This window comes from Intrasporangium calvum, assembly GCF_028446585.1.
In the GTDB taxonomy this organism is placed as follows: domain Bacteria; phylum Actinomycetota; class Actinomycetes; order Actinomycetales; family Dermatophilaceae; genus Intrasporangium; species Intrasporangium calvum_A.
The window spans coordinates 1-57,671 of the sequence record NZ_JAPFQL010000003.1; the positions used below are offsets into that span (position 1 = coordinate 1).

The 57,671-nt window shown below is 69.9% G+C and carries 43 protein-coding genes and 1 tRNA gene (1 of these 44 running past the window's edge); 9 read left to right on the forward strand and 35 right to left on the reverse strand.

The window, feature by feature from the left end; all coding sequences use genetic code 11:
• The 6 genes from whiA to uvrA all read right to left on the reverse strand — a co-directional run.
• On the reverse strand, positions 1 to 979 hold a 979-nt coding region (whiA, locus tag OO014_RS01145), incomplete at its 3' end, for a DNA-binding protein WhiA (RefSeq protein WP_272460391.1).
• A 47-nt stretch (positions 980 to 1,026) separates the two neighbouring features.
• Positions 1,027 to 1,995, reverse strand: a complete 969-nt coding sequence (locus tag OO014_RS01150; protein WP_272460392.1) for a gluconeogenesis factor YvcK family protein — start codon at positions 1,993 to 1,995, stop codon at positions 1,027 to 1,029.
• Positions 1,996 to 1,997: 2 nt separating this feature from the next.
• On the reverse strand, positions 1,998 to 2,927 hold the full coding sequence (rapZ, locus tag OO014_RS01155) for an RNase adapter RapZ (RefSeq protein WP_272460393.1): 930 nt from the start codon (positions 2,925 to 2,927) through the stop codon (positions 1,998 to 2,000).
• Positions 2,924 to 5,023: an excinuclease ABC subunit UvrC gene (uvrC, locus tag OO014_RS01160; RefSeq protein ID WP_272460394.1), complete on the reverse strand. Its 2,100-nt coding sequence runs from the start codon at positions 5,021 to 5,023 to the stop codon at positions 2,924 to 2,926. Before uvrC ends, rapZ begins: the two co-directional genes overlap by 4 nt.
• A gap of 64 nt (positions 5,024 to 5,087) precedes the next feature.
• Positions 5,088 to 5,513 (reverse strand): Rieske (2Fe-2S) protein, encoded by a 426-nt coding sequence (locus tag OO014_RS01165; RefSeq protein WP_272460395.1) that lies wholly within the window; start codon positions 5,511 to 5,513, stop codon positions 5,088 to 5,090.
• Positions 5,510 to 8,635: an excinuclease ABC subunit UvrA gene (gene uvrA, locus OO014_RS01170; RefSeq protein ID WP_272460396.1), complete on the reverse strand. Its 3,126-nt coding sequence runs from the start codon at positions 8,633 to 8,635 to the stop codon at positions 5,510 to 5,512. The genes OO014_RS01165 and uvrA overlap by 4 nt, the downstream gene beginning before the upstream one ends.
• A 187-nt stretch (positions 8,636 to 8,822) precedes the next feature.
• On the opposite strand from uvrA, the gene OO014_RS01175 reads away from it, so the two are divergent.
• The 3 genes from OO014_RS01175 to OO014_RS01185 are packed head-to-tail and all read left to right on the forward strand — an operon-like array spanning position 8,823 to position 12,057.
• Positions 8,823 to 10,658, forward strand: coding sequence for a glycoside hydrolase family 15 protein (locus tag OO014_RS01175; protein WP_272460397.1), 1,836 nt, complete (start codon positions 8,823 to 8,825; stop codon positions 10,656 to 10,658).
• Positions 10,645 to 11,349, forward strand: a complete 705-nt coding sequence (locus OO014_RS01180) for a maleylpyruvate isomerase family mycothiol-dependent enzyme (protein ID WP_272460398.1) — start codon at positions 10,645 to 10,647, stop codon at positions 11,347 to 11,349. Before OO014_RS01175 ends, OO014_RS01180 begins: the two co-directional genes overlap by 14 nt.
• Positions 11,350 to 11,352: 3 nt before the next feature.
• Entirely contained in the window at positions 11,353 to 12,057 is a 705-nt protein-coding gene (locus tag OO014_RS01185; RefSeq protein WP_272460399.1) for an MBL fold metallo-hydrolase, read from the forward strand.
• Positions 12,058 to 12,086: 29 nt separating this feature from the next.
• On the opposite strand, the gene OO014_RS01190 is transcribed toward OO014_RS01185, so the two are convergent.
• The gene (locus OO014_RS01190; protein WP_272460400.1) at positions 12,087 to 12,407 is read right to left on the reverse strand and encodes a hypothetical protein; all 321 of its coding nucleotides are present in this window, start codon (positions 12,405 to 12,407) and stop codon (positions 12,087 to 12,089) included.
• A gap of 101 nt (positions 12,408 to 12,508) precedes the next feature.
• Here OO014_RS01190 and OO014_RS01195 point away from each other — a divergent pair, with 101 nt between their 5' ends.
• A complete protein-coding gene (locus OO014_RS01195; protein WP_272460401.1) occupies positions 12,509 to 13,399 on the forward strand; it encodes an EamA family transporter in 891 nt (296 codons plus the stop codon).
• Between the two features lie 25 nt (positions 13,400 to 13,424).
• On the opposite strand, the gene OO014_RS01200 is transcribed toward OO014_RS01195, so the two are convergent.
• The 6 genes from OO014_RS01200 to rpsA all read right to left on the reverse strand — a co-directional run bounded on the left by OO014_RS01200 (position 13,425) and on the right by rpsA (position 21,904).
• The gene (locus OO014_RS01200) at positions 13,425 to 14,459 is read right to left on the reverse strand and encodes a TerC family protein (protein WP_272460402.1); all 1,035 of its coding nucleotides are present in this window, start codon (positions 14,457 to 14,459) and stop codon (positions 13,425 to 13,427) included.
• Between the two features lie 231 nt (positions 14,460 to 14,690).
• Positions 14,691 to 16,814, reverse strand: coding sequence for an excinuclease ABC subunit UvrB (gene uvrB, locus OO014_RS01205; RefSeq protein ID WP_272460403.1), 2,124 nt, complete (start codon positions 16,812 to 16,814; stop codon positions 14,691 to 14,693).
• A gap of 70 nt (positions 16,815 to 16,884) precedes the next feature.
• Positions 16,885 to 17,934, reverse strand: coding sequence for a lipoate--protein ligase family protein (locus tag OO014_RS01210; RefSeq protein WP_272460404.1), 1,050 nt, complete (start codon positions 17,932 to 17,934; stop codon positions 16,885 to 16,887).
• Between the two features lie 54 nt (positions 17,935 to 17,988).
• Positions 17,989 to 19,191: a dephospho-CoA kinase gene (coaE, locus tag OO014_RS01215; protein ID WP_272460405.1), complete on the reverse strand. Its 1,203-nt coding sequence runs from the start codon at positions 19,189 to 19,191 to the stop codon at positions 17,989 to 17,991.
• Positions 19,192 to 19,253: 62 nt separating this feature from the next.
• Positions 19,254 to 20,183: a glycerophosphodiester phosphodiesterase family protein gene (locus OO014_RS01220; protein ID WP_272460406.1), complete on the reverse strand. Its 930-nt coding sequence runs from the start codon at positions 20,181 to 20,183 to the stop codon at positions 19,254 to 19,256.
• Between the two features lie 236 nt (positions 20,184 to 20,419).
• Positions 20,420 to 21,904, reverse strand: a complete 1,485-nt coding sequence (gene rpsA, locus OO014_RS01225; RefSeq protein WP_272460407.1) for a 30S ribosomal protein S1 — start codon at positions 21,902 to 21,904, stop codon at positions 20,420 to 20,422.
• A 137-nt stretch (positions 21,905 to 22,041) separates the two neighbouring features.
• Between rpsA and OO014_RS01230 the strand changes: the two genes are divergently transcribed.
• Complete coding sequence (locus OO014_RS01230; protein WP_272460408.1) at positions 22,042 to 22,848, forward strand: class I SAM-dependent methyltransferase; 807 nt, start codon at positions 22,042 to 22,044, stop codon at positions 22,846 to 22,848.
• Between the two features lie 18 nt (positions 22,849 to 22,866).
• Here OO014_RS01230 and OO014_RS01235 read toward each other — a convergent pair whose 3' ends face one another.
• On the reverse strand, positions 22,867 to 23,895 hold the full coding sequence (locus OO014_RS01235; RefSeq protein ID WP_272460409.1) for a DUF3068 domain-containing protein: 1,029 nt from the start codon (positions 23,893 to 23,895) through the stop codon (positions 22,867 to 22,869).
• A 141-nt stretch (positions 23,896 to 24,036) separates the two neighbouring features.
• Between OO014_RS01235 and OO014_RS01240 the strand changes: the two genes are divergently transcribed.
• Both OO014_RS01240 and OO014_RS01245 read left to right on the forward strand, forming a co-directional pair.
• Positions 24,037 to 25,860, forward strand: a complete 1,824-nt coding sequence (locus tag OO014_RS01240; protein WP_272460410.1) for a hypothetical protein — start codon at positions 24,037 to 24,039, stop codon at positions 25,858 to 25,860.
• Positions 25,845 to 27,140 (forward strand): acyltransferase family protein, encoded by a 1,296-nt coding sequence (locus tag OO014_RS01245; RefSeq protein ID WP_272460411.1) that lies wholly within the window; start codon positions 25,845 to 25,847, stop codon positions 27,138 to 27,140. The genes OO014_RS01240 and OO014_RS01245 overlap by 16 nt, the downstream gene beginning before the upstream one ends.
• Here the strand turns inward: OO014_RS01245 and OO014_RS01250 are convergent.
• From OO014_RS01250 to OO014_RS01270, 5 genes are all read right to left on the reverse strand, one after another.
• Positions 27,044 to 31,168, reverse strand: a complete 4,125-nt coding sequence (locus OO014_RS01250; protein WP_272460412.1) for an alpha-(1->3)-arabinofuranosyltransferase — start codon at positions 31,166 to 31,168, stop codon at positions 27,044 to 27,046. The two genes, OO014_RS01245 and OO014_RS01250, sit on opposite strands and share 97 nt — an antisense overlap.
• Positions 31,135 to 31,881 carry a class I SAM-dependent methyltransferase gene (locus tag OO014_RS01255; protein ID WP_272460413.1) on the reverse strand — a complete coding sequence of 249 codons (747 nt, stop codon included), beginning with the start codon at positions 31,879 to 31,881 and terminating at the stop codon, positions 31,135 to 31,137. Before OO014_RS01255 ends, OO014_RS01250 begins: the two co-directional genes overlap by 34 nt.
• A complete protein-coding gene (locus OO014_RS01260; RefSeq protein WP_272460414.1) occupies positions 31,878 to 33,020 on the reverse strand; it encodes a glycosyltransferase family 4 protein in 1,143 nt (380 codons plus the stop codon). Before OO014_RS01260 ends, OO014_RS01255 begins: the two co-directional genes overlap by 4 nt.
• A 34-nt stretch (positions 33,021 to 33,054) precedes the next feature.
• Positions 33,055 to 33,249 carry a hypothetical protein gene (locus OO014_RS01265; RefSeq protein WP_272460415.1) on the reverse strand — a complete coding sequence of 65 codons (195 nt, stop codon included), beginning with the start codon at positions 33,247 to 33,249 and terminating at the stop codon, positions 33,055 to 33,057.
• Between the two features lie 77 nt (positions 33,250 to 33,326).
• Positions 33,327 to 34,913, reverse strand: a complete 1,587-nt coding sequence (locus OO014_RS01270) for a hypothetical protein (protein WP_272460416.1) — start codon at positions 34,911 to 34,913, stop codon at positions 33,327 to 33,329.
• An 84-nt stretch (positions 34,914 to 34,997) separates the two neighbouring features.
• Here OO014_RS01270 and OO014_RS01275 point away from each other — a divergent pair, with 84 nt between their 5' ends.
• Positions 34,998 to 36,281 carry an oligosaccharide flippase family protein gene (locus OO014_RS01275; protein ID WP_272460417.1) on the forward strand — a complete coding sequence of 428 codons (1,284 nt, stop codon included), beginning with the start codon at positions 34,998 to 35,000 and terminating at the stop codon, positions 36,279 to 36,281.
• Between the two features lie 12 nt (positions 36,282 to 36,293).
• Here the strand turns inward: OO014_RS01275 and polA are convergent, their stop codons facing one another.
• Positions 36,294 to 38,969 carry a DNA polymerase I gene (gene polA / locus OO014_RS01280; protein WP_272460418.1) on the reverse strand — a complete coding sequence of 892 codons (2,676 nt, stop codon included), beginning with the start codon at positions 38,967 to 38,969 and terminating at the stop codon, positions 36,294 to 36,296.
• A 77-nt stretch (positions 38,970 to 39,046) separates the two neighbouring features.
• Between polA and OO014_RS01285 the strand changes: the two genes are divergently transcribed.
• Complete coding sequence (locus OO014_RS01285) at positions 39,047 to 39,466, forward strand: PaaI family thioesterase (RefSeq protein ID WP_272460419.1); 420 nt, start codon at positions 39,047 to 39,049, stop codon at positions 39,464 to 39,466.
• A gap of 6 nt (positions 39,467 to 39,472) precedes the next feature.
• On the opposite strand, the gene OO014_RS01290 is transcribed toward OO014_RS01285, so the two are convergent.
• The 15 genes from OO014_RS01290 to trpB form a co-directional block, all read right to left on the reverse strand.
• Positions 39,473 to 40,018, reverse strand: a complete 546-nt coding sequence (locus tag OO014_RS01290) for a GNAT family N-acetyltransferase (protein ID WP_272460420.1) — start codon at positions 40,016 to 40,018, stop codon at positions 39,473 to 39,475.
• Positions 40,019 to 40,229: 211 nt separating this feature from the next.
• Positions 40,230 to 41,345: a hypothetical protein gene (locus OO014_RS01295; protein WP_272460421.1), complete on the reverse strand. Its 1,116-nt coding sequence runs from the start codon at positions 41,343 to 41,345 to the stop codon at positions 40,230 to 40,232.
• Positions 41,346 to 41,443: 98 nt separating this feature from the next.
• Positions 41,444 to 42,148, reverse strand: a complete 705-nt coding sequence (locus tag OO014_RS01300; RefSeq protein WP_272460530.1) for an ABC transporter ATP-binding protein — start codon at positions 42,146 to 42,148, stop codon at positions 41,444 to 41,446.
• Positions 42,149 to 42,153: 5 nt separating this feature from the next.
• Positions 42,154 to 42,978: an ABC transporter ATP-binding protein gene (locus OO014_RS01305; RefSeq protein ID WP_272460422.1), complete on the reverse strand. Its 825-nt coding sequence runs from the start codon at positions 42,976 to 42,978 to the stop codon at positions 42,154 to 42,156.
• Positions 42,975 to 44,720: a branched-chain amino acid ABC transporter permease gene (locus OO014_RS01310; RefSeq protein ID WP_272460423.1), complete on the reverse strand. Its 1,746-nt coding sequence runs from the start codon at positions 44,718 to 44,720 to the stop codon at positions 42,975 to 42,977. Before OO014_RS01310 ends, OO014_RS01305 begins: the two co-directional genes overlap by 4 nt.
• The gene (locus tag OO014_RS01315) at positions 44,717 to 45,640 is read right to left on the reverse strand and encodes a branched-chain amino acid ABC transporter permease (protein ID WP_272460424.1); all 924 of its coding nucleotides are present in this window, start codon (positions 45,638 to 45,640) and stop codon (positions 44,717 to 44,719) included. The genes OO014_RS01310 and OO014_RS01315 overlap by 4 nt, the downstream gene beginning before the upstream one ends.
• 92 nt (positions 45,641 to 45,732) lie before the next feature.
• Complete coding sequence (locus OO014_RS01320) at positions 45,733 to 46,932, reverse strand: branched-chain amino acid ABC transporter substrate-binding protein (RefSeq protein ID WP_272460425.1); 1,200 nt, start codon at positions 46,930 to 46,932, stop codon at positions 45,733 to 45,735.
• A gap of 169 nt (positions 46,933 to 47,101) precedes the next feature.
• The gene (locus OO014_RS01325; protein ID WP_272460427.1) at positions 47,102 to 47,722 is read right to left on the reverse strand and encodes an ANTAR domain-containing response regulator; all 621 of its coding nucleotides are present in this window, start codon (positions 47,720 to 47,722) and stop codon (positions 47,102 to 47,104) included.
• 19 nt (positions 47,723 to 47,741) lie between these two features.
• Positions 47,742 to 47,824: transfer RNA gene (locus OO014_RS01330), tRNA-Leu, on the reverse strand.
• Between the two features lie 57 nt (positions 47,825 to 47,881).
• Positions 47,882 to 49,339: a pyruvate kinase gene (gene pyk / locus OO014_RS01335; RefSeq protein ID WP_272460428.1), complete on the reverse strand. Its 1,458-nt coding sequence runs from the start codon at positions 49,337 to 49,339 to the stop codon at positions 47,882 to 47,884.
• A gap of 283 nt (positions 49,340 to 49,622) precedes the next feature.
• A complete protein-coding gene (locus OO014_RS01340) occupies positions 49,623 to 51,080 on the reverse strand; it encodes a glutamate synthase subunit beta (protein WP_272460429.1) in 1,458 nt (485 codons plus the stop codon).
• Entirely contained in the window at positions 51,073 to 55,638 is a 4,566-nt protein-coding gene (gene gltB, locus OO014_RS01345) for a glutamate synthase large subunit (protein WP_272460430.1), read from the reverse strand. Before gltB ends, OO014_RS01340 begins: the two co-directional genes overlap by 8 nt.
• A 159-nt stretch (positions 55,639 to 55,797) precedes the next feature.
• On the reverse strand, positions 55,798 to 56,805 hold the full coding sequence (gene lgt, locus OO014_RS01350; RefSeq protein WP_272460431.1) for a prolipoprotein diacylglyceryl transferase: 1,008 nt from the start codon (positions 56,803 to 56,805) through the stop codon (positions 55,798 to 55,800).
• The gene (gene trpA, locus OO014_RS01355; RefSeq protein WP_272460432.1) at positions 56,802 to 57,602 is read right to left on the reverse strand and encodes a tryptophan synthase subunit alpha; all 801 of its coding nucleotides are present in this window, start codon (positions 57,600 to 57,602) and stop codon (positions 56,802 to 56,804) included. Before trpA ends, lgt begins: the two co-directional genes overlap by 4 nt.
• On the reverse strand, positions 57,599 to 57,671 hold the final stretch of the coding sequence (trpB, locus tag OO014_RS01360; protein ID WP_272460433.1) for a tryptophan synthase subunit beta. Its footprint extends 1,202 nt past the window's final position; only the last 73 of its 1,275 coding nucleotides appear in the window; its start codon lies beyond the right edge, outside the window; it ends in the stop codon at positions 57,599 to 57,601. Before trpB ends, trpA begins: the two co-directional genes overlap by 4 nt.

Below are 57,671 nucleotides of genomic sequence, written 5' to 3' on the forward strand. Positions count from 1 at the left end.
AGCTGTCGAGCATGTCCGGGGTGAGGTTGGCATCGGTGCCGGGGATCCCGAGGTCCTCGGCGCGCTTGTCGGCCATGGCGAGCAGGCGGCGGATGCGCCCGGCGACGGCGTCCTTGGTCATCGGCGGCTGGGCGAGCTGGCCGAGCTCCTCGAGGCTGGCCTGCTTGTGCTCGAGCCGGAGGACACCGGCCTCACGCAGGTGGTCGGGGACCTCGTCGCCGAGGATCTCCATGGCCCGTTCGACTCTGGCGCCGGCGGCGACGGCGGCCCGGGCCGAGCGGCGCAGGTTGGCGTCGTCGAAGTTGGCGAGCCGGTTGGCCGTGGCGCGCACCTCCCGGCGCATCCGGCGCTCCTCCCACGCGAGCACGGCGTCGTGTGCGCCGAGCCGGGTGAGCATGGCCCCGATCGCGTCGCCGTCGCGGATCACGACGCGGTCGACTCCGCGGACCTCGCGGGCCTTGGCCTGGATGCCGAGCCGGCGAGCCGCGCCGACGAGGGCGAGAGCCGCCTCCGGTCCGGGGCAGGTGACCTCGAGCGCGGACGAGCGGCCGGGCTCGGTCAGGGAGCCGTGCGCGAGGAAGGCACCGCGCCAAGCAGCCTCGGAGTCGCAGGTGGAGCCACTGACGACCTTCGGCGGCAGGCCGCGCACCGGCCGTCCGTGGGTGTCGACGAGGCCCGTCTGCCGCGCGAGGGTCGCACCCTCCTCGACCACCCGGACGACGTAGCGCGAGCCGCGTCGCAGCCCCCCGGCAGCGAGCACGAGGACGTCGCTGCGGTGGCCGTAGACCTCGGTGATGTTGCGGCGCAGCCGGCGAGCGGCGTTGGCGGTGTCGAGCTCGGCCTCGACGACGATCTGGCCGCCGATGATGTGCAGGCCCCCGGCGAAGCGCAGCATGGTGGAGACCTCGGCCTTGCGACAACAGGGCTTCGTCACGTCGAGCCGCGAGAGCTCGTCCTTCACCTTCGCTGTCATCGCCATGTCCGACATCCTGCCACCCGGATCCGGGCCCGGACGCCATGCGCCGCTCAGTTGGCGATGACGTCCCGCAGAGCGGCCGCGAGCCGGAGCGGGTCGTGGACCCCGGGTCGCGCGCGGGCGACGACGGGCGCGATCACGAGCTCGGCGCCCACCTCGGCGGCGGCCGCCCGCAGCGTCTCCGGGTCGTCGACGACGCTCGGGTCCGCGACGACGGCATCGAGGCGCAGGCCCGGCGCGTTGGCGGCGAAGGAGGCGAGGTGGTCCTCTGCGCGGAAGTCGCGGGTCTCGTCGGTGGCGACCTCGAGGTTCAGGATGAGGAGGCGGCGGGCCGTCGTGGCGACGAGCGCGTCGGCCAGGTCGGGGACCAGCAGGTGGGGCATGACCGAGGTGAACCACGAGCCGGGCCCGAGGACGACCCAGTCGGCCTCCAGGACGGCATCGAGGGCCTCGACGCACGGCTGGGGGCAGGTCGGCACGATCCCGATCGAGGACACGACGCCCGGTGAGGAGGCGACGCGATGCTGGCCGTGGACGACGACGGTCTCGTCGGGCCGGTCCGGGTCGTGGCCCCGGATCTCCGCGACGATCTCGAGGGGCTCGGAGGCCATCGGGAGCACCCGGCCCCGGGCGCCGAGCAGCCGTCCGACGAGCTCGAGGCCGCCGACGGTGTCGCCGAGCAGCTCCCAGATGGAGACGATCATCAGGTTGCCGAGCGAGTGGCCCTGGAGCTCACCGGACCCCGCGAACCGGTGCTGGAGCACGTCGCGCCAGGTGTGGCCCCACTCGGAGTCGTCGCAGAGCGCGGCGAGGGCCATCCGCAGGTCGCCCGGCGGCAGGACGTGGAAGTCGTCGCGCAGCCGCCCGCTGGACCCTCCGTCGTCGGCGACGGTGACGACGGCCGTGAGGTGGTCGGTGAGGAGGCGGAGGGCGCTCAGTGAGGCGAAGAGTCCGTGCCCTCCGCCCAGCGCGACGATCTTGCGCTGGTGCGTCGGCAGGAGCTGGGCTGCGGGGGGCACGCTCACTCCCGGCCGAGATCCCGGTGGACGGTGAACGTGTCCACCTGGTCCGTGCCCAGCCGGGCGCTCAGGGCCTCCGCCGTGGCCACTGAGCGGTGCTTGCCACCGGTGCACCCGACGGCGACGGTGACGTAGCGGCGACCCTCACGCACGTAGCCGTCAATCATGGTGCCGAGCAGGTCGGTGGCCCGGTCGAGGAACTCCTGCGCCCCGGCCTGCTGGAGGACGTAGTCCGCCACCGCCGTGTCCCGGCCGTTGAGCGCCTTGAGCTCGGGCACCCAGAACGGGTTGGGCAGGAACCGCATGTCGAAGACGACGTCGGCGTCGAGCGGGAGGCCGTACTTGAACCCGAAGCTCATCACGGCGATGCGCAGCTGCGCCTTGCGGTCGCCCGCGAAGATCGAGGTGAGCTTCGCCGTCAGCTGGTGGACGTTGAGGCCCGAGCTGTCGATGACGACGTCGGCGCCCGAACGCAGGTCGAGCAGGAGCGACCGCTCCTTCTGGATCCCATCGAGCAGGCGCCCCTCGCCCTGGAGCGGATGCGGCCGGCGCACGCTCTCGAAGCGGCGGACGAGAGCCTCGTCGGTCGCGTCGAGGAACAACACGCTCGGCCGCTCGCCGCGCGCCGTGGCCGCGTCGATCGCTTCCTCGAGGTGGGCGAACCAGCCACGTGACCGGACGTCGACGACGACGGCGAGCTGGCGCAGCGCCGCGTCGGGGTGCTGCACGGCGGAGGCCGAGCGCAGCGCGACCAGGGACTCGAGCATCTGGGGTGGGAGGTTGTCGACGACGAGCCAGCCGAGGTCCTCCAGGACGTTCGCCGTCGTGGAGCGACCGGCACCGCTCATGCCGGTCACGATGACGAGGGGGGCGTCCGCGATGGCGCCGCCTCCTGGTGGTGACGCCTGGGGTGTGGCGGACCCGGTGTTCATTCGAGGATCTCTCCCGTCGTGAGGTTGACGGCCGGCTCTGCCGGACCGCTCTCGGACAAGTGGGCGACGATGGCGCCCGCCAGGGCAGGGCCGATGCCCGGCACGGCCATGATCGCGTCTGCGTCGGCGGCCCGGAGCCGTTTCACCGACCCGAAGTGCTTGAGCAGGGCCCGCTGCCTGGCGGCGCCCAGCCCGGGGACCCCGTCGAGCTGCGAGGCCGTCATGGCCTTGGAGCGGCGCTGGCGGTGGAAGGTGATGGCGAAGCGGTGCGCCTCGTCACGCAGGCGTTGCAGCAGGTAGAGGCCCTCGCTGGTGCGCGGGAGGATGAGCGGGTGGTCGGTGCGGGGCACCCACACCTCTTCGAGCCGCTTCGCGAGCCCGACCAGGGCGACCTCCTCGATGCCGAGCTCGTCGAGCACGGCCTGGGCCGCGTTGACCTGGGGCAGGCCGCCGTCCACGACGACGAGGCTCGGCGGGTAGGCGAAGCGTCGCGGCCGTCCGGTGGTCGGGTCGATCGGTCCGGTCGTCGCATCGTCCTCGAGGTCTCCCTCCCGGCCAGGCGGTCCGGCAGCCGCGCCGTTGGAGCCGGACGGTTGGGTGTCCGCCTCGACCCCGGCCGCCAGGTCGAGGTCGCCGACCCCTTCGGCCTCCTCGAGGTATCGGCGGAACCGGCGACCGAGCACCTCGCGCATGGCCGCGGTGTCGTCCACCGTCGCAGCCGGGGCGGGGCCGGCTCCGTCGGGCTCGTCGGCTGGTGCGCCCCCACGCACGATGAAGCGGCGGTACTCGCTCTTGCGGGCGAGGCCGTCCTCGAAGACGACCATGCTCGCCACGACGTTGGTGCCCTGGACGTGGCTGACGTCGTAGCACTCGATCCGCAGCGGCGCCTCCGGCAGCTCGAGGTAGTCCTGCAGCTCCTGCAGCGCCTTGCTGCGCAGCGTGAGGTCGCCGGCGCGCGCCACCTTGTGCCGGGCCAGGGACTGCTCGGCGTTGCGCCGCACCGTCTCCATGAGGCTTCGCTTGTCACCGCGCTGCGGGATCCGCACCGACACCGTGGACCCGCGTAGTCCGGAGAGCCACGCAGCGACGGCCTCGGGGTCGGCGGGCTCGACGGGCACGAGGACCTCACGCGGGACGGCATCCCGGGCGGTCGTGCCGGGGTCGACGTCGCCGTAGACCTGCTGAAGGAGGTGCTCGACGAGCAGCGGCAGGTCCTCGCTCTCCTTCTCGACGACCCAGCCGCGCTGCCCGCGGATGCGGCCACCGCGCACGTGGAACACCTGGACGGCTGCCTCGAGGTCGTCGTCGGCGAGCGCGAAGACGTCGGCGTCGGTGCCGTCCCCGAGGACGACGGCCTGCTTCTCGAGCGCCTTGCGCATCGCGGTGAGGTCGTCTCGCAGCCGGGCCGCCTCCTCGAACTCGAGGTTGGTCGAGGCCTCCTTCATCCGGCTCTCCAGCCGCCGCAGGAAGCGGGTCGTGTCGCCGGACATGAAGTCGCAGAACTCCTCTGCGATGGCGCGGTGCTCGTCGGCACTGACGCGGCCGACGCAGGGGGCCGAGCACTTGTCGATGTAGCCGAGCAGGCAGGGTCGGCCGCTGGCGGACGCCCGCTTGAAGACCCCGGCCGAGCAGGTCCGGATCGGGAAGACGCGGAGCAGCAGGTCGAGGGTCTCGCGGATGGCCCACGCGTGCCCGTAGGGACCGAAGTAGCGGGTGCCCCGCCGTTTCGCGCCGCGCATCACCTGGGCCCGCGGGTACTCCTCCCCCATCGTCACGGCAAGGAACGGGTAGGACTTGTCGTCGCGGTACTTGACGTTGAACCGCGGGTCGAACTCCTTGATCCAGGAGTACTCGAGCGCCAGGGCCTCGACCTCGGTCCGGACGACGGTCCACTCGACGGAGGCGGCGGTGGTGACCATCGTCGCGGTGCGTGGGTGGAGCGCGGCGATGTCCTGGAAGTACGAGGACAGCCGGGGGCGCAGGGACTTCGCCTTGCCGACGTAGATGACCCGACCGTGGGCGTCCCGAAAGCGGTAGACCCCCGGGTCGATCGGGATCTCCCCCGGCTTGGGGCGGTAGGTCGTCGGGTCGGCCACGCCACCACCCTATGTCGACGCGCAGACGCTGCCGTATGCCGCTGGGCTCGGTCCGCGGGCGCCGTCAGCTGAGCGTGTAGCTGTCTCCGGACACGGTGACCGACTTCGCCTCGAGCGGCCGCTTGGCCTGGCTGTCCGGGGTCGGGGCTCCGGACTCGATGTCGAAGGCGCTGCCATGGCAGGGGCAGATGATCTGCCCGTCGCGGATGCTCGTCACGGCGCATCCCTGGTGCGTGCAGGTCGTGGAGAACGCCTTGAGGGTCCCGGCTGCCGGCTGGGTGACGACGACCTTCGTGTCCGGGAAGATCTTGCCGCCGCCGACGGGGATCTCGGAGATGGGGCGTCCGGCCACTGCGGAGCCGGCGCCAGCCGCGTCGGGCGCGGCCGTCGTCGGCACCGGTGGGCTGCTGCACGCGGCGAGGGCGCCGGCCCCAGCGATCCCGGCAGCCCCGGTCAGCACGTTGCGTCGGCCGGTGAGGCGTTGGCTCATGACGTTCCCTTCGTCGATCGCTTCGCGGGAGTCGAACGTTTCGCGGCCGTCGTGGCCGTGGCCGGAGCCCGGCGAACCGTCACCGTGGAGGTGCTCTTCGCAGCGGCGGCGGTCGTGCGGCGCCGCGACGTCGTGGACCCCTTCGCCGACGTCGCCGCCACCGTGCCGGTCGTCTTCGCGCCGTTCGACGCCGCCGGCTTCCTCCCGGAAGCCCGGGACGGAGTGCGCGCGGTCCGCTCGAGGATCGGCCGGAGGAAACGGCCCGTGTGACTTGCCTCGACCTGGGCCACGTCCTCCGGGGTCCCCTCGGCGATGACCTGCCCACCGCCCGAACCGCCCTCGGGACCGAGGTCGATGATCCAGTCGGCGTTCTTGATCACGTCGAGGTTGTGCTCGATGACGATGACGGTGTTGCCCTTGTCCACGAGGCCCTGGAGCACGTCGAGCAGCTTGCGGATGTCCTCGAAGTGCAGCCCGGTCGTCGGCTCGTCGAGCACGTAGACCGTGCGCCCCGAGGACCGCTTCTGCAGCTCGCTCGCGAGCTTGACCCGCTGCGCCTCACCCCCGGACAGGGTCGGCGCGGGCTGGCCGAGCCGGACGTAGCCGAGGCCGACGTCGTTGAGCGTCTTCAGGTGGCGCGAGATGGCGGGGACCGCCTCGAAGAACTCGGCCGCCTCCTCGATCGGCATGTCGAGGACGTCGGCGATCGTCTTGCCCTTGAAGTGGACCTCGAGTGTCTCCCGGTTGTACCGCGCACCGTGGCAGACCTCGCACGGGACATAGACGTCCGGCAGGAAGTTCATCTCGATCTTGATCGTGCCGTCGCCGGCGCAGTTCTCGCACCGCCCGCCCTTGACGTTGAACGAGAACCGGCCGGGCTGATAGCCGCGCACCTTGGCCTCGGTCGTCTCGGCGAACAGCTTGCGCATGTTGTCGAAGACGCCCGTGTAGGTGGCCGGGTTCGACCGAGGCGTGCGCCCGATCGGGCTCTGGTCGACGTGGACGACCTTGTCGAGGTGGTCGAGCCCACTGACCGACCTGTGCCGGCCGGGCACCCGCTTGGCGTTGTTGAGCCGGTTGGCCAGGACGTTGTAGAGGATGTCGTTGACGAGCGTCGACTTGCCCGAGCCGGACACGCCCGTGACCGCGACGAGGTTGCCGAGGGGGAAGTCGACCGTCACGTCCCGCAGGTTGTTCTCCCGGGCCCCGGTCACGGTGATCCGGCGCCCGTCGTGGCCACGCCGCACGGCGGGGAGGGAGATCTCACGGCGACCCGACAGGTACATCCCGGTCAGCGAGTCGGGGTGCTCGAGCAGGCCCTTGACCGGCCCGGAGTGGACGACGTGCCCGCCGTGCTCGCCGGCCCCGGGCCCGATGTCGACGACCCAGTCGGCCGTGGCGATGGTGTCCTCGTCGTGCTCGACGACGATGAGGGTGTTGCCGAGGTCGCGCAGGCGCGTCAGCGTCTCGATGAGCCGGTGGTTGTCGCGCTGGTGCAGCCCGATGGACGGCTCGTCGAGGACGTAGAGGACGCCGACGAGGCCGGAACCGATCTGCGTCGCGAGCCGGATCCGCTGGGCCTCGCCGCCCGAGAGCGTCCCGGCCGCCCGGTCGAGGGAGAGGTAGTCGAGACCGACGTCGACGAGGAAGCCCAGGCGCGCGTCGATCTCCTTGATGACCCGCTCGGCGATCTGTCGCTCGCGAGCCGTGAAGTCGACGTGGTCGAGGAAGCCCGCGGCATCGGAGATGGCGAGGGCGCAGACCTCGCTGATGTTCTTGCCGTCGATGAGGACGGCGAGGGACTCCGGCTTGAGCCGGGCACCCTTGCAGACCGGGCAGGGCACCTCGCGCATGTAGCCCTCGTAGCGCTCCCGGCTCCAGTCGGACTCCGTCTCGGCGTGCCGGCGCTTGATGAACGGCACGACCCCCTCGAACCCGGTCGTGTAGGACCGGTCGCGGCCGTAACGGTTGCGGTAGCGCACATGGACCTTGTAGTTCTCACCGTGCAGCAGCGCCTCCTTGGCGCGCTGCGGCAGCGCCTTGAACGGCACGTCCATCGAGAACTTCAGGTCCTCGGCGAGCGCCGCCATGACCCGCTGGAAGTACTCCGCGGAGCCGCTGCCCTGGGCCCACGGCTGGATGGCGCCCTCCGCCAGGCTGAGGTCGTCGTTGGGCACGACGAGCTCGGGGTCGACCTCGAGCTCGGTGCCGATGCCCGTGCACTCGGGGCAGGCCCCGAACGGCGAGTTGAACGAGAAGGAGCGGGGCTGCACCTCGTCCATCCCGAGGGGGTGGTTGTTGGGGCAGGCCATCTTCTCCGAAAAGCGGCGCTGCCGCTCGGGGTCCTTCGCGTCGCGGTCGACGAAGTCGACGACGAGGATCCCGCCCGCGAGGCCGAGGGCTGTCTCGACCGAGTCGGTGAGCCGTCGCTTGGCGCCCGTGTCGTCGCCCTTCGCGACGAGCCGGTCGACGACGACCTCGATCGTGTGCTTGCGCTGCTTCTCCAGCTTGGGCGCCTCGGTCAGCGAGACGACCTCACCGTCGACGCGGGCCCGGGAGAACCCCTTGGTCTGCAGCTCCGCGAAGAGGTCGACGAACTCGCCCTTACGGCCCTGGACGACGGGCGCGAGCACCTGGAACCGGGTGCGGTCCTCCAGGGTGAGGAGCTGGTCGACGATCTGCTGCGGTGTCTGCCGGGTGACCGGCTCCCCGCACACCGGGCAGTGCGGCCGGCCCGCGCGCGCGAAGAGCAGCCGGAGGTAGTCGTAGACCTCCGTGATCGTGCCCACGGTCGATCGGGGGTTGCGGTTCGTCGACTTCTGGTCGATCGACACCGCCGGTGACAGCCCCTCGATGAAGTCGACGTCCGGCTTGTCCATCTGGCCGAGGAACTGCCGCGCATAGGAGGAGAGCGACTCGACGTAGCGCCGCTGCCCCTCGGCGAAGATCGTGTCGAAGGCGAGCGACGACTTGCCGGAGCCGGAGAGACCGGTGAAGACGATGAGGCTGTCGCGGGGCAGGTCGACCGACACGTCCTTGAGGTTGTGCTCACGCGCGCCACGAACGACGAGCGCGTGAGAGGTCGAGGGCCGATCCGTGGGCGTAGCAGTCACGCGCCCCATGCTAAGTCGGCGCACTGACAGTCCCCGCATCGTGCGGATTCCACCAAAGGGCTCGGAAGGGGCGCGGAAGGGGCGCGGAAGGGGCGCGGAAGGGGCGCGGAAGGGGCGCGGAAGGGCACGGAAGGGGCGCGGAAGGGACGGGACGTCGCTCGGCCCGGGAACGAGCCCAGCGGCATACGGTGTCCTCATGAGCGCGAGCCGGCCACCCGGGAACGTCACGCCGATCGAGGACTACGCCGTCCTCGGCGACACCGGGACCGCTGCGCTCGTCAGCCGTGGCGGGTCGGTCGACTGGCTCTGCCTGCCGCGGTTCGACTCCCACGCGTGCTTCGCGGCGCTGCTCGGCACCCGCGAGAACGGGCGCTGGCTGCTCGGCCCGGTCGACCCCGAGGTGCGGACGACGCGTCGCTACCTCAACGACTCGTTCGTCCTCGAGACGACCCACGAGACGTCGACGGGCGTCGTGCGGGTCGTCGACCTCATGCCGCTCGGCGACGGCCGGGCCGACGTCCTGCGCCGCATCGAGGGAGTCAGCGGCACGGTCCGGATGCGGCACGAGTGGATCGTCCGGTTCGGCTACGGCCTCATGCGCCCCTGGGTGAGCCGGCACACCGAGGAGCGCGAGGCCGGGATCGACGAGGTCATCACCGCCGTCGCCGGCCCCGACATGATCGTCCTGCGCGGCGCGCGGCTGCCCCGGGCCGAGGGCGGACAACACGTCGACGAGTTCGACGTCGAGGCCGGGCAGACCTTCACCTTCGCGACGACCTGGTTCCGCAGCCACGAGACGGTTCCGGCCCCCCTCAAGGTGATGAACCGCATCGCCGACACCATCGACCGCACCCATCGGTGGGCTGCGTGCAGCGACTACGACGGCCCGTACGCCGCCGCCGTCACCCGCTCGCTCCTCGTCCTGCGACTGCTCAGCCACGGCGTCACCGGCGGCATCGTCGCCGCACCCACGACGTCCCTGCCGGAGGACTTCGGCGGCGAGCGCAACTGGGACTACCGCTTCTGCTGGCTCCGCGACGCTGCCCTGACCCTCGAGGCTCTCCTCGGCTGCGGCTACGTCGAGGAGACGGAGCTGTGGCGCCAGTGGCTGCTGCGAGCCGTGGCCGGCGACCCCGACGACATCCAGATCATGTACTGCGTCGACGGGGCCCGCGACCTGCCCGAGCGGGAACTGTCCCACCTGCCGGGCTACGCGGACTCGAGACCGGTCCGGATCGGCAACGGCGCCGTGGGCCAGCGGCAGACCGACGTCCTCGGCGAGGTGATGATCGCACTCGAGCACGCCCGCCAGCGCGGCCTCGCCGAGACCGACGACTCGTGGAACCTCCAGCGCGCCCTCGTCGACAACCTCGCCGAGCACTGGGAGCAGGCCGACAACGGCCTCTGGGAGATCCGCGGCCCGGTCCGCCACTTCACCCACTCCCGCGTCATGGTGTGGGCCGCCTTCGACCGGGCCATCCAGGCCGTCGAGGAGCACGGCCTCCCCGGCCCGGTCGACCGGTGGCGCGAGCTGCGCGAGCAGGTCCGCGCGGAGGTGATGGAGAAGGGGTGGAACGACAAACGCCAGACCTTCGTGCAGCACTACGACACGACCGAGGTCGACGCGTCCCTGCTCACCCTCTCCGCCGTCGGGTTCCTGCCCGGCGACGATCCGCGGATGCTCGGCACGATCCGTGCCGTGGAGCAGGACCTCATGCCCGACGGGCTCGTCCTGCGCTATCGCACGGAGACGGGGGTCGACGGCCTCGAGGGTGGCGAGCACCCGTTCCTCGCCTGCTCCTTCTGGCTCGTGACCGCCTACGCCAAGGCCGGCCTCGTCGCCGAGGCGACCGCGCTGATGGACCGGCTCGTCGGTCTCGTCAACGACGTCGGGCTGCTGTCCGAGGAGTACGACCCCGTGGGGCAGCGCATGGTCGGCAACTTCCCCCAGGCTTTCTCCCACCTGACCCTGGTCGGCGCGGCGCTCGCGCTGGCCGAAGCGACCGGAAAGGCACGACATGCACCTCATTGACCTGTCGACGCGTCACCTGCCGCGAGAGACCGAGCGGCTCGTCGAGACGGCCCAGTCGCTCTCCGACGCGGACGTGCGGGCTGCGTCGTTGTGCGCGGGCTGGACACGCGGGCACGTCCTCAGCCATCTCGCGCGCAACGCCGAGGCCCTGACCCGGGTCTGCACCTGCGTCCTCACCGGCGAAGCCGACACCATGTACGACTCCAGCGAGGCACGCGACGCCGACATCGAGGCGGGCGCCGGCCGCGAGGCAGCCGCGCTGGCCGAGGATGTCCGTTCGACCGCCGCGCTACTCGCGCCCGAGATCGCGAAGGTCGGCGTCCAGCACGTCGGCACCACCGTCGAGCGCGTTCCGGGTGGCCAGCTCATCGCCGCGGAGCGGGTGCCCTTCATGCGGCTGCGCGAGGTGGTCTGGCACCACGTCGACCTCGATGCGGGCTACACCTTCGAGTCGGCTCCGGACGAGCTGGTCCACCTCTTCCTCGAGGACATGGTCGCCCGGCTCGGCTCGAGCGACGGCGTTCCCGGCCTCTCCCTGCGCACCGACGAGGGGGACGAGTGGACCGTCGGAGACGGGGAGACGAAGGTGACCGGTCCGCGGCACGGCGTTCTCCTCTGGCTCGCCCGGGGCCGCACCGAGGCCCTGGGGGACCACTCCGAGCCGCTCCCCCGACTCCCCTTCGGAGGCTGAGCGATGGGCGACTCCTTCGGACCCCCGCCGACGCCGGCTGCTGGTGACGACTACACGGGACGGGTGGTCCCCGGTGGCCCCGTCGACGTCCGTCAGCTGCGGGACCTCACGATCCGCAAGCTTGCCGTCTCAGAGATGAGCAACAACGTCTACCTGCTGACCTGCCGCGCCACCGGCCGCCAGCTGCTCGTCGACGCGGCCGACGACGCCCCCCGGATCCTCGGGCTCGTCGCGGACAGCGGCTCGGGCCTCGACCTGGTCGTCACCACGCACCAGCACTGGGACCACGTGCGCGCTCTCGAGCAGGTCGTCGCCGCGACCGGTGCCCGCACCGTCGCCGGTGCTGACGACGCCGACGCCCTGCCCGTCGCGGTCGACGAGCGCGTCGGCCAGGGCGACACGGTCCGGTTCGGGGAGGTGCTCCTCGACGTGGTCCACCTGCGCGGCCACACGCCGGGATCGATCGCCCTGGCCTATGCCGACCCAGGCGGGTCCACGCACCTGTTCACGGGCGACTCGCTCTTCCCGGGCGGCATCGGCAACACGAAGAACCCGGGCCAGAGCTTCGACTCCCTCATCGAGGACGTGAGCACCCGGGTCTTCGATGTCTACGACGACGACACGTGGTTCTACCCCGGCCACGGCGACGACTCCACCCTGGGCGCGGAGCGGCCACACCTCGACGAGTGGCGGGCCCGGGGTTGGTGAGTCGGAGGTGAAGCGGGCCGACTCGAGGGTCAGGCGGTGGCGGCCTCGGGCTCCGGGTCGACCTCGTCCGGGCCTGCCTCGAGCTCGGCGATGAGCGACTCGAGCTCGGCGCGAACGAGCTCCACGTCATAAGGGACGTTGCTCACGACGAAGTGCCGGCGCGGGCTGTTGGCGATGCACAGCCCGACCCCGAGCCGGGACCGCCCGTGCTTGTCGTTCCAGAGCCGCTCCAGCCGGGTGCCGTCCCAGTCGCTCGGTGCGTGGAGCCAGCCCTGCATGACGACCAGGGCATCCTCCGGGTCGGGGCGGTGCTTGGGAGCTTCGAGTTCTTCCAGAGTGATCTCGCCCATGTGTCGACGGTACGACGGGCGCAGGCCCCCTGTCAGCCCCTCGGTGCTCGCCGGTCGGTCGTGTCGCGGGCGTCCCGCTGGCTGCGTGGCAGGATGACGTCGTGCCGCGCCCCCGCTGGAGACTGGATCACTCGTCGGCACCCCTCCTCGTTCTCGCGGGTGTCATCTCCGTGCAGTTCGGCGCCGCCCTGGCCGCGACCCTCGTCCCGCGGATCGGAGCCATCGGCTCGGTCATGCTGCGCCTCGTCTTCGCCATGATCGTCCTCGCCGCCGTGGCGCGACCCCGCTTGCGCGGGCGCTCCCGCAGGGACTGGGCCACGGTCATCCTCTTCGGGCTGGCCCTCGCGGGGATGAACACGGCCTTCTACTCGTCGCTCGCGTACCTGCCGATCGGCGTCGCGGTCACTGTCGAGTTCCTCGGTCCGCTGGGGCTCGCAGCGGCGCTCAGCCGGCGCCCGCGGGATGTCGCCGCCGTGCTCGCGGCGGCCATCGGCGTGGCCCTCGTGTCCGGGGCCACCGATGCCACCTGGGGACGGTTCGAACCGATCGGCCTGCTCTGGGCCGGGGCTGCGGGGCTCATGTGGGCCGTCTACATCGTGCTCAGCCAACGCACGGGCGCCCGCTTCGACGGGCTGGACGGCCTCGCCATCGCGCTCGTCATCGCGACTCTCGTCGTGGCGCCGTTCGGCATCACGTCCATCGACGCCTGGAGCCCGGACATCCTCGCGCTCGGCCTCGGCATCGCCGTGCTGAGCACGGTCCTGCCCTACTCGCTCGAGCTCGTCGCCCTGCGGCATCTGACGCAGCGCGTCTTCGGTGTCCTGCTCAGCCTCGAGCCGGCCGTGGCCGCACTGGCCGGGCTGATCGTGCTCAGCCAGGTGCTCGACCCGGGGCAGGTGGTCGGCCTCGTCCTCGTGGTGGCCGCCAGCGCCTTCGTCCTCAGCGCCAAGCAGGAGCCGGACCCGCCCGACGCGGTCGTGGGGTCCGGCTGACCCTGCTGGATCGCGACGGTCCCGCTCAGCGCTCGCCGGTCCCGGGGCCGGCGGTGCTGTCGACGGACGACGCCGAGCTCGCTTCGAGCCGCGCGTCACGTCGGGTCTTGAGCAGGCTCGCGACGGTCGTGACCCCGAGGATCACCACGATGGCGCCCAGGGAGACGCTGATCGGGATGTCCGGGACGCCGTGGAACGGCTCGCCGCCGTTGAGGAAGGGCAGGTTGTTCTCGTGCAGGGCGTGCAGGATCAGCTTGATCCCGATGAAACCGAGCAGCACCGCCAGCCCGAAGCTGAGATAGACGAGGCGCTTGAGCAGGCCACCGATGAGGAAGTAGAGCTGGCGCAGCCCCATCAGAGCGAAGATGTTGGCCGTCAGGACGAGGAACGGCTCCTTCGTCAGCCCGTAGATCGCGGGGATCGAGTCGAGCGCGAAGAGCAGGTCTGTCGTGCCGAGGGCGAGGATGACGATCATCATCGGGGTGATCAGCCGCTTGCCGCCCTCGACGATCGTCAGGTGGGGACCGTGCCACTCCTTGGTGGCCCGGAAGGTCTTCTCGACCCAGAGCAGGAAACGGTTCTCGTGGTACTCGTCGTCGTCCGTCTCACCGCCCTTGGCGAGCTTGATGGCCGTGTAGATGAGGAAGGCGCCGAAGATGTAGAAGACCCAGGCATAGGCGTTGATGACGACCGCACCGAGCGCGATGAAGATGCCGCGCAGGACGATGGCGATGATGATGCCGATCATCAGGGCCGACTGCTGGAGGCGCTGCGGCACGCGGAAGCTCTGCATGATGAGCAGGAAGACGAAGAGGTTGTCGACCGACAGGGAGTACTCGGTCAGCCACCCGGCGAAGAACTCACCGGCGTACTGTCCGCCCCACTCCCACCAGACGAACAGCCCGAAGAGCACGGCCGCGGTGACGTAGAAGGCCAGGTGCCGACCGGCCTCCCCCATCGAGGGCACGTGCGGGCGGCGGGCGATGACGAAGACGTCGATCAGCAGGGCCACCGTCATCAAGCCGATGGTGAGATACCAGCCCCACAGGGGAACATGCATGTGAACGCCTTCCGGTTACAGCGTCGGTCAGGTCAACGTGAGCAACCGGAGGTCTCTCCCGCCTTGCAGGCCGGCCGATGGGCCCGGGACCGACGTGGTCGGAGCCGTGATGACGAACCCATCGCTTCGGGGATACTCCCCTCCGTGAACGCCTGAGTGTTTCACCCCTTGGCACGTGCGCCAAATCTCGTTCGGTGGGCGGACCCCGCCGCGGGGACCCGGCGGCGATCCTCAGCGGGTGGCCTCGGTCATCTGCCGGAGCTCCTTCTTCAGCTCGCTCACCTCGTCGCGCAGCCGGGCCGCCAGCTCGAAGTGGAGCTCGGCGGCCGCCTGGTGCATCTGCTCCGTCATCTCCTGGATGAGGCCCGCGAGGTCAGCGGCGGCCAGGTCGGCAGGACGGTTGCCGCGCCGACCGGACGACACCCCGACGTCGGCGGCGACGGCACCGCGGCCCGCCCCGCTCTTGCCGCGGGACTGCATCCGGCCCGAACCGATCAGCTCCTGCGTGTCGGCGTCCTCGCGCTGGAGCAGGTCGGTGATGTCGGCGATCTTCTTGCGCAACGGCTGCGGGTCGATCCCGCGTTCCCGGTTGTAGGCGAGCTGCTTCTCCCGGCGCCGGTTCGTCTCGTCGAGGGCCTCCTGCATGGAGGGCGTGATCTTGTCGGCGTACATGTGGACCTGGCCGGAGACGTTGCGGGCCGCGCGGCCGATGGTCTGGATGAGCGACCGAGTGGAGCGCAGGAAGCCCTCCTTGTCGGCGTCGAGGATCGAGACGAGGGACACCTCCGGCAGGTCGAGACCCTCGCGGAGCAGGTTGATGCCGACGAGGACGTCGTAGACGCCGGTGCGCAGCTCGCGGAGCAGCTCGACGCGGCGGAGCGTGTCGATGTCGCTGTGCAGGTAGCGGACGCGGATGCCCTTGTCGAGCAGGTAGTCGGTGAGGTCCTCGGCCATCTTCTTCGTCAGGGTGGTGACGAGGACGCGCTCGTTGCGCTCGACGCGGAGCCGGATCTCGTCCATGAGGTCGTCGATCTGGCCCTTGGTCGGCTTGAGGACGACCTCGGGGTCGACGAGGCCGGTGGGACGGATGATCTGCTCGACCGGTGGTCCGCTCTTGCCGGACTTGGCCAGCTCGTACTCGCCGGGGGTTGCCGACAGGTACACCGTCTGACCGATCCGCTCGAGGAACTCCTCCCACTTGAGCGGCCGGTTGTCCATCGCGCTCGGCAGCCGGAAACCGTGCTCGACGAGCATCCGCTTGCGGGACATGTCGCCCTCATACATCGCCCCGATCTGCGGGACGGTCTGGTGCGACTCGTCGATGACGAGGAGGAAGTCCTCGGGGAAGTAGTCGAGCAGGCAGTTCGGCGCGGACCCCGCCCCGCGCCCGTCGATGTGCCGTGAGTAGTTCTCGATGCCGGAGCAGAAACCGACCTGGCGCATCATCTCGATGTCGTAGCTGGTCCGCATCCGCAGCCGTTGCGCCTCGAGCAGCTTGCCCTGCTTCTCGAACGTCGCCAGCTGGTCCTCCAGCTCGAGCTCGATCCCGCGGATCGCGCGCTCCATCCGCTCCGGACCCGCGACGTAGTGCGAGGCCGGGAAGACGTACATCTCCTGCTCCTCGTGGACCACCTCACCGGTGACGGGGTGCAGGGTGTAGATCCGCTCGACCTCGTCGCCGAAGAACTCGATCCGGATGGCGAGCTCTTCGTAGACCGGGATGATCTCGACGGTGTCGCCGCGCACCCGGAAGGTCCCACGGGTGAAGGCGAGGTCGTTGCGGGTGTACTGCATCTCGACGAAGCGGCGCAGCAGCGAGTCCCGGTCGACCTCCTCGCCGACCTTGATCCGGGCCATCCGGTCGACGTACTCCTGCGGCGTGCCGAGGCCGTAGATGCAGGACACGGATGCGACGACGATGACGTCGCGCCGCGTGAGCAGCGAGTTGGTGGCGGAGTGCCGGAGCCGCTCGACCTCGTCGTTGACCGAGCTGTCCTTCTCGATGTAGGTGTCGGTCTGCGGGATGTACGCCTCGGGCTGGTAGTAGTCGTAGTACGAGACGAAGTACTCGACGGCGTTGTTGGGGAGCAGCTCGCGGAACTCGTTGGCCAGCTGCGCCGCGAGCGTCTTGTTGGGCGCCATGACGAGCGTCGGGCGCTGCACCTGCTCGATGAGCCAGGCGGTCGTCGCCGACTTGCCGGTGCCGGTCGCACCGAGGAGGACGACGTCCTGCTCGCCCGCCTTGATCCGGCGCGCGAGCTCCTCGATGGCCTGTGGCTGGTCACCACTCGGGGTGTACTCCGAGATGACCTCGAAGGGGGCCACCGTGCGCTGGAGGTCGGTCGTGGGACGCATGCCTACACCGTACGTGCCGCTGCCGACACCGCCGAGTCCGTATGCCGCTGGGCTGGGTTGCGCACGCCGGTCACGGCACCCGGTGGGTCCACTCGTCGGTCGCGAACTTGGCCTCGACGAGCTCCTTCGCGGCGCTCAGCTCGGACTCCGTGTAGGTGGCGGGCGTCGTGCTGTGCATCCGGGAGAACGAGGCGATGAAGCTGTCGATGATGGCCTCGCGGGTCATGCCGGTCTGGGAGCGCATCGGGTCGACCCGCTTGTTGGCCGATCGGGTGCCCTTGTCGGAGAGCTTCTCGCGCCCGATCCGGAGCACCTCGAGCATCTTGTCGGCGTCGATGTCGTAGGCCATGGTCACGTGGTGCAGGACGGCGCCGGCGACGAACCGCTTCTGGGCTGCTCCCCCGATCTTGCCCTGGTCGCTCGCGATGTCGTTGAGGGGCACGAAGTGCGCCCGCACGCCGACGTCGGCGAGCGCGCCGATGACCCAGTCGTCGAGGAAGGAGTAGGAGCGCTCGAAGCTGAGGCCCTCGACGAGCGAGGTGGGCACGACGAGGGAGTAGGTGATGGTGTTGCCGGGCTCCATGAACATCGCTCCCCCGCCCGAGATCCGTCGGACGACCTCGATGCCGTGGCGCGCGGCACCATCCGGATCGACCTCGTTGCGAACGCTCTGGAAGGACCCGATGACCACGAGAGGACGGTCCCAGTCCCAGAACCGCAGGGTCGGGGGTCGCTCGCCCGTCGCGACCTCGTGGGCGATCACCTCGTCGAGGGCGACGTGCATTGCCGGGTCGAGGGTCACGGGCGGGATGACGTCGAAGACGTGGTCGTGCCAGCCGGTCGCCTTCCCGAGGGCGCGCCGCACGGCGATGCCGATGGCCTCGGGCGTGAAGCCGATCAGCGAGACGGCCTCGTCGAGGGCTCCGTCCACGGCTGCGGCGAGGTGCTCCACCCCGGCATCCACGGAGAGCCCGTTGAGGGCCCCGTTGATGTCATCCAGCGCCTCGTCGGGCTCGAGGAAGAAGTCCCCCGAGACGCTGACGTCGGACAGCCGTCCATCGGACACATCCAGGTCGACCGCGACCAGCTTGCCACCCGGGACCTTGTACTCACCTCTCACGCCACCCTCAACAACGGCGTATGCCGCTGACTTCCCTCCCGCACGAAGGTGCCCTCAGCGAGGGGTCCAGCTCGTCTCCACCGCCCACCGCTCGGCTCGGGGCAGCGCCTCGGCGAACCACGGCTCCTTCGCCTCGGCGTAGACGGAGGTCCGGTCGTCCAGAGTGAGGAGACGGTGCTTCTCCGACGCATAGCCCTGCCGCGCCGCGGGCTCGTGGATCAGCCAGTCCCGGAAGAGCAGTGCGAGGCGCCACCCCGGGGAGCCGGTGCGGCGCACGTGGATGTGGGCGACGCCGGCCGGGTCGGTGGAGCCCCAGACGCGCTTCTCCCACTGGGCCGGATCGGCACCGGACGGGCGCGGCGTGTCGGCCGTCAGGTGGTCGAAGCGCAGGAGGCCGGCGTGCCGCAGGGCTGCCTCGAAGGCGGGTGAGTCCGCGACCGCGAGATCCCGGACGCCGACCTGGAGGTCGAGCACGTCCTTGGCGGGCAGGTTCGGCACCGCGGTCGAGCCGATGTGCTCGACCTCGGTGACGGCACTGATCTCCCGGAGGGCGTGGGCCACCCGGGCGACGAGGCGCCCGCCGCGGGCGCCCCAGTCGGGGCGCGGCGCGACGACCGCTGACCGGTCCGGCCTGCGGGAGTGGCGTCCCTGCACGAGGTTGTGGTTCCACGGCACGAGCCGGTCCCGCCACAGGAGGTCCACGGCTGCCGTGAGCTCCTCCGGTGTGCCGTCGTTGGCCAGGACGACGTCGCAGGCCGCACGGCGCTCGGCGTCCGACGCCTGGGCGGCGATCCGGTGGCGGGCGTCCTGCTCGTCCAGGCCGCGCTGCTCGACGAGACGCCGAACGCGTGTCTCGGGCGCGGTCTCGACGACGAGCGCCACGTGCTCGTGGACCCACAGCCCACGCTCGACGAGGAGCGGCATGTCGAAGACCGAGACGGTGCCGGGCGAGACCGCCGAGCGCCGGAGCGCGACGCGCCTGCCGATGGCCGGCCCCGTCATTGCGTCGAGGGCGGCCAGGGCCGCTGGGTCGGGGAAGACGATCGCGGCGAGGGCCGCCCGATCAAGCGACCCGTCCGGTCGGATCACGCTGTCGCCGAAGCGCTTCCGCACCTCATCGAGCACCGGCTCGCCGGGCTCCATGATCTCGCGGGCGACCTGGTCGGCATCGATGACGACGGCGCCCAGCTCTCCCAGACGGCGAGCGACCGTGGACTTGCCGGAGCCGATGCCCCCGGTCACTCCGACGCGCAGCATGGCGCCACGCTACGGCATCCGTCCGCCCACGAGTGCTGGGCCGGGCGGTCCGGCCACGCTTCTCAACCGAGCACGGACAGCGCCAGCTCGGGGTCGTCGGTGATGAGGCCGTCGACGCCGGCAGCGACGACGCGCCGCAGGTCGTCGGGATCGTTGACCGTCCACGGCAGGACTCCGAGTCCGAGCTCATGGGCCCGGGCGACGAGCTCGGCATCGACCGAGTCGTGGTGCGGAGCGACGACGTGCGCGCCGACTGCGGCCGCTGCGCCGGCCAGGTCGTCCCGGTGGTCGCGCCAGTCCACGCCACCGAGCCACGGCGACCCCTCGGTGTAGGTCACCCCGGTGACGGCGAGGGCCGAGCGGTGCAGCTCGGGTGCGAGCTGCTGGGCCAGTTCGAGCGCGGCCCAGTCGAAGGAGTGGACCAGCGTGCGCGGCCCAGTGCCCGCCGCGGCAACGGCTGCGAGCACGCTGTCGAGCAGCAGGGCTCTCGTCCGGTCGACTCCGGGCTCGGTCGGGTCGAGCTTGAGCTCGATGGTCCACCAGATGTCGGGGGCGCGGTCGCGGCCGACCGCGAGGAGCTCCGACAGCGTCGGGATGCCCGCGCCAGGGGCCGGGCGCTGGAGCGGAAAGGCGGCGGACGTGCGAGACCCGACGTCGACGGTCCGCAGCTGATCCAGGGTCAGCTCGTCGACCCGGGCCCCGATGAGGTCGTCCCGGGTGGAGCTGCACTTCTCCGGCTCGAGGCGGGGGTCGTGCCAGACGACGACGTGCCCGTCAGCCGTGAGTCGAACGTCCAGCTCGACGCCGGTGGCTCCCGCGTCGAAGGCGGCCACGAAGCTCTCGATCGTGCTTTCGACGACCCGGGCCCGGGCGCCGCGATGGCCTTGGATGTCGAGTCGGCTACCCGGCCAGAGCCGCTCCGACCGATGGTGAAGACGCTGGGTGAGGGAGGTGGACGTCGCCGGACTCGGCTCGACCAACAGGTGCTGCACGTTCCCACTCTCCGGTTCACGGATGACGACGCCCGGCCGCGATGGTGTCCACCACCTGGCCGCCAGATGAACAGCCGGTGACTGTTTCCCGGGCCGCGTCCCGGCGCGACGGGCCTCACCCGGAGGTGGTTCCCCCGAGGAACGACGCAGCCCCGGTCCCCCACGTGGGTGGAGGACCGGGGCTGTGACTGGCCGTTACCGCTGGAGCGAGCCCAGCGGCATACGTCCTGCTTTGTTCAGTTGCCCGTCAGCTTCTCGCGAAGCGCGGCGAGCGCCTCGTCCGAGGCAAGGGTGCCCTCGGCCGGAGCCTGCGTCGACTGGCTCTCGGAGGACCCGCCGCCGCTCGCGGACGAGTACGACGTGGCCATGCCGGCGTTCGCAGCAGCCTCGGCGTCCGCCTTCGTCGCCGCGTCGACCTGCGCCTTGTGGGCCTCCCAGCGTGCGTGGGCCTCGGCGTACTGCCGCTCCCACTTCTCGCGCTGGGTCTCGTAGCCCTCGAGCCACTCGTTGGTCTCCGGGTCGAAGCCCTCGGGGTACTTGTAGTTCCCCTCCTCGTCGTACTCGGCGGCCATGCCGTAGAGGGTCGGGTCGAACTCCGACACCGGCACGCTCTCGTCGTTGGCCTGCTTGAGCGACAGGGAGATCCGGCGACGCTCGAGGTCGATGTCGATGACCTTGACGAAGATCTCGTCACCGACGTTGACGACCTGCTCCGGCAGCTCCACGTGACGCTCGGCGAGCTCGGAGATGTGCACCAGGCCCTCGATGCCGTCCTCGACGCGGACGAACGCGCCGAACGGGACGAGCTTGGTGACCTTGCCGGGCACGACCTGGCCGATCGCGTGGGTCCGCGCGAAGTGCTGCCACGGGTCCTCCTGCGTCGCCTTGAGCGACAGGGAGACACGCTCGCGGTCCATGTCGACGTCGAGAACCTCGACCGTGACCTCGGTGCCGACCTCGACGACCTCGGACGGGTGGTCGATGTGCTTCCAGGACAGCTCGGACACGTGGACGAGACCGTCCACACCGCCGAGGTCCACGAAGGCACCGAAGTTGACGATGGAGGACACGACGCCCGAACGGACCTGGCCCTTCTGGAGCTCCTTGAGGAACGTGGTGCGAACCTCGGACTGCGTCTGCTCGAGCCAGGCCCGGCGCGACAGGACCACGTTGTTGCGGTTCTTGTCGAGCTCGATGATCTTGGCCTCGATCTCCTTGCCGACGTACGGCTGAAGGTCGCGGACGCGGCGCATCTCGACGAGCGACGCGGGCAGGAAGCCACGGAGGCCGATGTCGAGGATGAGACCACCCTTGACCACCTCGATGACCGTGCCGGTGACGACGCCGTCCTCTTCCTTGATCTTCTCGATCGTGCCCCAGGCGCGCTCGTACTGCGCACGCTTCTTGGACAGGATCAGGCGGCCTTCCTTGTCCTCCTTCTGGAGAACGAGGGCCTCGACCTCGTCGCCGACCTTGACGATCTCGCCGGGGTCGACGTCGTGCTTGATGGACAGCTCGCGCGAGGGGATGACGCCCTCGGTCTTGTAGCCGATGTCGAGCAGGACCTCGTCCCGGTCGACCTTGACGATGCGACCTTCGACGATGTCGCCGTCATTGAAGTCCTTGATGGTCGCGTCGATCGCGGCAAGGATGTCTTCCTGAGAGCCGATGTCGTTGATGGCGACCTCAGGCGCGGTCTTCTCGACCGTGTTGGCAGTCATGTAGTAGGAACTCCGATTGTGGACAGTAATATTGGCGGCGGCTCGGGGTCGCCGTGTGGACATGGTGAACTGAGCACACGAATGTGCTCGAGCATCCTATCCGGGCGCGACGGACGTGGTCAAAGGCAGGGTGCGCGGTGAGCGAGCCCACGGAGGCGCTCCGGCGTCCGGTCGCCGCGGGCGAGACCGTGCGGGCCAACCGGACGTGGTGGGACGCCGAGGCAGCGGACTACTACGCGGAGCACGGCGCCTTCCTCGGCGACGAGGACCTCGTCTGGGGACCCGAGCGGCTGCGCGAGTCCGACGCCCGCCTGCTCGGCGACGTCACCGGCCGCCGGGTGCTGGAGATCGGCGGCGGCTCGGGGCAGGGGGCACGCTGGGTGCGCGGCCACGGCGGCGAGGTCGTCGCGAGCGACCTCTCGGCCGGGATGATCCGGGAGGGTGTCGCAGTGAACGCGTCGCTCGCGCCTGGGCGTCGCGTTCCTTTCGTCCAGTGTGACGGCCGGTCGCTGCCCTTCCCCGACGGCAGCTTCGACGTCGTCTTCACGGCGTACGGAGTCATCCCCTTCGTGGCGGACTCCGAGGTCGTCCTCCGGGAGGCGGCGCGGGTGCTCCGACCGGGCGGCCGGTTCGTGTTCTCGACGACGCACCCGATCCGGTGGGCCTTCCGCGACGATCCCGGCGAGGGCGGGCTGACCGCGACCTACTCGTACTTCGACCCGACCCCCTATGTCGAGCAGGACTCGGGTCGGCGGGCGACCTACGTGGAACACCACCGGACCCTGGGCGAGCTGGTGCGACAGGTGGCCGCGGCCGGCCTGCGCCTCGTCAACCTGGTCGAGCCGGAATGGCCTGAGGGCCACGAAGAGATCTGGGGCGGCTGGTCCCCCTTGCGCGGCCGGCTGATCCCCGGGACCGCGATCTTCGTGTGCGACCGCTCCTGAGAGGGCCGACGCAGTGCGTCAGACGCGCGCTCGCCTCTGGCGCCGCGAGTCCTGGGCGCTCACACCGAGGCCGGCCACACCATCGGCTGTCCGCGCGGCGGGCCTGGAGGCACGGCCCGTGAGGAGCAGCACCAGCCCGGCCGCGAGGGCAAGGCCACCGACGATGAGGCCGACGGAGGTGAGGCTGTCCCGCAAGAACCCGAGCAGCTGCCCCTTGACGCGGTACTCGTTCGCATTGGCCCGAACGGTGGCGTCGTTGTAGGCGAGGGTGCCCTTGGTGGTGACCACCGTGCCCAGTGACCCGCGCAGGGTCTTGTCCAGCTCCTCCTGCCCCTTGATGACGACGCCGGTGTTGGGTTCCACCCAGACAGTGCGGGTGTTGCCATAGAAGGGGACCGCGTCGACCATCCCGCCGGTTCCGCCGAAGACCTGCGCGGGAACGCTCACCGACTTCAGAGGTGTGACCGGGGTCCGCTGGACGAAGACGAAGGTGTCCACGCCGGCGATCGTCTCCTCGCGGACGAACTCCATGGTCGCGGCACGCTCCATGTCGCCGTCCCACCATGGGTACGCCTTCTTCTCGACATTGAACGGGAACTTGAAGAACAGCCCCGCGTGCTTGATCGGCCTCATCGCCTGGGGGTCATCCAAGGTGCCCGCAGACTTCTTGTCGCGGCCGTCCCCGGTCGTGAGCCCTGTCCGACGGTCGAAGGTCACCAGCTCCTCCGTCGCGGGCATGTCGCCGATCCCGACCGCCTTGGAGATCACGCCCGTCTGCCAGACTGCGATCTTCCCGCGCTGCTCGGCGGGCACCAGTCCGGGGATGCCCACGACCTTGCGCGTGTTCTCGATCGTCACGTTCTCGAGCTGGTCGTAGTGCGCCTCGGTCTTCCCGCCACCGAGGTCCTCGCCCCACACACGCAGGACGGTCATATTGGTCCCGACTGCCACTGACGTCGACTTCTGGTCGAGTGCGACGATGGCCAGCCGCTCGTACAGCATCCCTGCGGACAGCGCCAACACGATCGCGGCTGCTCCGATTGCCATGAGGGCGAACGATATTGGTCGACGCAAGAGAGGCTCCTGGCTTGAGTGACGACGCTGTCGGATGCAGGATACGCGCTGGTAACCTACCGCCGGAAGCCTAGCAGCGTCCCGGTCAACATTCACGACCCAGATCGAGGCAGGATGTCCAACGTGCCGCACGTCACCCCCGCCGCCCAGCCGGCCGTGTCGTGGAGCCCCGTGTCCGCCTCCTGGGCACTCGGCGCGGTGATCCTCGCATACCGGGCCTGGCAGCTGTCCCAGGCGTACTTCTGGCAGGACGACTTCCTCTACCTGTACAGCGCCGACGTCTCCACCCTCGGGATGAGCTACCTGCTGCAGGACTACCACGGTCATCTCATGCCCGGGGCGTTCCTCGTGGCCGATGCCGTGGCGCAGCTGTCTGGTCACAGGTGGTGGGCAGCGGCAAGCATCGTGATGGTGATGGAGGCGCTCAAGGTCATGCTGGTCATTCGCACCAGCCTGGCGTTGTTCGGCGCTCGTTGGGGCACTCTGCTCCCGACGTCACTGCTGTTGATGTCTCCCATGTGGGTCACCCCCACCCTCTGGTGGGCAGCCGCACTCCAGTCACTACCCCTTCAGATCTCGGTCCTGGCCTCGGTGTGGCTCGTCGACCGGTATCGACGCCGGCAACGAACGACGACCTTGGCCGCAACGGCCGCGGTGTACCTCTTCGGCCTCCTCTTCTGGGAGAAGGCGCTCGTCGTGCCGGCCGCAGCCTTCGCCGTCACCCTGGTCGTCTCTGCGTGCCGGGGGTCGCGTCCGCTCCGTGCGGTCCTCTTGGACGTGACCCGCAGCCTGCATCGGGTCATTGTCGTCTGGGTCGTCATCACCGTCGGTTACCTGGCCGTCTACCTCAATCGGATCGACCTGGCCGCTCAGTTCAGCAGCACGGGGGTAGCCGCTGACGACAAGGTCGCAGCCCTGCGCCACTCCGTCGTCTCGTTCGTCACGGCGCTGGCGGGGGGGCCGTGGCGCGCAACGGCGGGGACGGACACCCTCACCCCTGCGCCTCCGGCAGGGGCGGTCTTCGTCGCGGTGCAACTCGTCCTGCTGGCCGGGGTGGTGCTCCTCGCGGTCGGCGGCGCCCGGCGGCTGGTTCTTGCCTCGGCAGCGACAGGAGCCTTTCTCCTGGTCGACGCGGCCGTCGTCTCGATGACGCGCCTCGACCTCCTCGGTCCCGCGCAGGCCAGCGACCCTCGCTACTTCACCGAGGCACTGATCGTCACGGCCCTCTCTGCGGGGGCCTGCGCCATGGGCAGCGACGCCTCGCAGCATCCCCTGGTGAAGCGCATCGGCGACCGTGGTCCGATCCTCGTCGGTGTGGCTGTGGCCGTGTTCGCCAACAGTGCGGCCATCGCGCAGCAGGCGCTCACCGAGGTCGCGTCCCGGAGGGGGTCCGGCCCCTGGGCCGTGGAGGCGGCCCGGCAGGTGGCCGACAAGGGCGCACTCGACGTCCACGACGGCCCGGTCCCGGAGGACGTGATCGGCGGCATCTTCGGGTCGGAGGCGCGCGCCTCGCGGGTGCTCGCTGACCATCGCCTGCCGATCCGGTGGAACACCACGACCTCGGACCTGCTCATTTTCGACGGGCTCGGCGTCCTCCGTCCGGCAGACCTCAAGGACGTGACTCTCGACGCGGGAGCCGGACCGGACCCGGGCTGCGGCTGGCTGGCCAGGCCCGGAGCCCCCGCCCGGATCCGGCTTCCGGTGTCCGTCGACCTGGAGGAGCAGCCGCTCGCCCTGGGTCACTTCAGTGACCGGCCGGCCCGGCTGGAGGTCATGCTCGACGGGGAGCCCCGCGAGGTGAGCATTGGTCAGGGCCTGAACCGCCTCTGGATCTACTCCCAGGGCCCGCGTGTTCGTGACATCGAGGTCCGGGTCGTCCAAGGTGGTGCCGTGTGCGTGACCGAGGCGAGAAGGGGGACCGTATGGCCCAGACAGTGATGGGCGGCGCGGCGCAGGCCGTCGAACCCACCCGCTTCGCCGCTCTCGATGGCCTGCGGGCCGTCGGCGCGCTCGCCGTGCTGACCACTCATGTCGGCTTCCACTCGGGCGCCTCACTGAACGGGCCGGCCGCTGGCCTCTTGTCCCGGCTGGACGCGGGGGTTGCCCTCTTCTTCGTCATCTCTGGCTACCTGCTCTATCGCCCACACGCGATGAGCCGGATGACGGGCGGCCCCGGTCCCGTGCTGACGCGCTACCTCATGCACCGGTGTCTGCGCATCCTGCCGGCCTTCTGGCTGGCGGTCCTCGGCGCAGCCCTGCTCATGCGGGACCCAACCATCGACGCCTACGAGTACCTGCGCATCGCCACCTTCACGCAGATCTACACGCCAAGCGCCTCCGTCCCGGGCCTGACCCAGATGTGGAGCCTGTCGACCGAAATCGCCTTCTATCTCGCCCTGCCGCTCATCGCAGTGCTCCTGGCGCGCGTCCCCGGGACGGCTCACTCATGGGCTGCGCGAAGCAGCCGAATCCTTCTGGTCGCCATTCCCGCCGCCGTGGCCTGGATCGTCTGGGTGCACGTCGACGAGGGCGCCGGCCACCGGGGGTTGTGGCTCCCAGCGTTCCTGGGCTGGTTCGGCGTCGGGATGGGCCTGGCTGTCTGGAATGCTGCCCGCACCGCTGGCGTCCGACGAGCAGGATGGCTGGATCACCTGGCCGGCTCGCCAGGCACCTGCTACGGCACTGCCGGGGCGCTCTACCTCGTCCTGTCCACTCGGCTTGCCGGACCGCTGGACCTTGCCGAGCCGACCTTGAGCGCGGCGGTGGTCAAGAACCTGGGCTATGCCATCCTCGGGGGTTTGCTCGTCCTCCCCGCCGTCCGATCCGGGCCGGCGGCCTCCCACTCCCTCGTGGCGCTGACAGGTAGCGCCACGCGTCAGCTGGGCGCAATCTCGTACGGCATCTTCTGCTATCACCTGATCGCCCTCGATCTCGCCGAGCGAATGCTGGGCCACGCAACCTTCGACGGGCAGTTCGTCGAGCTCCTGATCCTCACCACGGCACTGACGCTCCCCATGGCCTGGTTGAGCCATCGGTTCGTCGAGCTCCCGGTCATGCGATGGGGGCGCCGCTACCGGTGGGGCGCGCCGCAGGTTCCGTCCGTCGGTCGACCACCCTCGGCTCAGGCGTCCCTCGGCGAGGTGCCAACCGGCCCGATCTCGCCGCCTGTCACTGCGGAGGTCCCCACCACAACGAGCAGCAGCCAAGCCACGAACTGAGCAAACGCCGAGGTCAGCTGAGCACCGCCGGCACCCCAGGGATCCAGCATCACCGCCACAGCGAGAATGAATCCAGCGGTGACGATGGCCGGGCCCGCGACTGGCCGAAGGTGGCGGCTGACGAGGTGGATGCCGACAGCGGCCAGGACTGCGACGCAGCCGACCCAGCCGGCATTCAACAGCGCCGCGACCACGACGACCGCAGCCGCCAGCCGGCCCCCTCCGGAGCTGCTCACCGGGATGACGTCGTCTCGCGACCAACGGCGCACCGCTGCGAAGAGGATGAGGAGCAGGAGCTCCGCTCCGACGACCAACCCCAGGGCATACGGCCGCTGGGCGACGAACTCACGGCCGATCATGGTCGCCGGACCGGCCGGAATTACCCAGGCCTGCTGCCAGCCGTTGACCCGCACTGCCTGCAACTCGGTTCCCTCCGGCGTGGTGGCCACCCAGGCGTCGTTGAAGTTGTGCGGCATCACGATGAGACCAGTCTCCTCCCGCGCGCCGACCGAGATCTTTCGCGCGCGGTCCGATTCGACGACCACTCGGACCGGAGGCGTGGCTGGTGCCGCCTGCCCGTGCTCACCCTCCTGAACGGCTCGCTTCCTGAGCAGGACGGAGCTTGGCAGGAACTCCGCACTGGCGGTTGCGATCAGCACATGCCGGCCGGCCGACAGGCTGACGGGAGTGGACGCACCGGCGCCGCACACCTCCCAGGACAAAGGGGATCCGCGGAGGACGTCCTCCACAGTCCCCCTCACCTGCGTCTCGTAACGGGTTCCGTCGACCCGCAGGTCAGGGCCCAGCCCGCACTCCGATCCGACGAACGCGCCCGGGTCCAGCGGCGTTCGCAGGTCCTCCGCCCCGATCAGCCGAAGTTCCGAGATCCCGACGGGAAGGACGGATCGCCAGCCGGTGCGTGCGTCCACGTTGGTGGTGGGCTGCGATCCGGTGAACGTGATCGTCACGGAAGCCGTCCTGGTGGCCGGGAACCGCACGTAGCCCTCGCGGTCGACCGGCAGGCTGATTCTCCGCCGGTCCCCGAGCGTGACCATCACCTGACTCGGGCGACTGGCAGCAAGCGCTGGATCAACCAGGACCTGTAGGCCGGTCAGGCGACGGGCACCCGGCAGAGTCACGCGTAGCGTTGGTGCAACGTCCTCACTCCCCGCTACCCAGCCCGTTCCGACATCGCGGTCCAGCACTGCTGCCGGACGACCCGCCGGGCCGGGGACGGCACGCGAGCTCGCCGTGGCAGTGGCCCTTCCTGGCAGATCGAGAAGCGCGTCCAGACTCGCAGAGGGCCGCGGCACCACCTCGCCCGCGAACCGGTACTGGCCGCGGTCTCCCGTGGTGAAACCTCTCCTGATCCCAGCGACCTCCTCTCCGGCCACGACACTGGATGCAGCGCAGAGCGGACGGGAACCGGCGAAGTGGCAGCCTGAGCTGCCCCCGTCCTGCACCCGGAAGGCGATGAGGTTCAGTGCACCTCGAGCTGCCGTGGTGGTGACGATGCGAGGTTCCGGCTGCACGCCCGGCACGTCAAGCTCGGCGATCGAGAAGGCGCCGTCGGCGGCTCCAGAGACGGCTGTGAGGGTGATCCGGAGGCGAGCCGTGCGTCCCTCCGGGACCTCGAGTCGCCACTCACCACCGGCCCGCACCTCCTGCTCGATCCTCCCGGCATCGGTCGAGACCATGACGCGTGTGGGGATCGCCTCGACGGTGGACTGTCCTGAGAGGACGATCGTCGTGCCACGCACATCACGGGGCTCCAGGAACTGGACATCGAGCCAGGCGCCGACGCCCCGTCCGACCTCCCCGGACACCCACCGAGTGGTCGGGTCGCCGTCCAGCGCAGCTCCCGGCCAGTGGCCAGGGCCGAGTGGCAGCGTCGCCGTTGCGTCCGAAGCCGACGAAGACGCATCGACGGCCGCGACGCCCTGCCACTCCAGTACCGCAGATGGGCGGGCACCGGTGGGCAGGTAGTCGATGGTCTTCCTCCGACTGCGAGCCTCGGCATCGGCGGCCAAGGTCTCGGACGTGTTGTTGCTCGGCCGCCCGAAGGCAACCTCGCGACGGCGCAGCCCGTCCGTCAGCACCTCGTTCACGGGGGTCAGACCGGCCGCTTCACCATCCTCCCGAAGCACCAGGGCACTCGATCGAGAAAGGGCCGGAGTCAGACTGAAGACGTCCTCTGGACCACCGATGAGCGTGGTCACCTTCGACACCGGGACATAGCGCACCGCGCTCGCGGATCCCACGTCGAAGACCTCGACGCTGGGATACGGCAGCAGGGTCCGTTCGCTGACCGTGAGCTCACTGCTCTCCCACTGGCTGCCGGCCGGTGGTCCGAAGGCAGCTACGCGCTTGATGCCGGCTTCGTCCAAGCTCTCGTGGACCGCCACCGGCTGCGCCGTGGCGACCGAGGCAACAAGGTCGTTCCGGACGACCACGTAGCGGATGCCGGCCTGAGCCAGGCCCTGACGCAGCTCTGGAGACCCCGTACCGTTGCGGAGGCGTCGTTCGACCTCGTCGAGGAGACGCGTCGCTCCTGCACTACCGAGGGGTACCGCATCCCGAACGACCAAGGGGCGCTTCATGAGAGCCTGCAGGGGCTCATCCTTGGGAGACCCCCACGTGAGATCGGCGAAGGACGCCGCCGGCACGACGAGCGCTGAGCCAGGCGCTGGCTGCGCATCCAGCCACCTCGCGACGTCCCGCCAGTGGGCGGGGATCGTCTCGTACGCCCCAGCGCGAGGCAGCGCCGACACCAAGCCGGGCGCCGCTATCACCACGATGGGTACGGCGGCTGCAACGGCCTGGACGATGCTGCTGATACCCCAGCTGTCAGCTAGCTCGACGAGGCGGGCGGAGGCATGAGCCAGACCGAGCACCAGCGGGATGCGCAGCACCAGCTCGAACTTGTGCAGGTTTCGCAGCGGCGCGAGCGGACCATCCAGAAGGGCGTGAACCTGGTCCACGAACGGGCCGGGCGCCGATCGGCTGAATCCGAGTGTCAAGGCGAGGGAGCCGACCGCAAGTGCGGTCAGGAGCCAGCCGCGGGCGGGCATGTCGCGCCGGGCGAGACCAGCAAGGCCGAGGATCGCGATGGCGAAGGACACGGCGATCAGCACCGGCTGGCTGGCGAAGAGCCACCCCGTCGGCCAGCTCGCCTGTCCGTTGATGGTCAGGTAGGACAGCCACGCGGTGGTCCCCTGGATCGCCGCAACGGCGCTCGAGGTGCCAGTGGTCACTCGAGCGTCCTCGATCCAGTCCAGGAACGGTGGGCTGTACCTGCCGAGCACCAGGAGTGGGACCAGCCACCACGCGGCGGCCATGAGGCAGGCACCCAACCAGAGGACGAACGTGCGGACCCTGCTCCACCTGCCCGGTTGAGTCAGCAGCCACAGCGTCGGGAGGACCAGGGCGACCCCCGTGGCGACGGCGTTGACTCCACCGATCAGCCCAAACGCCGCCGCCGAGCGAGCGACCCGGCCGAGGAGTGGGCGAGGGGCCGGATCCACCAGGGGCACCAGCACCCAGGGCGCCAGCGCCATGGGCCAGACCTCCACCGACGTGATCGCCACCTCGCTGAGGAAGCGCGGGCTGAGCGCAAATACCAACGCGGCGAAGTACCGTGTCCATGGGGTGCCGATGCCCAGGACGGTGCCCAACCGCCACAGGCCGAGGAAGGCGACGCAGAGGATGAGCGCCCACCAGAGCCGTTGGATCAGCCACTCAGGCAGGCCCAAGACGTCGAGGAACCAGTGAAACGGGCCTACGGGGAAGAGGTAGCCGTAGGCCTGGTTCTGCAGCTGGCCGAGCGAGCTCCCGTCCCAGACCGTCAGCGCTCTGCTGAGGAACGACGCGGGGTTGGCGGTCAGGTCGAGCTTCGTGTCCGGCACGATGAGTCCCGGCGCCTGGTGGAGGCAGAGCGCCGCCAACAGGAAGCAGGCCGAGAGCAGCCGGAATCGCCAGACTGAGCGCTCCGCCGTCATCGAGGCCGCAGGACGATCACCGCGTTCCAACTGCTGACCTCACGGACTCCCGGCACCCGGATGACCCAGTGCGCCCACGACGGATGGTAGCGCGGCAGCATGGCGACGATGTCCGCGCGTCCCTCGCGCTCCAAGCGGTTGGCCCAACGACTCATCCGCGCGACGGAGCATGCGAAGAGGGTCCGTCCGAAGTCGTTCTTCGGGCGCCTGCCGTTGCGTCGCGCATAGCGATCTGCCGCCCGGCGCCCACCGACGTAGTGCCAGGGCGCGGTCTCGTGACCGCCCCACGGCGAGAGCCAAGGCGTCCACGACAGGTACACCAGGCCGCCCGGTCGGGTGACGCGAACCAGTTCGTCGGCCATCTCCTCAGGGGTGCGGACATGCTCGAGCACGTTGCTTGAATAGGCGACGTCCACGGCTCCCGACCGGAGCGGCAAGGCGAGTCCGGAGGCTCGCAACATGTTGCGGCCGGCTTCGCCACGGGCGTTGAGCTCACCGACGTCAGGGTCCAGGCCCGCATACCTCGCTCCGGCTGCCGCGAAGGCATCGGCAAAGTAGCCGGGCCCACCCCCCACGTCGATGACGGTGGCGTCACGAAGGCTGATCCAACGCTGGAGCTGCCTGACGGAGTCCTGGGCAAGCAGGGAGTAGAAGTGGTCGGGATCGGTCTGCTCGACACGGAAGGCGCGGAAGAGCTGGAGAGAGCGACGAACAGACCCGTCGCGCTCCAGGACGTGCGTCATGCCGACTCCCTCTCGGCCTTTGCCGGTGAGGTCTCCGCCCCTGCGACGACGCTCTGCAGCAGGTCGTGCCAGCGCGCCACGCTGGCGTTCCAGGTGTACCCCAGTGCCCGGTGTCGCGCAGCCTCGCCGAGGCGGGCACGCTCCGCATGGTCGTGCAGCAGCTGGGCCGCCGCCGCCGCCAGGTCGGCTGACTCATGAACCAGGACGCCAGTCTGCCCATCGAGGATCGACTCAGACAGGCCACCGGCGCCGTGGTGGGCGATGGTAGGCACTCCGTGGGACGCCGCCTCGACGACGTTCAGCCCCCACCCCTCCTTGGCGCTGGGGGCGAGAGCCACCCATGCCCGAGCAAGCTCGCGGTGCTTGGTGATCTCGTCGACATACCCGAGCACGTGCACCTGGTCGCTCACCCCGGCCTCTGCGGCGTGCCGTTCGATGGCAGAGCGCCACCAGCCGTCACCGACGACCCGCAACTGGAGCCGGGGGAACTCGTCACGCAGCCGTGCAACCACATCCACGGCGAGCTCCACTCGCTTGTGGGGCACCAGCCGGCCCAGCACCACCAACGTCGGGTCCCGGTCCTTCGCGGTCGCCAGGGCCAGAGGCCGACTCGTGCCGTTGTGGATGACGTGGATGTCGTCTGCGGCCACGCCCAGGTCCACGAGCTCGTCTCGGCTGCGCTGCGACACCGTGACGTACGGCCTGCCGCGGTAGAGGGCCGGCGCGATCCTCGACTCGATCAGCCAACCCACCCGAGCAAGGATGGGGCCGAGGACGACCGGCCACTGTTCGCGGTGCACATGGTGCACCAGCGCGATGACCGGCCCACGGGTGACGAGCGGTGACCAGAAGGGCAGCCCGTTCTGGGTGTCGATGATGACATCGAACCTGCCGCGCGAGCGCGCCTCGCGCAGCATCGCGCTGAGCGCTCGGGGATACACCGAGAGGCGACCCCCCGCCCGTACGACCCGGTAGCCGTCGAGCGACTCGGAGGCAGGCGCCCCCGGGTGGGCTGCGCAGAAGAGGACGACGTCATGACCGAGCTGGGCCAGTCCGGTACAGATGGTTTGCGCGTAACGCTCGGCACCCCCGCCTTCGGGGTGCGTGAGGTCACGCCAGTTCAGGAAGGCGATCCGCATGAGGGGTGGGATGTCGGCGCAGAAGAGGCGCTGCTCAGCCCCCGTAGGGGATGAGCACTGTCGGCGCTATGGTCTGCTGGGGCCCGGTCTCGACAGCAGCGGTGTCGTTCGGCGCCTGGGCGGCGACCACTTGGACAGCGGCATAGGCCGCGCCGCCGCCTAGGAGCAGGCTGGCCAGGGCCACGACCAGGACCGCCGTACCGCCTCGTTCGCGCTGGGGATTCGACACCGAAAAATCTCCTCTGGGTCCACGGCGCAACGTTGCGCTCCCTACTCCCCGGTATGTTACTGGTGTTCAGGAAAAGATCAACCGGACCGGCGGGCGGTGTCGACCACATGCCAGACCTGGAACTCACGGGTGGTCAGGACTGGTAGGAGTCCGTCGGTGGGCTGCAGAGCCACACCCGGGGTGTCGCGCCACTGGACGACATGGGTGATCCCCAGGCGCGCGAGCGAGGCGGCGTCGACCTTCCCGTTCCTCCAGTCCGACGCCTCAGCGGGGTCGGCCTGCCCGACGACGAGCTCAGCTTCCCCACGGCGCACGGTGAGGTCCCGCGCCGATGTGCTGGGACCTCGTAGCGCCAAGGGAAGCGGGTCGAGGAAGACCTGGCCCCGGGCCCAGCTCGTCTGACGGAGTGGCTGCCAGGGCAGGACCAGCGCATGGCCGTCACCAACGGTGTCGACGACACTTTCCCAAGAGGGGACAAAGGTCACCCTGGTGTACGCCTGATGGAGAAGTCGCGGTGCATCGGAAGCTGCGAGGACGGCCAGAGCGACACCTCCAACCGCTGCGCCTGACGCTGCCAGCACCGACAGGGCTCCGCCCTTGCCCATGGGAGAGCGGATCAACCGGCCCAGACCAACCGGGGCCAGCAGACTCAGGGCAAAAGCTGACAAACCGAGGACACGGTGGGTGTCCCGAAACAGCGCGACGCCTGGAACGGACTGTGCGGCCGTGACCAGCGCGAGGCCAGGCGCGGTGGCCAGGGCGGCCACGAGGGCAGGGGGGCCCAGCAACGCCGTCATCGCGGGAACCCGATGATGCCCCAGAGCTGCAACCCCCAGTCCCGCCAGCATGACAAGGACGCCCGACGCAGTGAGCGCCGGCCATCCGGCGCGCGACGGGAGGTCGGCGGCGGCAGCCCACACTCCCCCGCCGCCCAGGATATCGACGAGTTCGTCGACGCCGGTCACGCTGACGCCGAACGCGCGGGCACCGTCGGGGTCACCAGCGCCGTGGCTGCCCCGGATGGCGGGGACGAGCCACGGCAGACACCACAGGAGCGCCGACACGGCCAGGCGCATCAGGTCCGCCGAGGGTCGACCCATGTGCCACGCTGCGAGGATCGCGAAAGACGCGACAGTCAGTCCGCCGAATGGCGTCAGTGTGGCCGGGAGCGCTGCGAGCACCACCACGCCCACCCACCGCCAACCCCTGGTCTTCGCCCTCACTGCGACGAGCACCCAGGGGAGGACCGACCAGGCCAACAGTGTGGGCGGCTGACCCAGCAGAAGCCGCTCGGCTGCATACGGGCTCCACGTCGCCAGAGCCGCCCCCACCACCACCTCCGCGGACCCTCGGCGACGGAGCAACCACGCCACTCCGCAACCGGAGAGAACGAGGCTCGCCGCGAGCATGATCTGTTGCTGCATCCCCGTGGGGAGGACAGGTGCCAGCAGCGCGGTGACCGCGTCCAGCGGCACGGCTCGCGGAGGGGACCCATCCCACCCCCAGGTGCGACTCGTCAACGATGGGGAGGGCACTGTGATGAAGTCCCGGTGGAGCAGATGGCCGGGGCCGAAAGCCGGTGCGAGCAGCAGCACCGTCATGGCCAACGTCACACAGCCGCCGAGCAGACCTCGCGCCAACTCCGCGCGCCCGGCTGCAATCATGCTCGGCACTATGACACAGCCGATTCGCGCGCTTCACCCATGGGACCGGCCGGTCGACGGCCAGATGACCCCCTGCGGGGACCGGTGACCGGCGAGCCGGTGGCGGCCCGCCCGCGCACGGTGGCGAGGTCAGGTGCCAGCCTTCTCGTCGGAACCCTGTTCTCGAACCTGCTGTCGTACGCCTTCTTTGCCGTCCTGAGCCGCACCATCACCACGTCCGACCTGGGAGCTGTGGGCTCGATCATCAACGTCTCCGTCCTGGCGAGCGTGCCGGCGCTGGGTCTCCAACTGGTCGCCGCCCGGATGGTTGCTCGCGCAGCAGCTGGTGACCGGACGCACGGACTGTCCGCTTCGGCCCTTGTCCGTTTCTCTCTGCTCCTCAGCACGGTGCTGGTGGTCCTCCTGGTCATGGCCACGCCCTTCGTGGCGCAGATCCTCGACGTGGACCGCGCTGTGGTCGTCGTCCTGGCCGCCTCGCTGGTCCCGATGACGCTGACCTACCTCCTGCAGGGCGTGCTACAGGGACACGAAAGGTTCGCCGCGCTCGCGGTCGTCCTGTCCGCGGCAGGGGTGGCCAAGTTCCTCGCCGCGACAGTCGCGACAGCTCTCAGCGCGGGAGTCCTGGGCATCATCGGACTCTTCGCCGGCGGCTGGCTCGTCGTGGCCGCCCTCGCTCTCGCGCTGACGCGCCCGAGCTGGGCGCTCCTCGCCCGAGACACTCCCGAGTCCAGTGTGCACGACCACGTCCCGCGGTGGACCACCACCACGGATCAGCTGGCGCGGTCGGTCGCCCTCGCGGTGGTGCCGACGTCGGGCCTGTTCTTCCTCTCCAGCATCGACGTCATCCTCGCCAGGGTGCACCTGCCCCCAGACGACTCAGGCGAATACATCATCGGGGCGCTGTTCACCAAAGCGGCCTTCTGGGGGATGAGCTTCCTGGCCACCTTGTTCTACCCCGGCATGGCGCAGCACCACCGCCGCCGATGGGCGCTCACCCGAGCCCTCGGCATCACCGTTCTCATCGGTGCGAGCGGTGTCGTGGCGTCCGCGGTCCTCGGCGGGCCGCTCGCCACACTGGTCGGCGGCCAGGGGTATGCCTCGGTCGGCCCGCTGCTCTGGCGGTTTACCGCCCTCGGGGTGTGCCTGTCCCTGGTGCAGGTCCTGGCTTACGCCGGGGTGGCTCGGGCGAGCGCGCCCATGGGCGTCGCCATGTGGGGGGCGAGCGCCGTGGCAGTGCTCGGCGTGGCCCGATGGCACGCCAGCATCGTCGACGTGGTCACGGTGCTCCTCGTAGTCGCAGCCGGGCTCGTCCTGGCCGGTCTCGCCATCGAAGGCCGATCCCTCGCGCGAGCGGACACCGACAGCTGAGCCTGACCTGACTCAGTGAGCAGCGTCGTGCCAGGAGTGCCCGACGCCGACGTTGACGTCGAGGGGCACGTCCATCTCTGCGGCGTGGCCCATCTGCTCGCGCACGATCCGCTCCACGTCGTCACGCTCCCCAGCCGCCACCTCGAGCACGAGCTCGTCATGCACCTGCAGGAGGATCCGCGACCGCGCCCCGGCCTCCGTCAAAGCTCGGTCGACGCCGATCATCGCGACCTTCATGATGTCCGCGGCTGAGCCCTGGATGGGGGCGTTGAGCGCCATCCGCTCCGCCATCTCGCGACGCTGGCGGTTGTCGGAGGTGAGGTCCGGCAGGTAGCGCCGTCGGCCGAACATGGTGGCCGTGAAGCCGGTCCCCCGGGCCTCGGCCACGACCTCGTCGAGATAGGCCCGCACCCCGCCGAAGCGCGCGAAGTAGCCCTCCATGAGGCCGCGCGCCTCCTCGGTGCTGATGCTCAGCTGCTTGGACAGCCCGTAGGCGGAGAGCCCGTAGGCCAGCCCGTAGGACATCGCCTTGACCTTGGAGCGCATCTCGGCCGTCACGTCCTCGGGGGCGACACCGAAGACCTGAGACCCCACGTAGCGGTGCAGGTCCTCCCCCGTGCGGAACGCCTCGATGAGCCCCGCGTCCCCGGACAGGTGGGCCATCACGCGCATCTCGATCTGCGAGTAGTCGGCCGACATGAGGGCTTCATGGCCCTCGCCCACGACGAAGAGCTCCCGGATCCGGCGTCCCTCCTCGGTGCGGATCGGCACGTTCTGCAGGTTGGGCTCGGTCGACGAGAGACGCCCGGTGGCGGCGATGGTCTGCAGGTAGGTCGTGTGGATACGTCCGTCGTCGCTCACCGACTTGCGCAGCCCCTCGACGGTGACGCGCAGCTTGGCGGCGTCCCGGTGCCGCAGTAGTGCCTCGAGGAAGGGGTGCTCCGTCTTGGCATAGAGCTCGGCGAGCGCATCGGCGTCGGTGGTGTAGCCGGTCTTCGTCTTCTTGGTCTTCGGCATCCCGAGCGTCTCGAAGAGGACGACCTGCAGCTGCTTGGGCGATCCGAGGTTGATCTGGTCCCCGCCGATGGCGTCCCAGCAGTCCTGCTGGGCCTGGGTGACCTTCGCGGCGAAGGTCTGCTCGAGCTCGGAGAGCCCGTCCACGTCAACGGCGATCCCTGTGCGCTCCATCCGCGCGAGCACGTCGATGAGCGGCAGCTCCACCTCGGCGAGCAGCTGCGCCCCACCGGTCGCGGCCACCTGCTCGTCGAGGACCCCCGCCAGGTCACGCACCGCGGTCGCCCGCACCATGTCGGTCAGCGCCGCCTTCTCGTCAGCGTCTCCGCCGAAGTCGAGCATGCCCTGCCCGTGCGTGTCGACCGCAGCGCTGAGCTCTCGGCGCAGGTGCCGCAGGACGAGGTCGTCCAGGTGGTACGTGCGCTGGTCCGGCTTGACCAGATAGGCGGCGAGCTGGGTGTCGCTCGTCAGCCCGCGCAGGATCCAGCCGCGCGCGGCGAGCGCCTCGACCGGTCCCTTTGCGTCATGCATGGCCTTGGGCCGCTCCGCGTCCTCGAGCCAGCCGCCGAGGGCGGCCTCACCGGCCGGGTCGAGAGTCGTGAGGTCGATCCAGGCGGCCGCCCCGTCGGGAGCGGCCACGGCGAGCGCGGTCGCGTCCCCGGTGCCGCGCGCCCACGTGCCGGTGACCGACACCCCGGCACGCCCGGGTCCGCCGAGGTGGGTCGCCACCCAGGCCGGCACCTGCGCCGGCGCCAGGACGACCCCGTCGACGTCGAAGCCCTCGTCGGCCTCGGGTGCGCTCGCCTCGACATCGGCGAACAGCCGGTCCCGCAGCACCCGGAACTCCAGCCGGTCGAAGACCTCGTGGACCTCCTCCCGAGCCCACTGGGCGCGTTCGAGATCGTCGATGGTGCAGCCGACCGGGGCGTCCTTGACGAGCTGGTTGAGCCGCCGGTTGCGCAGCACCTGGTCGAGGTGCGTCCGCAGCGACTCGCCGGCCTTGCCCTTGATCTGGTCGATGCCGGCGACGATCCCCGCCAGGTCGCCGAACTGGGTGATCCACTTGGCGGCCGTCTTGGGCCCGACGCCGGGGACACCGGGCAGGTTGTCGGACGACTCCCCCACCATCGCCGCGAGGTCGCTGTAACGCGTTGGCGGCACGCCGTACTTCTCCTCGACCTGGGCGGGACCCATGCGCCACACCTCGGAGACCCCACGCACGGGGTAGAGGATCGTCACGTTGTCACTGACGAGCTGGAAGGTGTCGCGGTCGCCGGAGCAGATCAGGACCTCGACACCCTTCTCGTCAGCCTCGGTGGCGATCGTCGCGATGATGTCGTCCGCCTCGTAGCCGTCGAGCTCGCAGTAGCGGATCCGCAGCGCGTCGAGCACCTCCTTGACGAGCGGGAGCTGACCCGCGAACTCGTCTGGTGTGCGGGCCCGTCCGGCCTTGTAGTCGGCATACTCCTCAGTGCGGAAGGTCTGGCGCGACTTGTCGAAGGCGACGACGACATGGGTGGGCTGCTCGTCGCGCAGCATGTTGATGAGCATCGAGGTGAAGCCGTAGACCGCGTTGGTGTGCTGACCCGTCACCGTCGAGAAGTTCTCCGCGGGGAGGGCGTAGAACGCGCGGTAGGCCAGCGAGTGTCCATCGAGGAGGAGAAGTCGGCTCACCCGGGAGAGCCTAGTGTCCGGCGCCGACAGGCACGCAGCGTGCGGGTCCCCCGCACCGTGCGGCTAGCATCGGCCGCATGCCTGCTGCCACGCACCTCGACTCGATCCGCAAGATGGGCGCCGGAGCCCTGGCTGAGCGCATGGGGATCGAGATCCTCGAAGCGAGTCCGGAGCGCCTCGTCGGGACGATGCCGGTCGAGGGGAATACCCAGCCCTACGGTCTGTTGCACGGCGGAGCCAGCGTCGTCCTCGCCGAGACGCTCGGGTCGTTCGGCGCCGCCCTCGTGGCGGGCGAGGACCGGGTCGCGGTCGGGCTCGACATCAACGCGACGCACCACCGGGCGGCGCGGTCCGGCGTCGTCACCGGCACGGCGACGTTGCTCAGCGGTGGGCGTTCGGTGGCCAGCTTCGAGGTGGTGCTCACCGACGACGAGGGCCGCCGCGTCTGCACGGCCCGGATCAGCTGCCTGCTCCGGGACCGCGCCCCGGGCGCCTGACCGCGCTCAGCCGACGGCTCGCGGCGACTCGGCCGTCGCTCTGCGGAGGTCCCGGCGACGCTGCAGCACCTTGTCGAGGGAGTAGCGCTGGGCGCGCGGCTCTCCGACGAGCTTGCGCTGGAGCGTCGCGGAAGAGGTGACACGGCGCACGGTCTCGGGAACGAACCCCAACCGTGCGAAGAACCGGTTCGCCTCGCGGTCCTGGGCCGGCACGGCGCTGACGAGGTGCTCGCACCCGTTTCGCTCCGCGTAGCGGGACGCCGCGCCGAGCAGGGCCTTGCCGACTCCTTGGCGACGGTAGTCGGCGTGGACGTAGAGCATGTCGATCGAGACGCTGGGGGCGGCGACGAGGAGGCTGCGCGTCGTGTCGGCGATGACGACGTAGCCCGCCGGGATCCCGTCGACGAACGCCATGTAGGCCGTCACGTCGTGGCGGGCCAACGCCTTGCGCAGGGTGCCGTCAGCGGCCAGCCGACAGGCTGCCTCGCGCGTGGTCCCCACCTCGATGCGGTGGGCGATCCACAGCTCGATGAACTGGCTCTCCAGTCCCATTTCGACCCGCTGGACGGTAACCAGCGAACGACCCATACGTCCCTCCAAGTGGTGTGCCCCGGAAGCCACCGCCCGACCTTACGTCCAGAAGGGTGCGCAGCGAAAGGGGCACTTTTGCCATGGGTCGTCCCCTTCCGCTGGGTGCATCACCATGGCGTATGCCGCTGGGCTCGTTCCCGCACGGGTGTCCCCTTCTCGGGTCGCGCCGGATTCAGGGCCGGGCGGACCAGAGCCGGCTGAGGGTGTCGCCGACCGTGGTCACGAGATAGATGGTGTCGCCGAGGGCGGCCGCCGCCACCGGGGCTCCAGCCGGCCCCGGACGGGACCGCCAGCCCGATCCGACCCGCTCCAGGAGCACCCCCGGCGCCACGATGCAGGTCCGGCCACCGAGCCGGACCGGGGGCGGGGCGGCCTGGTGGTCCCCGACGGTCAGCGACGGGATCTCCTGCCGGGTCGCCGTCGATCCGCTCGTCTGCCAGACGGTCAGGACGTCACCGTCGACGCCGACGACGAGACACCCGGACTCGTCACATCGCGCGGAGTGCGCCTCGGCAATCGGCTGGGACGACGGAAGTCGGACGAGAGTCCAGGGTCCCGCCGGCGCAGGCGCGGTCCACAGAGCCGGCACCGACCGCACCGTGCCCGTCGCGAGGTCGGTGACCGAGCCGACCAGAGCCAGCCCGGCCGGAGCGAGGGCGGTGACGGACCTCGCCCCGTTGAGAGCCTCGGGACTGCTCCCGAGGGGGGTGCCGGTCGAGTCCTGGCGGTCCCACCGGTCGCCGGCGACGCGCCAGAGCGACACGTCGTTGCCGGTTCGCGCGCTGGCCCAGGCGCCGACCACCACGGGATCCTCACCCGCGAAGGCAGCCCCGGTCAGGTCCCCAGCGCCCCACCCACCGAAGACGCCGAAGGGTTGGGGCTGCTCGACGAGCCGAGGACGAGGACCCAACGCTCCCTGCCAGACCGTCCAACGGACGTTGGCGTGGGCGCCACCTCGGGCGCCGGCCACCGCGACGACTCGATCGTCATGGACCGCTATCGAGAGCCACCGGGCCACGAACGCATACGGCGAGCTCGGCTCGACAACCACCTGCGTGAGCGAGTCCCCACGCGCGAGGAACAGCCGCGGTCGCGGGCGTTCGGCCGCCAGGGCGCCGATGAGGATCGCGTCTCCGGCAGCGGCCAAGGTGACGGGCTGAACGCCCTGGGGCAGGGCGATCTCGGTCCATGCCAGGCCCGCCGCGGTCGGCGTCGCGTCTCCGACCGTCGTCTGGCAAGCGGCAGCCGAGCTCGCCACGGCGAGCACGAGCAGCGCTGCTGCCAGCACCACCCTCCGCCCCGGGGAGGAACGGCGACCCCTTGGGTGCTCCATCTGCCGATGGTCCCAAGGCGGCCGCCGTCCCTCAACGGGAAATGCGCTTCCGGTCAGTCCTCGCCGAGGTACGCCTTGCGCACCTCGTCGCTCGTGAGGAGCTCCTTGCCGCTGCCCTTGAGGACGATCTTGCCGACCTCGAGGACGTAGCCGTGGTTGGCCCGCTGGAGAGCCGCCTGGGCGTTCTGCTCGACGAGCAGAATCGTCGTGCCCTGCTGCTGCAGCGTCGTCACGGTGGACATGATGCGCTTCATCATGATGGGCGACAGCCCCATCGACGGCTCGTCCAGCATGAGCAGCTTGGGCCGACTCATCATGGCCCGTCCCATGGCGAGCATCTGCTGCTCACCACCGGAGAAGGTCCCGGCTGGCTGCTGGCTGCGCTCCTCGAGGATCGGGAAGAGCTCGTAGACCGCCTTGAGGTCCTTGCCGACCTCGTTGTCCCGCCGCGCGAAGGCACCGAGCCGCAGGTTCTGCTCGACGGACAGCCGGGGGAAGATCCGGCGCCCCTCTGGGGAGTGGGCGATGCCCAGCGTGACGATGTCATGTGCTGCCACGTCGTCAATCCGCTTGCCCATGAAGCGGATCGACCCGGACGTCGGTCGCATCAGCCCTGAGATGGTCCGCAGAGTGGTCGTCTTGCCGGCACCGTTGGTGCCGATGAGGCTGACGACCTCCCCTTGGTCCACGGAGAAGCTGATGCCCTTGACGGCCTTGATCTTGCCGTACGAGACGACGAGGTCACGGACCTCGAGCATGGCGCTCACGCGTCTCCCTCCTCGTCGTCGGCGGCTCCGCCGATGTACGCCTCGATGACTCGCGGGTCGGACTGCACCTCGCCCGGGGTCCCCTCGACGAGGACCTGTCCGTTGACGAGACAGAGCACTCGGTCACAGAGGTTGAAGATGAAGCGCATGTCGTGCTCGATGACGACGACAGCGAGGCCGCTGTCCCTGATCCGGAAGATCAGGTCACTGGCCTGCTGGGTCTCCCGCGGGTTCATGCCTGCGGTCGGCTCGTCGAGCAGGAGCAGCTTCGGCTCGGTGGCCAGGGCTCTGGCGATCTCGAGCCGACGCTGGTCGCCATAGGGCATGTTGCGAGCGAGGTGCTCACTGGACTTGCCCAGGCCGACGAACTCCAGCAGCTCCTGCGCCCGGGCCCGCGTCTCCCGCTCCTCACGACGGAACTTCGGCCCTCGGAGGATCGAGGTCAGCGCCATTGAGCTGGTCCGGCAGTAGCGACCCACCATGACGTTCTCGAGGGCGGTCATGTTGCCGAAGAGCCGGATGTTCTGGAACGTCCGCGCCATGCCGGCCATGACGACCGCCCGCGGCTTCGGCGGCAGGTCGTTGCCGAGCAGTCGGACGCGGCCCTCGGTCGGCTTGTACATGCCGGTCAGGCAGTTGAAGAACGTCGTCTTGCCGGCACCGTTGGGGCCGATGAGGCCCAGGATCTCGCCCGGGCGCACGGTCATTCCGACGTTGTTCACGGCCGTGAGACCGCCGAACCGCATCGTGACCCCGGTCGCCTCGAGCACCGGCCCGTCGTCCGGCCGGTCCGTGCGAATGGTCTCGTCGACGGCGGTCATGCCTTGGCCTCCTGTTCTTCGACGAGGTGGACTTCCTCGACCCGGTCTGCGAGCTCCTCGTCCTCCTCGTGGAACTCGAGCTGCCGGCGCTTGCTGGCGACGAGACCCTCCGGGCGGAAGCGCATCATGAGGACCAGGAGCAGACCGAAGATGAGCAGGCGGTAGTCAGCGACGAACCGCAGCTTCTCCGGCATCAGCTTGAGGATCGTCGCGCCGATGAGCACGCCCGCCACGGTGCCCATACCGCCGAGGACGACGGCTGCGAGCAGGAAGGCGGACTCGAGGAAGATGTACTGGTCAGGGGTGACCGACACATCGTGGTGGGCCTTGATGGTGCCCGCCATGCCGGCGAGGAACGCGCCACCGGCGAAGGCGAACAGCTTGAGCCCGAACGTGTTGACCCCCATGGCCTCGGCGGCCTTCTCGTCCTCGCGGATCGCGATCCACCCACGGCCGATCCGGCTGTTGTTGAGCCGGGTGAAGACCGTGATGATGATGGCGGCGACGACGAGGAGCAGGAAGTAGTAGTTCGCGAACCGGCCCAGCGTGATCCCGAAGACCTCGTGCGTCTCACCGAAGTTGAACGAACCGATCTCGAGGTCGGGGATGGCCGGGATGCCGTTGGGCCCGTTGGTCAGCCGCGGCCCGTCCTGCCCGTCGAGGTTGCCCATCGCCAGCCGGAAGATCTCACCGAAGGCGAGGGTCACGATGGCGAGGTAGTCGCCGGACACCCGCAGCGTCGGGGATCCGATGATCAGACCGAGCGTCGCCGACACGAGGGCGCCGAAGATGACGACGAGCAGGAAGTTGGGCTTCCAGCCGATCGTGGCGAACGCCGAGTGGGAGAACATCGCCCCGACGTAGGCTCCGGCGCCGAGGAAGGCGATGTAGCCGAGGTCGAGCAGGCCGGCGAGACCGACGACGATGTTGAGGCCGAGCGCCGTCGAGGCGAAGATCAGCACCTGGGTGGCGATCGACATGTTCGCGTCCGACCCGTCCTGGGTGAACGGGAAGAGGAACGCCACGGCGACCGCACCGAGCATGAGGACGCGGCGATGCGTCTGCGCGATGATCCCCACCCAGGTGAAGAACCCGGCTCGGGTCAACGTGAACGCGACCAGACCGGTGAACAGCACCACGAGGGAGAAGACGGTGCCGTCCTCGATGTCGAGGACGTAGGCGGCACCGAAGAGGACGATCGCGAGCAGCGCCACGATCGTGAGGATCTCCAGCCACGACGGCAGGTGTGCGTGCAGCGGGTCCTTCGAGGCGCGGGGGGTCAGCCCGGCGGCACCGAGAAGGATCAGCACCGCACCCACGAAGGAGATCCACGCTCCGGGCATGACGTTGACGAGCCCGCCCGCCTGGACGCCGATGAGGGCGATGACCAGGGCCATGAACACCGTCGTGCCGAGGCCGAGGACGCGCAGCGCGGTGGCCGACGCGAGCCACTCACCCAGCCGGGAGAACGGCCCGCGGTACATCAGCGCGAAGATCACGGCAAGCACCGCCGCGATGATCATCAGGTTCTGGACGGCACCGGGGTAGAAGTCGATCGACAGGTCGCCGAGGACTTCGTCGGTGTAGCTCCAGCTGAGGAAGCAGCCGGCAGCAAGAATGACCGCGCCGGCGAGGACCATGGGCCAGGCGAAGGGTGCCACGGGTCGACCGATGCGATCCCAGAGGCTGACCTTCTCCGCATCGTCGGCGTAGGTCGTCTCGATGTCAGTTGACGTGCTCATGCGCGGTCCACCACCCGTGCGCCGAGGATGCCCTGCGGCCGGAAGACGAGGACGATGATGAGGAGGGCGAAGGCCCAGACGTCCTTCCATGCCGATCCGCCGAACTGTCCGGGAATGAAGCCCACGGCGAGCGCTTCGGCGACACCGAGGACGAGACCGCCGACGACGGCCCCCTGGATGTTGCCGATGCCGCCGAGGACCGCGGCCGTGAAGGCCTTGAGGCCGGCCAGGAAGCCCATCCGGAAGTCGACGTTCGCGTTGAGCAGGCCCTGGGCCACGCCGGCGATCGCAGCGAGGAAGGCGCCGAGGGCGAAGGCGATGACAATGATGCGATCGACATTGACCCCCATCAGGCGGGCCGTGTCCTTGTCCTCGGAGACGGCCTGCATGCCGTGTCCGGTCCGAGTGTGGTTGACGAACCACCAGAGCAGGGCCGCGCTCATGAGCAGGGCGCCGACGGTGAAGACCGCGGCCCGTTGGACGGTCACACCGGCGAAGGAGAGCGCCGGGCCGGTCACGACGTCGATCTGGGGGAACGGGATCTTGCTCTTGGCCCCGGGGTAGAAGAGGCGGACCGCCTCCTGCAGGGCCACGGAGATGCCGATGGCGGTGATGAGCGGGGCCAGCCGAGGGGCGCCCCGAAGCGGCCGGTAGGCGATCCGCTCCATGACCACTGCGACGGTGACCGAGGCGACGACGGCGCCGAGGATCATGATCGGGAGCACCCAGAGTGCCGTCGTGCCCTGGAAGAGGAGGGTCCACGTGGCGAGCGCGCCGAAGGCGCCGATCATGAACACCTCGCCGTGGGCGAAGTTGATGAGTTGGACGATGCCGTAGACCACGGTGTAACCGACCGCGATCAGGGCATAGAGGGAACCAAGGGTCAGGCCGTTGACCAGCTGCTGTAGCAGATCTGTCATGACGCCGGGACCACCTTTCGTTCGTGACGAATTCGGCCAGGGACGGGTGTGGCCCGCCCCTGGCCGAACGTGTCAGAGAGTGTTGATCCGGGTCAGCCGAGGTTCTCCGACTTCACGAAGGTCCACTTGCCACCCTCGACCTTGTAGCCGGAGATGACCTTGACCTTGGTGTCACCGAACTCGTCGAAGGCGACCTGACCGGTCACACCGGCGAAGGAGACCTGGCCGACTGCGTCCACGATGGCCTGACGGGCGCTCTTGACGTCAGAGGCGTCCTTGAGTGCCACCTTGAGACCCTCGATGATCGCGTTGGCCGCGTCGTAGGAGTAGCCACCGTAGGCAGCCGACGGCTCGGCGAACTTGGCGGCCTCGTACTCGGCGAGGAACTTCTTGCCGGCTTCGGTGGCGTCGGTCGGCTCGCCGACGGACGTGGCGAAGTCACCCTCGGACGTGGCGCCCGCGAGCTGGATGAAGGTCGGGTCGTAGATGCCGTCGCCACCCATGAGCGGGACGTTGAGGCCGGCGGCCTTCATCTGCTGGGAGAGCGGACCGGCCTGCGGGTACTCACCGCCGTAGTAGACGGCCTCCGGCTTGGCCGGGGCGACCTTGGAGACGACCGGGGCGTAGTTGGACTCGTCCGGGTTGATCGTCTGGGCCACGACGACCTCGCCGCCGCCTGCCTTGAAGGCCTCGGTGAAGTACTGGACCAGGCCCTGGCCGTACGTCTTCTTGTCGTGGATCGTCGCGACCTTCTTGATGCCCTGGTCGAGCAGGAACTTCGCCGCGAAGGCGCCCTGCGTGATGTCCGTGGTGCAGGTGCGGAAGAAGGTCTTGTAGGGCCGCGTGTTGCCGTCGGCGCCGCGCGTCAGCGAGGGACCGGTGTTGGCCGGGGAGACCTGGACGATGTTGGCGGCGGCGAAGACCGGCTGGGTCTGCTGGGAGACGCTCGAGTTCAGGTTGCCGACGACACCGGCGACGTCGTCGTCCGCGGCGAGCTTCGTGGCGCCGTTCTTGCCGACGTCGGCCTTGCCCTCGTCGTCGACGGCCTCGACCTTGATCTCCCAGCCCGGGATCGCGTTGGCCGCGTTGGCCTGCTGGACCGCGAGCTCCACCGAGTGCTGGATCCCCTTGCCGAGGGCCGACAGGTCACCGGACAGCGGTGCGATGACACCGATCTTGACGGTCTTCTTGGCACCATCGCCGCCGGTCGAGCCGGCGCCCGGCTCCTCGCCGCGAGTGCCACAGGCGCTCAGGGCCAGAGCGGCAACCACCACGGGCACCGCAAACTTCATGTGGGAACGCACTGCTGTCCTCCTGATGTCACACATCCCTCTGGTCGAGGGCTGAGCAGGACATTAGAGGTATACGTGCGCCACGTCACCCCCTTCACACCGATCGGTGACCGGACCGTGACTTCCGTACCTGATCAGGGGTGCGACGTCCGGTGAGCGGACACTCGACTCAGGTGGTCGGAAAACCGTTGATGACCGCTTCCGCCACTTCCTTCATCCCCAGTCGCCGGTCCATCGCCGTCTTCTGGATCCAGCGGAACGCATCGGACTCGCTCAGCTTGAGCTGGCTCATCAGCACGCCCTTGGCCCGGTCGACGAGCTTGCGCGTCTCGAGCCGCTCCCCCAGGTCGGCGACCTCTGCCTCGAGGGCGGTCAGCTCGAGCCAACGGGAGTGCGCGATGTCGATGGCCGGCCTCAGGTCGTCGGCCGTGAACGGCTTGACGATGTAGGCCATCACCCCGGCGTCCCGCGCGCGTTCGACGAGCTCGGTCTGGCTGAACGCCGTCAGCATGATCACGGGGCACAGCTTCGCCTCGTGGAGCTGCTCCGCTGCGGAGAGTCCGTCGAGGACCGGCATCTTGACGTCCATGATGACGACGTCGGGCTTCAGCTCCTTGGCCAGCTCGACCGCCTGCTCGCCGTTGCTGGCCTGGCCGACGACGTCGTAGCCCTGCTCCCCCAGCATCTCGACGAGGTCGAGGCGGATCAGCGCCTCGTCCTCGGCGACGAGGACGCGGGTCGCCCCGCTGTCACTGGACTGCTGCCGTGCCGTGCCTTCGTCTGTGCTCACGTGTCCAACCCTATCTGTGTGCCGGGAGCGGGACTCGAACCCGCACGACCTTGCGGCCAAAGCATTTTGAGTGCTCCGTGTCTGCCATTCCACCACCCCGGCCGAGGTGCCGGGCCAGCATACCCGCGCTGCGGATCCCGGCACGAAGCGACCGACCCGTCAGCCGGTGACCTCGTCCGGGTTGTAGGCGGGAGCGGCCCGATTCACGGCGTCGCCCACGCGGTGGACCCGCAGGGCGTTGGTCGAGCCGGGGATCCCGGGGGGCGATCCGGCGACGATGAGCACACGGTCGCCCTCGGCGACGCGGCCCTCGGGGATCAGGTTGAGGTCCACCTGCATGGCGAACTGGTCGGTGTGCATCATCCTCGGCACCAGGTAGGTCTCGATCCCCCACACCAGGGCGAGCTGCGAACGGGTCTGCGGCTCCGAGGTGAAGGCCAGCATGGGGCGTCGCGGCCGCAGCCGGGCCTGCCGCCGCGCGGAGCCGCCGGTCTCCGTGAAGGTGATGAGGAACTTCGCGTCGACGACGTCACCGATGTCGATGGCCGCCTTCGTGACGGCCCCCGCGACGGTCGTCATGGGGGTGCGCATCGGCGAGATCTTGTCGTGCCCGTGCTCCTCGGTGGACTCGATGATGCGCGCCATGGTCATCACGGCCTCGATCGGCCAGGCCCCGACCGACGTCTCGCCCGAGAGCATGAGGGCGTCGGCTCCGTCGAGCACGGCATTGGCCGCGTCGGACGCCTCGGCCCGAGTCGGCCTGGGGTTCTCGATCATCGACTCGAGCACCTGGGTGGCGACGATGACCGGCTTGGCCTCCTGCCGGGCGAGCTCGCAGGCACGCTTCTGGACGATCGGGACGTCCTCGAGCGGCATCTCGACGCCCAGATCGCCTCGGGCGACCATGATCCCGTCGAATGCCGCGACGATCTCCTCGAGGTTGTCGACCGCCTGCGGCTTCTCGATCTTGGCGATGACGGGGATGCGGCGCTCGAACTCGTCCATGATCGCGTGGACGTCCGCGATGTCGTCCGCAGAGCGCACGAAGGAGAGGGCGATCATGTCCACGCCGAGACGCATCGCGAACCTGAGGTCGTCACGGTCCTTCTCGGACAGGGCCGGCACGCTCACGGCCACGCCGGGCAGGTTGATGCCCTTGTTGTTGGACACCACGCCCCCGATGACGGTCTCGGTGACGACGTCGGTGTCGGTGACGTCGACGGCACGAAGACACACCTTGCCGTCGTCGATGAGCAGGACGTCGCCGGGGCGGACATCCTGCGGCAGCCCCTTGAACGTCGTGCTGACCTCGGTCTCGCTGCCCTCGATGTCGCGCGTCGTGATGGTGAACCGCTGGCCGGGCGAGAGCTCAACCGGGCCCTCCTTGAAGCGGCCGGTGCGGATCTTGGGGCCTTGCAGGTCCACCAGGATGCCGACGGCCCGGCCGGACGCGTCGCTGGCGGCGCGCACGTCGCGGTAGACCTGGGCGTGCAGTGACTGCTCACCGTGCGAGAGGTTGAGACGGGCAACGTCCATGCCCGCGTCCACGAGGGCGCGGAGCTGCTGGGGGGAGGATGTCTTGGGACCGATCGTGCAGACGATCTTGGCGCGACGCATGGCTCAACCTTATGGGTGATGTGACGTGGGTCACGGTGCGGGTTCGCCCTGTGGGACGAGGGGCCTCGCGTCGTTGAGAAGCCGTTGGGGGCTGGGGCGCGACCGGCTGACGAGCCCAGTCGGATGACTCGTCGGGACAGTCGCGGGCGTGGCGGCGGGTGACGTCATGCCTCGCCAAGTATCCACCACGGCGAACCGTGGCCGGTGGGGTCCCCCACCGGGTCCGCGACGACAGCCGAGGTGGCGCCGCGGACCCGGTCAGGGGGCCAGGAGGAGGACCGGCTCAGACGGTGAGCGGCCGGTCCGTGGGAGCGATCGGCCTGGGGAGCGAGCTGGAGCCGGTCAGCCAGGCATCGACTCCGGCAGCGGCGGCTCGACCCTCGGCGATGGCCCAGACGATGAGGCTCTGTCCGCGTCCGGCATCACCGGCGACGAAGACCCCGGGAACCGAGGACATGTAGTTCTTGTCCCGTCGCACGTTGGACCGCTCGTCGAGGTCGACGCCGAGCTGCTCGACGACCCCCGGACCCTCGGGACCGAGGAACCCCATGGCGAGCAGCACCAGCTGCGCGGGGATCTCACGCTCGGTCCCCGGCTTGGCCTGCGGGCGCCCGTCGACGAACTCGACCTCGACGAGCCGAAGCGCTGCGACCTGTCCGGCACCGTCGTCGACGAACTCCGTGGTGTTGACCGCGTAGATGCGGTCCCCGCCCTCCTCGTGCGCACTGGCGACGCGGAAGAGCATCGGGTAGGTCGGCCAGGGCTGGCTCGCGGGCCGCTCGTCCCCCGGCTGCGGCATGATCTCGAGGCTGGTGACCGACCGGGCGCCCTGACGGTGCGCCGTGCCGATGCAGTCGGCACCGGTGTCGCCGCCGCCGATGACGATGACGTCCTTGCCGGTGGCCAGGATCTGGTCGGCCACGGTCTCCCCCACGGCAACCCGGTTGCCCTGGGGCAGGTACTCCATGGCCTGGTGGATCCCGCGGAGCTCCCGCCCCGGGACGCTGAGGTCTCTGGGCACCGTCGCCCCGACGGCGAGGAGGACCGCGTCGTAGCGGTCGCGCAGCTGCCGGCCCGTGATGTCGGATCCGATCGCCACCCCGGTGCGGAAGCGCGTGCCCTCGGCCTCCATCTGACGCAGGCGCCGGTCGAGGACCGACTTCTCCATCTTGAACTCGGGAATGCCGTAACGCAGCAGCCCGCCCGGCTTGTCGGCGCGCTCGAAGACCGCGACCGTGTGGCCCGCCCGCGTCAGCTGCTGGGCCGCCGCCAGGCCCGCGGGGCCGGACCCCACGACGGCGACCGTCTTGCCCGACAGCCGCTCGGGCGGGAGCGGACGGACGAGGCCCCGGTCGAACGCCTGCTCGATCGTCGTGACCTCGACCTGCTTGATCGTCACGGCGGGCTGGTTGATACCAAGGACGCAGGCCGTCTCGCACGGTGCCGGGCAGAGCCGCCCGGTGAACTCGGGGAAGTTGTTCGTCGCGTGGAGCCGCTCGATGGCGCTCGGCCAGTCGCCGCGCCAGGCGTGGGTGTTCCACTCCGGGATGAGGTTGCCGAGGGGGCAGCCCTGGTGGCAGAACGGGATGCCACAGTCCATGCAGCGGCCGGCCTGACGCTGGAGCTGACCCAGCTCCTGCTCCTCGTACACCTCTTTCCAGTCCCGGATGCGCACCGGGACCGGACGACGGGCCGGGAGCTCGCGCTGCCGGGTCTTCAGGAAACCTTGCGGGTCAGCCACGGGAAGCCTCCATGATCCGGTTCCACACGTCGGTGCCATCGAGGTCGAGGCCCTCGGCCTCGGCCTCGGCCCGGACGTCGAGAACACGCTGGTAGTCGCGCGGAAGGACGAGCGTGAAACGCTCGCGGGCACTGGCCCAGTCGTCGAGCAGCCGCTGCGCCACGGGCGAGTCGGTCCAGGACACGTGGTCGGCGAGAAGCCCGCGAACCACCTCCTCGTCACCGGCACGCAGCGGGGAGAGGTCGACCATCTCGTGGTTGACGAGGTCGGGGCGCAGGTCGAGGACGTAGGCGACGCCACCGGACATCCCGGCGGCGAAGTTGCGTCCGGTCGCCCCGAGGATGAGGACGGTGCCACCGGTCATGTACTCACAGCCGTGGTCCCCCACCCCCTCCACGACGGCCCTCGCACCCGAGTTGCGGACGCAGAACCGCTCGCCGACCAGCCCTCTGAGGAACAGCTCGCCGGTCGTCGCGCCGTAGGCGATGACGTTGCCGGCGATGACGTTCTCCTCCGCGACGAGAGCGGTGTCCCGGTGCGGACGGACGACGACGCGCCCACCGGACAGTCCCTTGCCGACGTAGTCGTTGGCGTCACCGAAGAGCCGGATCGTCACCCCGGCCGGCAGGAAGGCCCCGAAGGACTGGCCGCCCGAGCCGGTCATCGTGAGCTCGATGGTGTTGTCCGGCAGCCCGTGAGGATGAGCGCGGGTCACCTGGTGGCCGAGCATCGTCCCGACCGTGCGGTTGACGTTGCGCACGGCGATCTCGGTCCGCACCTGCTCGCGGCCCTCGATGGCGGGCAGCGCCCGCGTGATCAGCTCGTTGTCGAGTGCCTTGTCGAGCCCGTGCTCCTGGACGCTGGACTGGTAGAGCGTGCCTCCGGTCGGGTTCTCGGCGATGGCGAGGATCGGCGCCAGGTCGAGGCCGGACGCCTTCCAGTGGGCGATCGCCTTGTCCAGGTCGAGGCTCGTGACCTGCCCGACCGCTTCCTCGATGGACCGGAAGCCGAGCGCAGCCAGGTGCTCGCGCACCTCCTGGGCGATGTACTCGAAGAACGTCTCGACGAACTCCGGCTTGCCCGTGAAGCGGGCCCGCAGCTCGGGGTTCTGCGTCGCGATGCCGACCGGACAGGTGTCCAGGTGGCAGACGCGCATCATGATGCAGCCGGAGACCACGAGCGGGGCGGTCGCGAAGCCGAACTCCTCGGCCCCGAGCAGGGCCGCGATGACGACGTCGCGGCCGGTCTTCAGCTGGCCGTCGACCTGCACGACGATGCGGTCGCGGAGCCCGTTGAGCACGAGGGTCTGCTGCGCCTCGGCGAGCCCGAGCTCCCAAGGAGCCCCCGCGTGCTTGAGCGACGTGAGCGGCGAGGCGCCGGTGCCCCCGTCGTGTCCGGAGATGAGCACGACGTCTGCGTGCGCCTTCGAGACGCCGGCCGCCACGGTGCCCACGCCGACCTCGGACACGAGCTTGACGTGGATCCGGGCAGCGGGGTTGGCGTTCTTCAGGTCGTGGATCAGCTGCGCGAGATCCTCGATCGAGTAGATGTCGTGGTGGGGAGGCGGCGAGATGAGGCCGACACCCGGAGTCGAGTGCCGGGTCTTCGCCACCCACGGATAGACCTTGTGGCCGGGCAGCTGCCCGCCCTCCCCCGGCTTCGCGCCCTGGGCCATCTTGATCTGGATGTCGTCGGAGTGGGTGAGGTAGAGGCTCGTCACCCCGAACCGGCCGGACGCGACCTGCTTGACGGCCGACCGGCGCTCGGGGTCGAGCAGCCGGTCGAAGTCCTCGCCACCCTCACCCGTGTTGGACCGCCCGCCCAGGCGGTTCATGGCGACCGCCAGCGTCTCGTGTGCCTCCTGCGAGATGGAGCCGTAGCTCATCGCACCGGTGTTGAAGCGCTTGACGATCTCGCTGACCGGCTCGACCTCGTCGATCGGCACGGGCAGCCGCCCGGTGACGCCGGTCGGCTTGAAGGCCATCAGGCCGCGCAGCGTCATGAGCCGCGACGTCTGGTCGTCGATCCGCTCGGTGTACTCCTTGAAGATGTCGTAGCGCCGTTGCCGCGTGGAGTGCTGGAGGCGGAAGACGGTCTCGGGGTCGAACAGGTGCGGCTCGCCCTCGCGGCGCCACTGGTACTCGCCACCGACCTCGAGCACGCGGTGCGCCTGGTAGACGCCGTCGGCCGGGTAGGCCTTCGCGTGACGCGCCGCCGTCTCCTGGGCGATGACGTCGAGGCCGACGCCGCCGAGCTGCGACACGGTCCCGGTGAAGTAGCGGTCCACGAGGTCCTGGGACAGGCCGATCGCCTCGAACACCTGCGCACCACGGTAGGAGGCGACGGTGGAGATGCCCATCTTGGACATCACCTTGAGGACGCCCTTGCCGAGCGCCTTGATGAGGTTCTTGACGGCCTGTTCGGGCGAGACGCCCTCGATCTGCCCCGACCGCACGAGGTCCTCGACGGTCTCCATGGCGAGGTAGGGGTTGACGACGGCCGCGCCGTAGCCGATGAGGAGCGCGACGTGATGCACCTCGCGCACGTCGCCTGCCTCGATGATGAGACCGACCTGGGTCCGCGTCTTCTCCCGGATCAGGTGGTGGTGCACCGCGGACGTGAGCAGGAGGGACGGGATCGGCGCGAGGTCGCGTCCGGAGTCGCGGTCGGAGAGGACGACGAAGCGGGCGCCGCGCGTGATCGCCTGCGAGACCTCCGCGAAGATCTCGTCGAGCCGCTCACGCATGGCGGCTGCGCCACCGGTGACGTCGTAGAGGCCGCGGACGACGTGCGTGGCATAGCCGGGCAGGTCCCCGTCGGCGTTGATGTGGACGATCTTGGCCAGCTCGTCGTTGTCGATGACCGGGAACTGGAGGACGACCTGCCGGGCGTGGGCCGGCGACGCCGAGAGCGCGTTGCCCTCCGGCCCCATGGTCGTCGCCAGCGAGGTGACGAGCTCCTCCCGGATCGCGTCGAGCGGCGGGTTGGTGACCTGGGCGAAGAGCTGGGTGAAGTAGTCGAAGAGCAGTCGCGGACGGGACGACAGGACCGCGATCGGCGTGTCGGTGCCCATCGAGCCCAGCGCTTCGGCGCCCGACTTCGCCATCGGCGCGAGGAGGATCCGCAGGTCCTCGGTCGTGTAGCCGAAGGTCTGCTGCCGCCGGGCCACGGATGCCGCGGTGTGGACGATGTGCTCGCGCTCGGGCAGGTCCTCGAGCCGGATGAGGCCCGCATGCAGCCACTCGGCGTAGGGCTTGCCCGCAGCGAGCTGGCCCTTGATCTCGTCGTCGCTGACGATGCGCCCGTGCTCGGTGTCGACGAGGAACATCTTGCCCGGCTGGAGCCGGCCCCGCTGGACGATGCGCGCGGGGTCGAGGTCGAGGACGCCGGACTCGGAGGCCAGCACGACGAGGCCGTCGTCCGTGACGGTGTAGCGCCCCGGTCGGAGGCCGTTGCGGTCGAGCACGGCCCCGACGAGGGTGCCGTCGGTGAAACAGACGTTGGCCGGGCCGTCCCAGGGCTCCATGAACATCGAGTGGAACTCGTAGAACGCGCGTCGCGCCGGGTCCATCAGGTCGTGGTTCTCCCACGCCTCCGGGATCATCATGAGCACGGCGTGCGGCAGCGACCGGCCACCGAGGTGGAGCAGCTCGAGCACCTCGTCGAAGCTGGCCGAGTCCGAGGCGCCGGGGGTGCAGATCGGGAAGAGCCGCTCGAGGTCCCCGGGGATGATGTCGGAGGTGAGCAGGCTCTCGCGGGCCCGCATCCAGTTGCGGTTGCCCTTGACGGTGTTGATCTCGCCGTTGTGCGCGATGAGGCGGTAGGGGTGCGCGAGCGGCCACGACGGGAAGGTGTTGGTCGAGAACCTCGAGTGGACGAGGGCGAGCTCGGTGGCGAAGCGGGGGTCGGACAGGTCGGGGAAGAACGGCTCGAGCTGGCCCGTGGTCAGCATCCCCTTGTAGACCATGGTCCGCGCGGACAGGGACGCGAAGTAGACCTCCGCCTCCCGCTCGGCGCGCTTGCGCAGTCCGAAGGCCAGCCGGTCGAGGCCCAGCGCCACCTGGCGGCCCATGGCCGAGCTGACGAAGAGCTGCTCGAAGTGCGGCATGCAGGCGCGTGCCGCCTCACCGACGAGGTCCGCGTCGACCGGGACCTCGCGCCAGCCGAGCACCTTGAGGTGCTCCTCGACCGCCAGCTCCTCGATCCGCGCCTTGGCGGCGACCCGAGCGGCGGGGTCCATGGGCAGGAAGGCCAGCCCAGCGGCATACGCCCCCGGGTTGGGGAGCGTGAAGGGCACGACCTCGCGCAGGAACGCGTCGGGGACCTGGGTGAGGATGCCCGCGCCGTCACCGACGAGCGGGTCGGCGCCGGTCGCGCCGCGATGGTCGAGGTTGCGCAGCGCCGTCAGGGCGTGCTCGACGATGTCATGGCCGGCTTCGCCCCTCATCGTCGCGACGAGGGCAACCCCGCAGGCGTCGTGCTCGAACTCGCGGCGGTACAACCCGGAGTCCTCCGGCTGGGCACTGAACAGTGCGCGCTGGCGGGTATGCGGCGACATCTTCACCGTCCTTCTGGCAGTAATCAATCCCCTGGAATGGCATAGGGCTGTGGACGGCTCTGGCCACAAGCATTGGGCAGAAAGATACTGGCGGTGCGGCCTGTCCTACGTATTGATACGGCCAATTTCGGATGGTGAGACGCGAGACCTCCGTGAGCGTCAGGCCGGCGAGCGGTCCGGCGGCCCCGTTCCCGCCTCGGACCCCGAGGCCGCCTCTCCCTCGGCTGCGCCATCGGGCGACGCGACGGGCTCGGTGTCCGTGGCGGTGTCGGTGGCGGTGGCGGAGCCGCCGTCGGCGTCGGCCGGCTCGTCCCGCGCGCCGGCGCGCTTGTCGAACCACCACCACAGCCAGGCCCCGAGGAGGAAGACGAGGATCGACGTCCACGTGTTGACCCGCTGGCCGAGGATGTGGGTGGCGGGGTCGGTCCGCATGTTCTCGACGACGATGCGCCCGACCGGGTAGCCCATCACGTAGGCGGCGAACACCTGCCCGCGGGCGAGGCGGAACCGTCGACCCAGCCAGATGAGGAAGGCCGCCAGCACGAGGACCCACAGCGCCTCGTAGAGGAACGTCGGGTGGAAGTAGCCGCGCACGATCGGCTCGCCCGCGAGGTCCAGCTGGGCCCGGCCGGCTGCCTGGTCCCAGACGTGGATGCGCAGCTTCCACGGCACGTCCGTCTCGGCGCCGTAGAGCTCGTTGTTGAACCAGTTGCCGAAGCGGCCCATCGCCTGCGCGATCGCGACGCCGGGCGCCGCCGCGTCGATGAAGTCCCGGAAGTCGACGCCGGACTGGCGGCAGCCGATCCACGCGCCCACGGCGCCCAGGGCGATGGCGCCCCAGATGCCGAGGCCACCCTCGTAGATCTTGAGAGCGTCCATCGGGTTGCGGCCGGGGCCGAAGTACTTGTCGGCGTCCGTGATCACGTGATAGATCCGGCCACCGACGATGCCGAAGGGCACGGCCCACGCGGAGATGTCGATCGCGACGCCGGGCGCCGCTCCCCGAGCGGCCAGGCGCCGCTGCGTCAGCCACACGGCGACGACGATGCCCGCGAGGATGCACATCGCGTAGGCCCGGATCGGCACCGGCCCGAGGTACCAGACGGACTGCGTGGGCGAGGGGATCTCCGCAGGAAGAAGCAGTGGTATGCCGCTGAGCTGGGTCATGCGCGTCCCTTCCGAACCCCGTCGGCGAGCTCGCCGGCCAGCTGTTCGAGTTCCTTCAGACCGGCCTCCGGGCTCTGCGCCTCGGTGAGGCACCGCACCAGCGCGGACCCGACGATGACACCATCGGCGAACCGACCCACCTGGCTGGCCTGGTCCCCCGTGGACACGCCGAGGCCGACGCAGACGGGCAGGTCGGTGACCGCCCTCGTGCGGGCCACGAGATCCTCGGCGGCGTCGCCCACGCTCGCCCGTGCCCCGGTGACTCCCATGACGGCGGTGGCGTAGACGAAGCCGCGCGACCGACCGGTCACCGCGGCCAGGCGCTCGGGTGTCGAGCTCGGGGCCACGAGGAAGACCTTGTCCAGGCCCTGCTCGTCGGCCGCCCTGATCCAGTCGCCTGCCTCGTCGGGGATGAGGTCGGGGGTGATCAGGCCGTCCCCGCCAGCAGCAGCGAGGTCCGCGGCGAAGCGGTCGACGCCGTAGCGCAGGACCGGGTTCCAGTAGGTCATGACGAGGGCGCCGGCCCCGGCGGCCCGCACCGCGCGGACCGCGGCAAAGGTGTCCTTCAGCCGCACGCCCGACTCGAGTGCCCGGACCGCTGCGTCCTGGATCACGGGCCCGTCCATGACGGGGTCGCTGTAGGGCACACCGATCTCGACGATGTCGACGCCGGCCCGCACGAGCGCCTCCATGGCCTCGATGGACCCGTCGACGGACGGGAAGCCGACGGGCAGGTAGCCGATGAGAGCCGCGCGGCCCTCGGCCCGGCACGCATCAAGGATCGGCCTGACGCTCACTGCTGCTGCCCCATTCCCTTGGTCCCTGCCTCGTCCTCGGTGGCGGGAGGTGGCGTGGCCTTCCCGGGA

What these genes read in the sequence shown, in the direction of transcription:
- pyk (WP_272460428.1), bottom strand. Translation starts at nt 49,339, where the DNA reads ATGCGTCGCGCCAAGATCGTCTGCACGATCGGTCCCAAGACATCCTCC.
- uvrB (WP_272460403.1), bottom strand. Translation starts at nt 16,814, where the DNA reads ATGCGTCCCACGACCGACCTCCAGCGCACGGTGGCCCCCTTCGAGGTC.
- OO014_RS01285 (WP_272460419.1), top strand. Translation starts at nt 39,047, where the DNA reads ATGCCTGCTGCCACGCACCTCGACTCGATCCGCAAGATGGGCGCCGGA.
- OO014_RS01315 (WP_272460424.1), bottom strand. Translation starts at nt 45,640, where the DNA reads ATGACAGATCTGCTACAGCAGCTGGTCAACGGCCTGACCCTTGGTTCC.
- rapZ (WP_272460393.1), bottom strand. Translation starts at nt 2,927, where the DNA reads ATGAACACCGGGTCCGCCACACCCCAGGCGTCACCACCAGGAGGCGGC.
- coaE (WP_272460405.1), bottom strand. Translation starts at nt 19,191, where the DNA reads ATGCTGCGCGTCGGAGTGACCGGGGGCATCGGCTCCGGCAAGTCCACG.
- OO014_RS01200 (WP_272460402.1), bottom strand. Translation starts at nt 14,459, where the DNA reads ATGCATGTTCCCCTGTGGGGCTGGTATCTCACCATCGGCTTGATGACG.
- lgt (WP_272460431.1), bottom strand. Translation starts at nt 56,805, where the DNA reads ATGACCCAGCTCAGCGGCATACCACTGCTTCTTCCTGCGGAGATCCCC.
- OO014_RS01180 (WP_272460398.1), top strand. Translation starts at nt 10,645, where the DNA reads ATGCACCTCATTGACCTGTCGACGCGTCACCTGCCGCGAGAGACCGAG.
- uvrA (WP_272460396.1), bottom strand. Translation starts at nt 8,635, where the DNA reads ATGGGGCGCGTGACTGCTACGCCCACGGATCGGCCCTCGACCTCTCAC.
- OO014_RS01310 (WP_272460423.1), bottom strand. Translation starts at nt 44,720, where the DNA reads ATGAGCACGTCAACTGACATCGAGACGACCTACGCCGACGATGCGGAG.
- OO014_RS01175 (WP_272460397.1), top strand. Translation starts at nt 8,823, where the DNA reads ATGAGCGCGAGCCGGCCACCCGGGAACGTCACGCCGATCGAGGACTAC.
- OO014_RS01185 (WP_272460399.1), top strand. Translation starts at nt 11,353, where the DNA reads ATGGGCGACTCCTTCGGACCCCCGCCGACGCCGGCTGCTGGTGACGAC.
- OO014_RS01290 (WP_272460420.1), bottom strand. Translation starts at nt 40,018, where the DNA reads ATGGGACTGGAGAGCCAGTTCATCGAGCTGTGGATCGCCCACCGCATC.
- OO014_RS01320 (WP_272460425.1), bottom strand. Translation starts at nt 46,932, where the DNA reads ATGAAGTTTGCGGTGCCCGTGGTGGTTGCCGCTCTGGCCCTGAGCGCC.
- OO014_RS01240 (WP_272460410.1), top strand. Translation starts at nt 24,037, where the DNA reads ATGTCCAACGTGCCGCACGTCACCCCCGCCGCCCAGCCGGCCGTGTCG.
- OO014_RS01255 (WP_272460413.1), bottom strand. Translation starts at nt 31,881, where the DNA reads ATGACGCACGTCCTGGAGCGCGACGGGTCTGTTCGTCGCTCTCTCCAG.
- OO014_RS01235 (WP_272460409.1), bottom strand. Translation starts at nt 23,895, where the DNA reads ATGGCAATCGGAGCAGCCGCGATCGTGTTGGCGCTGTCCGCAGGGATG.
- OO014_RS01260 (WP_272460414.1), bottom strand. Translation starts at nt 33,020, where the DNA reads ATGCGGATCGCCTTCCTGAACTGGCGTGACCTCACGCACCCCGAAGGC.
- OO014_RS01190 (WP_272460400.1), bottom strand. Translation starts at nt 12,407, where the DNA reads ATGGGCGAGATCACTCTGGAAGAACTCGAAGCTCCCAAGCACCGCCCC.
- OO014_RS01165 (WP_272460395.1), bottom strand. Translation starts at nt 5,513, where the DNA reads ATGAGCCAACGCCTCACCGGCCGACGCAACGTGCTGACCGGGGCTGCC.
- OO014_RS01305 (WP_272460422.1), bottom strand. Translation starts at nt 42,978, where the DNA reads ATGACCGCCGTCGACGAGACCATTCGCACGGACCGGCCGGACGACGGG.
- OO014_RS01245 (WP_272460411.1), top strand. Translation starts at nt 25,845, where the DNA reads ATGGCCCAGACAGTGATGGGCGGCGCGGCGCAGGCCGTCGAACCCACC.
- OO014_RS01270 (WP_272460416.1), bottom strand. Translation starts at nt 34,913, where the DNA reads ATGATTGCAGCCGGGCGCGCGGAGTTGGCGCGAGGTCTGCTCGGCGGC.
- OO014_RS01300 (WP_272460530.1), bottom strand. Translation starts at nt 42,148, where the DNA reads ATGCTCGAGGTCCGTGACCTCGTCGTCTCGTACGGCAAGATCAAGGCC.
- gltB (WP_272460430.1), bottom strand. Translation starts at nt 55,638, where the DNA reads ATGTCGCCGCATACCCGCCAGCGCGCACTGTTCAGTGCCCAGCCGGAG.
- rpsA (WP_272460407.1), bottom strand. Translation starts at nt 21,904, where the DNA reads ATGACTGCCAACACGGTCGAGAAGACCGCGCCTGAGGTCGCCATCAAC.